This is a genomic window from Motilimonas cestriensis, assembly GCF_021295315.1.
GTDB lineage: Bacteria > Pseudomonadota > Gammaproteobacteria > Enterobacterales > CBDFNC01 > Motilimonas > Motilimonas cestriensis.
Map to the genome: position 1 here is coordinate 1 of NZ_JAIMJA010000021.1, position 57671 is coordinate 57671.

The 57671-nt window shown below is 44.0% G+C and carries 52 protein-coding genes, 7 tRNA genes and 1 rRNA gene (1 of these 60 running past the window's edge); 30 read left to right on the forward strand and 30 right to left on the reverse strand.

Features of this window, described 5'->3' with window-relative positions:
- Window positions 1-4: 4 nt before the first annotated feature.
- Window positions 5-120: ribosomal RNA gene (gene rrf / locus K6Y31_RS17270) — 5S ribosomal RNA — on the forward strand.
- A gap of 364 nt (window positions 121-484) precedes the next feature.
- Window positions 485-1396: an aldo/keto reductase gene (locus tag K6Y31_RS17275; RefSeq protein ID WP_233054182.1), complete on the forward strand. Its 912-nt coding sequence runs from the start codon at window positions 485-487 to the stop codon at window positions 1394-1396.
- Window positions 1397-1434: 38 nt separating this feature from the next.
- On the opposite strand, the gene K6Y31_RS17280 is transcribed toward K6Y31_RS17275, so the two are convergent.
- Window positions 1435-1779, reverse strand: coding sequence for a DUF3802 family protein (locus tag K6Y31_RS17280; protein ID WP_233054183.1), 345 nt, complete (start codon window positions 1777-1779; stop codon window positions 1435-1437).
- Between the two features lie 228 nt (window positions 1780-2007).
- Window positions 2008-3750, reverse strand: a complete 1743-nt coding sequence (locus K6Y31_RS17285; protein WP_233054184.1) for a DEAD/DEAH box helicase — start codon at window positions 3748-3750, stop codon at window positions 2008-2010.
- 496 nt (window positions 3751-4246) lie between these two features.
- Here K6Y31_RS17285 and K6Y31_RS17290 point away from each other — a divergent pair, with 496 nt between their 5' ends.
- Window positions 4247-4831, forward strand: a complete 585-nt coding sequence (locus K6Y31_RS17290) for a hypothetical protein (RefSeq protein WP_233054185.1) — start codon at window positions 4247-4249, stop codon at window positions 4829-4831.
- A 107-nt stretch (window positions 4832-4938) separates the two neighbouring features.
- Window positions 4939-5565, forward strand: a complete 627-nt coding sequence (locus K6Y31_RS17295; protein WP_233054186.1) for a YecA/YgfB family protein — start codon at window positions 4939-4941, stop codon at window positions 5563-5565.
- A gap of 47 nt (window positions 5566-5612) precedes the next feature.
- On the opposite strand, the gene K6Y31_RS17300 is transcribed toward K6Y31_RS17295, so the two are convergent.
- Window positions 5613-6530 (reverse strand): LysR family transcriptional regulator, encoded by a 918-nt coding sequence (locus K6Y31_RS17300; protein WP_233054187.1) that lies wholly within the window; start codon window positions 6528-6530, stop codon window positions 5613-5615.
- 105 nt (window positions 6531-6635) lie between these two features.
- On the opposite strand from K6Y31_RS17300, the gene K6Y31_RS17305 reads away from it, so the two are divergent.
- Window positions 6636-7535, forward strand: coding sequence for a DMT family transporter (locus K6Y31_RS17305; protein WP_233054188.1), 900 nt, complete (start codon window positions 6636-6638; stop codon window positions 7533-7535).
- Window positions 7536-7887: 352 nt separating this feature from the next.
- On the forward strand, window positions 7888-8289 hold the full coding sequence (locus K6Y31_RS17310; protein ID WP_233054189.1) for an acyl-CoA thioesterase: 402 nt from the start codon (window positions 7888-7890) through the stop codon (window positions 8287-8289).
- 33 nt (window positions 8290-8322) lie between these two features.
- Here K6Y31_RS17310 and K6Y31_RS17315 read toward each other — a convergent pair whose 3' ends face one another.
- The gene (locus K6Y31_RS17315) at window positions 8323-9420 is read right to left on the reverse strand and encodes a glycosyltransferase family protein (protein WP_233054190.1); all 1098 of its coding nucleotides are present in this window, start codon (window positions 9418-9420) and stop codon (window positions 8323-8325) included.
- Window positions 9421-9497: 77 nt separating this feature from the next.
- Between K6Y31_RS17315 and K6Y31_RS17320 the strand changes: the two genes are divergently transcribed.
- The gene (locus K6Y31_RS17320) at window positions 9498-10310 is read left to right on the forward strand and encodes an NAD(P)H-binding protein (RefSeq protein WP_233054191.1); all 813 of its coding nucleotides are present in this window, start codon (window positions 9498-9500) and stop codon (window positions 10308-10310) included.
- Window positions 10300-10740 (forward strand): bifunctional diaminohydroxyphosphoribosylaminopyrimidine deaminase/5-amino-6-(5-phosphoribosylamino)uracil reductase RibD, encoded by a 441-nt coding sequence (locus K6Y31_RS17325; protein WP_233054192.1) that lies wholly within the window; start codon window positions 10300-10302, stop codon window positions 10738-10740. Before K6Y31_RS17320 ends, K6Y31_RS17325 begins: the two co-directional genes overlap by 11 nt.
- A gap of 19 nt (window positions 10741-10759) precedes the next feature.
- Here K6Y31_RS17325 and K6Y31_RS17330 read toward each other — a convergent pair whose 3' ends face one another.
- From K6Y31_RS17330 to yegD, 5 genes are all read right to left on the reverse strand, one after another.
- Window positions 10760-11149: a DUF5329 family protein gene (locus K6Y31_RS17330; protein WP_233054193.1), complete on the reverse strand. Its 390-nt coding sequence runs from the start codon at window positions 11147-11149 to the stop codon at window positions 10760-10762.
- 185 nt (window positions 11150-11334) lie between these two features.
- Window positions 11335-11544 carry a cold-shock protein gene (locus K6Y31_RS17335; RefSeq protein ID WP_232803843.1) on the reverse strand — a complete coding sequence of 70 codons (210 nt, stop codon included), beginning with the start codon at window positions 11542-11544 and terminating at the stop codon, window positions 11335-11337.
- 963 nt (window positions 11545-12507) lie between these two features.
- The gene (locus tag K6Y31_RS17340) at window positions 12508-12765 is read right to left on the reverse strand and encodes a hypothetical protein (RefSeq protein WP_233054194.1); all 258 of its coding nucleotides are present in this window, start codon (window positions 12763-12765) and stop codon (window positions 12508-12510) included.
- A gap of 12 nt (window positions 12766-12777) precedes the next feature.
- A complete protein-coding gene (locus tag K6Y31_RS17345; protein ID WP_233054195.1) occupies window positions 12778-14727 on the reverse strand; it encodes a DNA topoisomerase III in 1950 nt (649 codons plus the stop codon).
- Window positions 14728-14859: 132 nt separating this feature from the next.
- Entirely contained in the window at window positions 14860-16224 is a 1365-nt protein-coding gene (gene yegD / locus K6Y31_RS17350; RefSeq protein WP_233054196.1) for a molecular chaperone, read from the reverse strand.
- A gap of 527 nt (window positions 16225-16751) precedes the next feature.
- Here yegD and pykF point away from each other — a divergent pair.
- The 6 genes from pykF (at window position 16752) to K6Y31_RS17380 (ending at window position 21138) form a co-directional block, all read left to right on the forward strand.
- Window positions 16752-18170, forward strand: coding sequence for a pyruvate kinase PykF (gene pykF / locus K6Y31_RS17355; protein WP_233054197.1), 1419 nt, complete (start codon window positions 16752-16754; stop codon window positions 18168-18170).
- A gap of 123 nt (window positions 18171-18293) precedes the next feature.
- Window positions 18294-19031, forward strand: coding sequence for a pyridoxine 5'-phosphate synthase (locus K6Y31_RS17360; RefSeq protein ID WP_233054198.1), 738 nt, complete (start codon window positions 18294-18296; stop codon window positions 19029-19031).
- Window positions 19032-19093: 62 nt separating this feature from the next.
- Window positions 19094-19579 (forward strand): ATP-dependent zinc protease family protein, encoded by a 486-nt coding sequence (locus K6Y31_RS17365; protein WP_233054199.1) that lies wholly within the window; start codon window positions 19094-19096, stop codon window positions 19577-19579.
- A gap of 82 nt (window positions 19580-19661) precedes the next feature.
- Window positions 19662-19901 carry a hypothetical protein gene (locus tag K6Y31_RS17370; protein WP_233054200.1) on the forward strand — a complete coding sequence of 80 codons (240 nt, stop codon included), beginning with the start codon at window positions 19662-19664 and terminating at the stop codon, window positions 19899-19901.
- 135 nt (window positions 19902-20036) lie between these two features.
- A complete protein-coding gene (locus K6Y31_RS17375) occupies window positions 20037-20669 on the forward strand; it encodes a PilZ domain-containing protein (protein WP_233054201.1) in 633 nt (210 codons plus the stop codon).
- A 49-nt stretch (window positions 20670-20718) separates the two neighbouring features.
- Window positions 20719-21138: an HIT domain-containing protein gene (locus K6Y31_RS17380; RefSeq protein ID WP_233054202.1), complete on the forward strand. Its 420-nt coding sequence runs from the start codon at window positions 20719-20721 to the stop codon at window positions 21136-21138.
- Window positions 21139-21151: 13 nt separating this feature from the next.
- Here K6Y31_RS17380 and K6Y31_RS17385 read toward each other — a convergent pair whose 3' ends face one another.
- On the reverse strand, window positions 21152-21601 hold the full coding sequence (locus tag K6Y31_RS17385; protein ID WP_233054203.1) for a hypothetical protein: 450 nt from the start codon (window positions 21599-21601) through the stop codon (window positions 21152-21154).
- 449 nt (window positions 21602-22050) lie between these two features.
- Between K6Y31_RS17385 and K6Y31_RS17390 the strand changes: the two genes are divergently transcribed.
- The 3 genes from K6Y31_RS17390 to K6Y31_RS17400 all read left to right on the forward strand — a co-directional run bounded on the left by K6Y31_RS17390 (window position 22051) and on the right by K6Y31_RS17400 (window position 24633).
- On the forward strand, window positions 22051-23286 hold the full coding sequence (locus K6Y31_RS17390; RefSeq protein WP_282560201.1) for a dicarboxylate/amino acid:cation symporter: 1236 nt from the start codon (window positions 22051-22053) through the stop codon (window positions 23284-23286).
- Between the two features lie 134 nt (window positions 23287-23420).
- Window positions 23421-24026, forward strand: a complete 606-nt coding sequence (locus K6Y31_RS17395) for a hypothetical protein (RefSeq protein ID WP_233054204.1) — start codon at window positions 23421-23423, stop codon at window positions 24024-24026.
- A 424-nt stretch (window positions 24027-24450) separates the two neighbouring features.
- Entirely contained in the window at window positions 24451-24633 is a 183-nt protein-coding gene (locus K6Y31_RS17400) for a hypothetical protein (RefSeq protein ID WP_233054205.1), read from the forward strand.
- Between the two features lie 63 nt (window positions 24634-24696).
- Here the strand turns inward: K6Y31_RS17400 and asd are convergent, their stop codons facing one another.
- The 8 genes from asd to K6Y31_RS17440 form a co-directional block, all read right to left on the reverse strand.
- Complete coding sequence (gene asd, locus K6Y31_RS17405; RefSeq protein ID WP_233054206.1) at window positions 24697-25809, reverse strand: aspartate-semialdehyde dehydrogenase; 1113 nt, start codon at window positions 25807-25809, stop codon at window positions 24697-24699.
- A gap of 209 nt (window positions 25810-26018) precedes the next feature.
- Window positions 26019-26111 (reverse strand) — tRNA-Ser (locus K6Y31_RS17410).
- Between the two features lie 14 nt (window positions 26112-26125).
- Window positions 26126-26209, reverse strand: a tRNA-Tyr gene (locus K6Y31_RS17415).
- A 41-nt stretch (window positions 26210-26250) separates the two neighbouring features.
- Window positions 26251-26325 (reverse strand) — tRNA-Gln (locus tag K6Y31_RS17420).
- A gap of 111 nt (window positions 26326-26436) precedes the next feature.
- Window positions 26437-26527, reverse strand: a tRNA-Ser gene (locus K6Y31_RS17425).
- A 19-nt stretch (window positions 26528-26546) separates the two neighbouring features.
- Window positions 26547-26631 (reverse strand) — tRNA-Leu (locus K6Y31_RS17430).
- Window positions 26632-26672: 41 nt separating this feature from the next.
- A tRNA-Asn gene (locus tag K6Y31_RS17435) sits at window positions 26673-26748 on the reverse strand.
- 4 nt (window positions 26749-26752) lie between these two features.
- Window positions 26753-26829 (reverse strand) — tRNA-Pro (locus K6Y31_RS17440).
- Window positions 26830-27350: 521 nt separating this feature from the next.
- Here K6Y31_RS17440 and K6Y31_RS17445 point away from each other — a divergent pair.
- The 3 genes from K6Y31_RS17445 (at window position 27351) to K6Y31_RS17455 (ending at window position 31041) form a co-directional block, all read left to right on the forward strand.
- Window positions 27351-28553: an HDOD domain-containing protein gene (locus tag K6Y31_RS17445; protein WP_233054207.1), complete on the forward strand. Its 1203-nt coding sequence runs from the start codon at window positions 27351-27353 to the stop codon at window positions 28551-28553.
- Window positions 28554-28648: 95 nt separating this feature from the next.
- Window positions 28649-29671 (forward strand): LacI family DNA-binding transcriptional regulator, encoded by a 1023-nt coding sequence (locus K6Y31_RS17450; RefSeq protein ID WP_233054208.1) that lies wholly within the window; start codon window positions 28649-28651, stop codon window positions 29669-29671.
- Between the two features lie 386 nt (window positions 29672-30057).
- Entirely contained in the window at window positions 30058-31041 is a 984-nt protein-coding gene (locus tag K6Y31_RS17455; RefSeq protein WP_233054209.1) for a hypothetical protein, read from the forward strand.
- Window positions 31042-31171: 130 nt separating this feature from the next.
- Here K6Y31_RS17455 and glnG read toward each other — a convergent pair whose 3' ends face one another.
- The 4 genes from glnG to glnA form a co-directional block, all read right to left on the reverse strand.
- On the reverse strand, window positions 31172-32584 hold the full coding sequence (gene glnG / locus K6Y31_RS17460; RefSeq protein WP_233054210.1) for a nitrogen regulation protein NR(I): 1413 nt from the start codon (window positions 32582-32584) through the stop codon (window positions 31172-31174).
- Window positions 32585-32588: 4 nt separating this feature from the next.
- Window positions 32589-33644, reverse strand: coding sequence for a nitrogen regulation protein NR(II) (gene glnL, locus K6Y31_RS17465; protein WP_233054211.1), 1056 nt, complete (start codon window positions 33642-33644; stop codon window positions 32589-32591).
- A gap of 99 nt (window positions 33645-33743) precedes the next feature.
- On the reverse strand, window positions 33744-34262 hold the full coding sequence (locus K6Y31_RS17470) for a DUF4124 domain-containing protein (RefSeq protein WP_233054212.1): 519 nt from the start codon (window positions 34260-34262) through the stop codon (window positions 33744-33746).
- Between the two features lie 138 nt (window positions 34263-34400).
- Window positions 34401-35810: a glutamate--ammonia ligase gene (gene glnA, locus K6Y31_RS17475; RefSeq protein WP_233054213.1), complete on the reverse strand. Its 1410-nt coding sequence runs from the start codon at window positions 35808-35810 to the stop codon at window positions 34401-34403.
- Between the two features lie 620 nt (window positions 35811-36430).
- On the opposite strand from glnA, the gene typA reads away from it, so the two are divergent.
- A complete protein-coding gene (gene typA / locus K6Y31_RS17480) occupies window positions 36431-38254 on the forward strand; it encodes a translational GTPase TypA (RefSeq protein WP_233054214.1) in 1824 nt (607 codons plus the stop codon).
- 148 nt (window positions 38255-38402) lie between these two features.
- On the opposite strand, the gene pbpG is transcribed toward typA, so the two are convergent.
- From pbpG to K6Y31_RS17495, 3 genes are all read right to left on the reverse strand, one after another.
- Window positions 38403-39290, reverse strand: a complete 888-nt coding sequence (gene pbpG / locus K6Y31_RS17485) for a D-alanyl-D-alanine endopeptidase (RefSeq protein ID WP_233054215.1) — start codon at window positions 39288-39290, stop codon at window positions 38403-38405.
- Window positions 39291-39405: 115 nt separating this feature from the next.
- A complete protein-coding gene (murA, locus tag K6Y31_RS17490; protein ID WP_233054216.1) occupies window positions 39406-40719 on the reverse strand; it encodes a UDP-N-acetylglucosamine 1-carboxyvinyltransferase in 1314 nt (437 codons plus the stop codon).
- A 191-nt stretch (window positions 40720-40910) separates the two neighbouring features.
- Window positions 40911-41777 (reverse strand): hypothetical protein, encoded by an 867-nt coding sequence (locus tag K6Y31_RS17495; RefSeq protein WP_233054217.1) that lies wholly within the window; start codon window positions 41775-41777, stop codon window positions 40911-40913.
- 136 nt (window positions 41778-41913) lie between these two features.
- On the opposite strand from K6Y31_RS17495, the gene K6Y31_RS17500 reads away from it, so the two are divergent.
- Genes K6Y31_RS17500 through dtd form a run of 3 tightly spaced genes read left to right on the forward strand, consistent with a single transcriptional unit; the run spans window position 41914 to window position 44229 of the window.
- Window positions 41914-42840 carry a virulence factor BrkB family protein gene (locus K6Y31_RS17500; RefSeq protein ID WP_233054218.1) on the forward strand — a complete coding sequence of 309 codons (927 nt, stop codon included), beginning with the start codon at window positions 41914-41916 and terminating at the stop codon, window positions 42838-42840.
- Window positions 42840-43817, forward strand: coding sequence for a prolyl aminopeptidase (pip, locus tag K6Y31_RS17505; protein ID WP_233054219.1), 978 nt, complete (start codon window positions 42840-42842; stop codon window positions 43815-43817). The genes K6Y31_RS17500 and pip overlap by 1 nt, the downstream gene beginning before the upstream one ends.
- The gene (dtd, locus tag K6Y31_RS17510) at window positions 43792-44229 is read left to right on the forward strand and encodes a D-aminoacyl-tRNA deacylase (protein ID WP_233054220.1); all 438 of its coding nucleotides are present in this window, start codon (window positions 43792-43794) and stop codon (window positions 44227-44229) included. Before pip ends, dtd begins: the two co-directional genes overlap by 26 nt.
- Before the next feature lie 44 nt (window positions 44230-44273).
- Here the strand turns inward: dtd and K6Y31_RS17515 are convergent, their stop codons facing one another.
- Window positions 44274-45305, reverse strand: coding sequence for an acyltransferase (locus K6Y31_RS17515; protein ID WP_233054221.1), 1032 nt, complete (start codon window positions 45303-45305; stop codon window positions 44274-44276).
- A gap of 63 nt (window positions 45306-45368) precedes the next feature.
- The gene (locus tag K6Y31_RS17520) at window positions 45369-45677 is read right to left on the reverse strand and encodes a hypothetical protein (protein WP_427901913.1); all 309 of its coding nucleotides are present in this window, start codon (window positions 45675-45677) and stop codon (window positions 45369-45371) included.
- A 194-nt stretch (window positions 45678-45871) separates the two neighbouring features.
- Between K6Y31_RS17520 and K6Y31_RS17525 the strand changes: the two genes are divergently transcribed.
- A complete protein-coding gene (locus tag K6Y31_RS17525; RefSeq protein WP_233054223.1) occupies window positions 45872-48730 on the forward strand; it encodes an insulinase family protein in 2859 nt (952 codons plus the stop codon).
- Between the two features lie 64 nt (window positions 48731-48794).
- On the opposite strand, the gene K6Y31_RS17530 is transcribed toward K6Y31_RS17525, so the two are convergent.
- Window positions 48795-49799, reverse strand: a complete 1005-nt coding sequence (locus K6Y31_RS17530; protein ID WP_233054224.1) for a D-alanine--D-alanine ligase — start codon at window positions 49797-49799, stop codon at window positions 48795-48797.
- Window positions 49800-50022: 223 nt separating this feature from the next.
- Between K6Y31_RS17530 and K6Y31_RS17535 the strand changes: the two genes are divergently transcribed.
- From K6Y31_RS17535 to K6Y31_RS17555, 5 genes are all read left to right on the forward strand, one after another.
- Complete coding sequence (locus tag K6Y31_RS17535; RefSeq protein WP_233054225.1) at window positions 50023-50373, forward strand: hypothetical protein; 351 nt, start codon at window positions 50023-50025, stop codon at window positions 50371-50373.
- 271 nt (window positions 50374-50644) lie between these two features.
- Complete coding sequence (locus K6Y31_RS17540) at window positions 50645-50908, forward strand: YihD family protein (protein WP_233054226.1); 264 nt, start codon at window positions 50645-50647, stop codon at window positions 50906-50908.
- A 102-nt stretch (window positions 50909-51010) separates the two neighbouring features.
- Complete coding sequence (gene ccoG / locus K6Y31_RS17545; protein ID WP_233054227.1) at window positions 51011-52435, forward strand: cytochrome c oxidase accessory protein CcoG; 1425 nt, start codon at window positions 51011-51013, stop codon at window positions 52433-52435.
- Between the two features lie 8 nt (window positions 52436-52443).
- A complete protein-coding gene (locus K6Y31_RS17550; protein WP_233054244.1) occupies window positions 52444-53421 on the forward strand; it encodes a serine/threonine protein kinase in 978 nt (325 codons plus the stop codon).
- Between the two features lie 33 nt (window positions 53422-53454).
- Entirely contained in the window at window positions 53455-54066 is a 612-nt protein-coding gene (locus K6Y31_RS17555) for a thiol:disulfide interchange protein DsbA/DsbL (protein WP_233054228.1), read from the forward strand.
- Between the two features lie 887 nt (window positions 54067-54953).
- On the opposite strand, the gene K6Y31_RS17560 is transcribed toward K6Y31_RS17555, so the two are convergent.
- Both K6Y31_RS17560 and K6Y31_RS22370 read right to left on the reverse strand, forming a co-directional pair.
- Window positions 54954-56327, reverse strand: a complete 1374-nt coding sequence (locus tag K6Y31_RS17560; protein WP_233054229.1) for a glycoside hydrolase family 18 protein — start codon at window positions 56325-56327, stop codon at window positions 54954-54956.
- Window positions 56328-57174: 847 nt separating this feature from the next.
- Window positions 57175-57671: the end of a glycosyl hydrolase family 18 protein gene (locus K6Y31_RS22370; RefSeq protein ID WP_282560200.1), read on the reverse strand. The gene runs 1015 nt beyond the window's last position; only the last 497 of its 1512 coding nucleotides appear in the window; its start codon lies beyond the right edge, outside the window — the gene reads right to left on this strand; the stop codon is at window positions 57175-57177.

Sequence of the window (57671 nt, forward strand, 5' to 3'; positions counted from 1 at the left end):
TATGCTTGGCGGCAATAGCGCTGTGGAACCACCTGAATCCATGCCGAACTCAGAAGTGAAACGCAGCAGCGCCGATGGTAGTGTGGGGTTTCCCCATGTGAGAGTAGGACACCGCCAAGCGCCAATTTAGCTCATTATGAGCAGTAGAAAGCCCGATTCGAAAGAGTCGGGCTTTTTTACGTCTGCAGAAAAAATTCACTCCCACTCCTCCCTAGTGCTGAACTCTGCACCTTGAGATTATTTGGCTCTCTATTCTCATACGCGTTGCGTTCTCATCTCTGAAAACGATTTTTGTAGTAAAAACATACTATTTATTTAGCCGATAGACTTAAATGGAGCTGAGGTTAACTACCTTGTCTAATTTATAAGCTGCTTCCAGTTGATCTTTCACACAATTATTTATTATTCCGGGTAAATACTGTCTAAATTTCACACTCAACTGCTAGGCTATTGTTATCTTTTGAGAGCTAAGGCGGTGAGTGTAATGACAGTATCAAGAATAAAATTAGGAAGTCAGGGACCTGAGTTTTCGCGATTTGTGGCAGGCTTTTGGCGCGCATTAGATTGGAATAAATCCGATCAAGACATGCTGACGTTTATCGAACAGAATATAGAGCTTGGTATCACGACCATGGATCATGCTGATATCTATGGTCAATATCAGTGTGAAGCTGCATTTGGGCGTGCGTTAAAGCTAAATCCTGAACTTAGAAGTAAGATTGAGTTAGTTTCCAAGTGTGGCATAAAGCCCGCTTTTGATTGTACTCCCGATCGATATGTCAATCACTATGACACAACAATGCAACATATCCTCTATTCAGTCGAGCAATCTTTGCAGAATCTTGGCACAGAGCAGCTCGATTTGTTACTGATCCATCGACCTGATCCTCTAATGAATGCTGATGAGGTTGCCGAAGCTTTCGCAAAATTACAACAAAGCGGGAAGGTAAAGCACTTTGGTGTGTCAAATTTCAGTGCATCACAGTTTAGCCTGCTGCAATCGCGGTTAGATTTTGAATTAGTCACGAACCAAATCGAAATATCGCCTTTAAACATGCAGTCGTTACATGATGGCTCATTAGACTATTGCCAACAACACAATATTGCACCTATGGCTTGGTCTTGTTTAGCGGGTGGGGACATTTTTACCGCACAGACTGAGCAAGCAATAAGACTGCGTGAGGTATTAGTTCGCATTTCGAAAGAGTTGGGGGCAGATAATATGGATCAAGTGATATACGCTTGGCTACTAGCGCTACCAGTTCAAGTTTTACCTATCATCGGCTCAGGGCGTATTGAGCGCTCCCGTACTACCGTATTATCAGAGCACATTAAGTTAGATCGCCAGCAGTGGTTTAGTATCTGGCAAGCCTCTATGGGACACTCTGTACCATAGTGCAACAATCATTTGATTGAAGCGTTAAATAGTTCGCTTCAATCAAACTTACGTAGTTCAGTGTCGAACAAATTTTTGATCAAGCCAATGAACTCAGTCAGAAACTCTTTTTGCTGCGGGGTTGGGGCTTGATGCCAAACAGTAGACAGTACTTCTTCTAGATCATGTACGATAGCATCCGTCTCTCGAACGACCTCAAAACGATGAGTACTGTCGAGGTGTTCGTGTTGAATGCACACCCGCATGACACTTTCAGCGATCAGGTCTGAAACATATTCAGCAACGGAATCTTCTTGAGTTGCACAACCTTTGCTTTCAAATAAGGCGAGATTGTCAGTCAAAAAATGTATGAGTTGAATATAACCTTCGCTGTCTATAACCATAATCTGCTCTCAACCTTGCCTATGATAAACATGATAGTCAAACGATGCGGCAACAATTTATGCTGCGCTCGCTACTACGTACTGGTGATTTTATAGTTTAGTATAGATACATTCCATGTCTTAATCTGAGTTGATTGATATCAATTGGATGGAAAGCACATTTTGCTTATTTGAGATATAAAAAAACCGTCACATGGACGGTTTTAGAATTAGATTATCGCAGAATAATTAGTCTTTACGCGGGTCGCGTTTCTTTGGGGCACGGCGACGAGGTTTGTTAAACGTACCTGCATCATCAACCTTGTGCATTTTTATTTGTTGCGAACAAATGTACACCTTTTGGAAGTGTTTCAGTAGGTCGGCTGGCATATCTTGTGGTAGTTGCACGGTCGAATGGTCGTCATGTAATACGATATCACCAATAAAGCGGCTATTCATGTTACCTTCGTTAGCAATCGCGCCAACGATATTTTTAACTTGTACACCGTGCTCACGGCCTACTTCGATACGGAAAGTATCAAGGGGGACATCGGGACGACGACGTTCGCCACGCTCTGGACGTTCACCACGCTCTGGGCGATCGCCTCGCGGACTACGCTCACGACGAGGGCGGTCTTCACGACCACTACTAAAGCGTTCACGAGATGGCTCTTCAGGTGGCAGTTGGAATGGCTTATCTTTCTGTGCCATATACAGTAAAGCAGCTGCCATGTTTTCTTTGCTCAACTCAAGCTCGGCAGACATTTGGTCCACTAGCTGGTTGTAGAATTCCATGCTTTCAGCTTCGATAACCTTCTGGATATCAGTCTGGAAAGACTCAATACGTTTTTGCGTCACTTCATCGCGTGTCGGCAATGACATCATCGTAATAGGCTGACGCGTTGCGCGTTCGATAGCGCTAAGTAAACGACGCTCACGTGGTGCCACGAACAAAATAGCTTTACCAGTACGGCCAGCACGACCCGTACGACCAATACGGTGAACGTATGATTCCGTGTCGGTTGGAATGTCGTAGTTAACGACTAAGCTGATACGCTCAACATCAAGGCCACGTGCTGCTACGTCGGTAGCTACTAGAATGTCCAGTGTGCCTTCTTTTAAGCGCGAAACGGTGCGCTCACGTAATACTTGGTTCATATCACCGTTAAGTGCTGAACTGCGGTAACCACGCGCTTCTAATTTTTCTGCTAGTTCTACTGTTGCTGTTTTGGTACGAGCAAAGATGATTACGCCATCAAACTCTTCTGTTTCCAGCATGCGAGTTAGTGCGTCTAGCTTGTTAACACCACTGACCATCCAAGCTTTTTGCTCGATATTTTCAACGGTTGACGTTTTTGCCTTGATCTTAATCTCAGTAGGCGCGCGCATGTAACGTTTGGTAATGCGACGAATTTGGTCTGGCATCGTTGCTGAGAATAAGGCCGTCTGACGCTCTGATGGTGTTTCAGCCATGATGGTTTCAACATCATCGATAAAGCCCATGCGCAGCATTTCGTCGGCTTCATCTAATACCATAGCTTTCAGTTCTGACAGATCTAATGTGCCACGCTTAAGGTGATCCATGATGCGACCCGGTGTGCCGACAACAACCTGCGCACCACGTTTAAGTGATTTAAATTGCAGGCTATAGTTTTGACCGCCGTAAATTGGCAATACATGGAAGTTGGGCAGATGACGTGAGTAGGCTTGGAATGCTTCTGCTACTTGAATCGCTAGTTCGCGAGTAGGCGCTAACACTAAAACTTGTGGCTTATTACTTTTTAGGTCGATATTTGCCAATAAAGGCAATGCAAATGCGGCTGTTTTACCGGTACCGGTTTGCGCCATACCTAACACGTCCGCTCCGTCCAGTAACAATGGAATACACTGAGCCTGAATAGGAGAAGGAGTTTCATAGCCGAGTTCTACCAAGGCTCTCAAGATAGGTTCAGGAAGGTGTAATTCATTAAATGAAGGAGTTTCTATGGACATGTAACCTCTGATGCGAGTGGATAATTGAAAAAGCGCGATATTATATGATATATGGTCACGAAATGCTCGATATTTATGCTGTAGCTCACAAAAAAAGTGAAAATAAGCTGGTTTTTATGGTTACCTTTCTCAGAATTGGCAGGAAAATGGCACCAGATCACCAGTTTCATCTTTTTGTCACATACACCGCGCCGTATAAATGATAGCGCAGAGTGTAAACTATTTTTATATCTTTGGCTGTTTTTTGAGCAATTATTCTTATCTATCTTTTATCATTTCTCTTATTTAGGGTATGTAACCGCGCTTGCTGTTGTTACGTAAATTGTCAGTATCGGCTTTAATCGGTTTCGTGTTACTGGGTTGTAATAATAATGTGACGTTTACTCAAAGGTTAGCAACGTGCTGCCGGCTATAGTTTGTTGTTGGTTCGTATCTTGGTAAAGTGGCTTGCCTAGCAAGGAGTGCTGGGTTTGGTTTTACTGAAAAGGATTTCAGCATGAAAATTGTACTACTGTATGCTCATATACTGAGCTTAGCAGCGGCTATCGGCGCCATGATAATGACCGAACTGCTTATTTCACGTCGCTTTCGTAATTTTAGTTATGATTTATTTGAAGTTATTCAGTTAGCGCATCGTACCATAAACTGGTCTTTGGCTGTGCTTTGGCTATCGGGGATTGGTTTTTTACTGCAGGGTTATAGTGAAGATCCCGCATATATCATGAACCAAAAAGTCTGGGTCAAGGTGTTAGTGGTCGCGTTAGTGACACTTAATGGCTATTTTATTTCTCGTCGCGTTTTGCCAAACATTAGAGGCTTGTGTGAAGGAAACCTTTTGGCTAAGAGTGTTGAACAAGCGCTATTATTCCGCGTATCTATTTCTATCTCATTAGCTGGTTGGCTTATTGCTGTGTTTTTTGGTCTTGCTAAATTCCTTAGTTATCAAGCTAACTTTTTTGAGCTTTTAGGTGGGTACTTAGGGTTAACGGCTATATTCTTTTGCGGTAGTTTTTGTCTGCCGAATAGTCCGCTAACTCATGTGTCGGCTAAATCAGATGAAGGTGAGCTGCTCAAGAACTAAGCATGAGTGAATTGCATCGCGATCAGGCTCTCATATCTAGTGGATTGTGTTGGGCCTCATCCCTGCTTGCTTTATTATCGAATCAGTTGAATGAATAAGGACTTCTCATGTCGTACAGCACATCTTCGTTAATAAAAGCCATCAATCATCCTGCTTTGGCAGACAAAGTAATGGGGCCGACACAAGCGCAAGGTTTTACCTTTGCCATTGTTAGTGCGCCAGCGTTAATTCCCACCAAAGACTGGTGGCCAATGTTATTTGTCGATCAGAAAATCAGTGCTGAAATCGCACCTGAAGCACGTGATGCTTTTTTACAAGAGATCATGGTTTACTTTAAGCATGCCGTTGATGAGTTAAAGGCTCCAGAGGGCTTTACCTTCCCTGATGTGTGTGACTGTAAAGATAATAATGCGAATGTTGAGTTAATGGCATTTTGTGCTGGCTTTTTACAAGGCTATCACTGGCTTTCAGACTTATGGCAAGATCGTTTATCCAATTTGGATGATGAATCGAAATCTTTAGTATCGCAAACTTTACTGGGTTCAATGGTTTTATCCGGCCACCCGCAGTTACCAGCCATGTTGAAAGATACACCTAAAGATCAGCTCCCTGTGGTTGATGATGTCTATGCCGACATGCCAAAAACCTTAACTATCTTTGCCACCTTTGGTCGTCGTATTGCAGCAGCAGAGACAATCGCAGAGCTAAAGAAGGCCGAAGCCCCTAAGGCTTAACTTACTATTAACGCTTAAGCTTTATAAAGGCACGAAAGTGCCTTTTTTCATTTCAAGTTGTTTTGACAAATATCGAGTATTGCTTGTTTAAGCCAGTTGATCGCTGCATCGTGGCTGGTTAGCGGGTGTTGAGCGATTTCATAGGAGACATTAATTTCGTCAGTGCCTAACGTTAGTTGCTTAATCGGGTAGAGTTGACATAACTGGTCGGCAACCATTTTCGGCACCATGACTAAGTAGTTTCCACCCATGAGTAAGCCCGGCACTGCTGCAAACGTGGGCACTTGTGCTGCAATCTTTCGCGTTAATTGGCGTTGTCCAAAGTATTGATCCATCAGCTGTTGGGAATGTCCCCAGCTGGAGGTGTAAATATGCGGTAAGCTGACCAACTCCTCGGCTGATATTTCACCTTGTTTCTCAGTAATAAAGTTGCTTGGTGTTAAGCAAGATAAAGGATTAGAGAGTAAGTGTGTCTTTACTAATTTAGGGCTTAAATGGCCACTTCCCGCAAAACCTATCACTAAATCAATGGCTTTTCGTTCAAGTTCTTTCTCGTAGTCACTACTGGTTAATTCAAATACATCTAATCTAAGGTGCGAACCAAATTCACCCAAATATTGGATCAATGGCGCAATATAGGTGTGCTCAATGGCACCTCCCACCGCCAGTCGAAAATGTTTGGCATTTTGTGCAGGGTCGAAACTGGCTTGGCTATTCACACCTTGTTGGATTAAAAGTAATGCCTGCTGAATCGCGGGGGCCATCAACAAAGCCTTGTCGGTGGGTTGCATCTCTCTTCCTACTTGCACAAACAAAGGATCGTCCAGTTGGTTGCGTAACCTTGCTAGGGCGTGACTAACGGTGGATTGGGATAAATGTAACTTTTGTGCAGCCTGAGTGACGTTTCGATGCTGAATCAACACATCGAATACCCGCAGTAGGTTGAGGTCGAGCTTGCTATACATATTAATATTCCACATACCTTTATGTTAATAATTCATTTTATGAATACATTGGTGGTTATTACAATATGCGGAACTAAATGTTTATCAATCAATAAAGAGTAAGCAATGAGAAGTTACATGTATTTATTAGGTATTGGTCTGCTATGGGGGTCGCAATTTATTTTTATGCACCAAGCGCTCATTGCTTTCCCGCCGTTGGTAGTGGCTGCGAGTCGTGCGCTGTGTGGATTTGCCACCTTGGTACTGGTGTGTCGAATATTAGGCTTAAAAAGTGAGAAATTTAACTGGCCGCTCTATATGTCCATCGCCTTACTCGATGCCACCTTGCCTTTCGTGCTTGTCGCCTGGGGCCAGCAATACGTTGATAGTGCCGTCGCTGCCGTAACCATGGGCACCATTCCGTTTATGACCTTATTATTGGCTCCTTTGGTGTTAAAATCAGAGCGAATTTCATTATGGGGCATGATCAGCGTTGCACTTGGTTTTGTCGGGATTGTAGTGTTGTTTGCACCGCAACTTGCTGCAGCTTCTAGTTTATTATGGCCGATTTTGGCGATCCTCTTGGGCGCCGCTTGTTTTGCTTTAGGTATGCTGATGATTAAACGCTTTGCCACTGAAGCCCCTTTACTGGTCGCTCGTAATATTCTGACTTGTGCGGCTATTCAATTAAGTGTGCTCGCGTTAGCAAGCCAAGACTTTTCAGGGATCGTCCCTGAAACGAGCGCGGTGCTTTCTTTGTTAACCTTAGGTGTATTTTGTACTGGCTTAGTTTACTTCTTATTTATGGCGTTGATTCAGTTGAGTGGGCCAACGTTTGCTTCTTTTAGTAACTATTTGGTGCCTCTATTTGGCATGTTATTAGGCGCCCTTTGGCTGAATGAGCAAATTAGTCATACAACCTTAATTGCCTTAGTGATCATTCTTGGTTCAGTGGCATTAAATCAATGGGCTAACCAGCGCGATAAGAAGCGCATTCGGATGGAAGATGCCTGTCAGGCAAGCTGAAAGTTATTTTAAAACGATGGTGCTTTTATAGCGTTTAGCTTCATTTACTTAGCGAACACTTCGGTGTTCGTTTTTGTTACACGTTAAATTTACCGAACTCATGCATTTACAAGGGGTTTAAGTATAATGGCGCGGTGAGTTCACAGCCTGGTTGATAAAATGAAGTACCACCAACGCAAGCACAAGGTAAGCAAACAAATAAAGCGGCGTCTGAGGGTGCGATATTTACGATTTAATGCCGTGAAAGAGAATGAAAAAGTAAAAGAAAAGAAAGAGTTATCAATTTGGTGTCAAGACTGAACACTAGCCTCAAATTAGCTACCGTTTTATGTAACAAAGGAACATCTGAGTAATGAGCCAGCCTTTTCGTCTTCAGTTTAAAGTGCGCGATTACGAATGTGATATGCAAGGCATTGTAAATAATGGTGTGTATTTCAATTATTTAGAGCATGCCCGACATGAATTCTTGTTTGAACAAGGAGTTAACTTTGCGGCATTAACGGCTGCAGGGATACATTTAGTCGTGGTAAAGGCTGAGCTAGATTACAAGGCCTCGCTGACCAGTGGTGATGAATTTTATATTGAAGTCTTGCCAGAGCGGCCAAGCAAGGTGCGCTTTGCCTTTCGCCAAACCGTGGTCAGGTTAAGTGATAAAAAGGTCGTATTAACGGCATTGGTCACTGGCACCTCGCTTAACCAAGTTGGTCGTCCTTATATTCATCCCGACGTTGATAAGGTGTTTCCACGCTTATAGATGTTCAAAATATAGCTGACAGTTTTTCTACGCTTATAGTTTCAGAATATAATCGGCGGCCTCGCTTGCACCAGCGTGCCAAGTAGGCGCGGCCGGGTTACTGGTTGCCATTACTTTATCGATCAGTGAATTAAAGTCTGCTTTAACCAATTGTTCAAGGGGGATCTCACTGCAACTAATATATTGTGATAAAAACTGATTTAGGTATGGCGTTTCTGGCCAATCTGGTCGTGCCAGAGTGATTGCTTTGGTTCCTGCCAGCGCCAGTTCGGTATAAGTGCCATAGCCTGGTTTGGTGATGACAAGGTCGACACTAAAAACTAAATCCAAAAAGGCCATGTCCGTATCAGTGTAATGTCGCATGTCTGTGCGAGCTGCTGGTGACGCTTGGTCAACTAACCAGATCCAGTCTGATTTTTCCGGCCATTGGCTAAGATCCATTGGCACACTTAATCCACCTAATGCTATTAAACCTATTTTTGTATTAAGGCTGATCCCAAGCGCCTGTCGTAATGCTGTGCGCTGTTTATTGCCCGCTTGGCATATTGGGCCTATCGCTAGCTCATTTAATGATTTCGGGTTTGGGACATGAGGCTGAGGTTTAAGTGCCTTAACCACACTGGCATAAGCTTGATCCATTAGGGGGATTAGCTCGTTAGTTAGCCCTGGGTCGTTACTATAGTTGGCTAAGATTTGAGACCAATTAAATGGACAAATACTTATACTGGGAATCGCTAAATTATGGGCTGCCGCTAAAGTAATTGGCGAAATATTACTTATCACTAAATCAGGGTTTAAGTTTGCCAGTAGCGCTTGTTCAGCCGCCACTTTTGCCGACCATTCTTGCTGTAGTTGAGTGTATTGCCGTTCGCTACTGGCTACGTCAACACTAATTGCGGAGTGCATGACCATGCCAAAATCTGATCCTATGGGGATTAAGTCAAATGGTTGCTGCAATCGCGGCGTAAAATAACTAAGCGGAATGGTTGAAAGAATGGTTAATTTGATGCCTGGCGCGAGGGCTTGTAATTGTGCCATCACCGCGCAACTGATGGCGCCATGGCCAAAACCGTGATGTGTAATCGAAAAACAGATATGCTTAACTGGGGTTGCTGATTTAGTGATTGTCATGATTACAAAGCCGAAAAATTTGTTTAAGTTTGACTATACCGAGTTGGCATCTGTTTGTAACGAATAAGGAAATTAAATTGATAAAAGCAAAGGTGGCTATTTTTGGCTGCGGCTGGTTAGGTGAACCATTAGCTTTAGCACTGCAGCAGTCTGGTTGGCCAGTGAGTGTTTGTCGACGTGATGAGGCGCAGGTTGCAAGGTTGAAGCAGCTGGGTCTAGATGCTTATGCTATTAATGTGGCCAATGATGACGTTACTGGTAATGTAGCCGCATGGAGCGATCAAGCTGAAACCGTGATTATTATGCTGCCGCCACGTAGTAAATCACAGCAGCCAGAGCGATATGAGCAGCAAATAGCTCAACTGATTCAGGCATTACAAAAACAGCAGGTTCGCCAGGTTTTGTTTATTAGCTCAACCGGGGTTTATGCCGAAGGGAATTATTTATTAACCGAGCAAAGTCCGTTAAAACAAAACTCGGCTCTGGTTACTGCTGAGCAAGCTATGCAAGCCGCGTTTTCCAGTATTATTTTGCGCTTTTCTGGCCTAGTGAATAAAGACAGAACACCAGCACGGTTTTTAGCAGGCAAGCACTTGAGTGGCGGATTAACCCCGACTAACTTAATCCATCAAGACGATTGTATTGACGTTATTTGTCAGTTACTAACTAAGCCTTGGCAAGCGGATGTTTATAATCTGAGTACTGAAAATGGGCCGTCGCGAGCGCATTTTTACGTGCGGGCGACCCAGCATTCAGGGCTAACGCCGCCGACGTTTACTGATGATAACAGTTTTGCTTTACGCAGTGTTTCCAGTCAAAAAATTCTACACTTTCTCGATTATCAATTTAAGCATCCTGACATCCTTGCGTGGTTAACCAATGAAACCTGAACAAATTGACTTTTTTATGCAGCAGGCTATCGAGCAAGGCAAACTCGCTTTACCAGCTTGCAGGCCCAATCCTCCAGTAGGCTGCGTTGCGGTTAAAGACGGCGAGATCATTGCCATGGGTCATACCCAACCGCCCGGTAATATGCATGCCGAGGCCATGGTTTTAGCGCAGTTGAATGACTTACAAGGGGTAAGTTTGTTTGTCACCTTAGAGCCATGCTCATTTGTAGGACGAACGCCGTCCTGCGCAAAAACAATGGTGGAGCGCGGGGTAGAGCGGGTGTATGTTGGTTTGATCGATAGTCACGTCAAAAACCAAGGCCGCGGCATTCAAATTTTACGTGATGCCGGAATTCCTGTTGAAGTTGGGGTCTTGCAAGCACAGCTTGAGCAAGAGCTTGGCCCTTATTTGTTATCAGGTGAAGGTTAAATAATCTTAAAAGGCAATATTAAAACATATTGCCTTTACTGGCTTTGGTCATGCGGTAGCGTATTAGCTGTTCGCTAAACCAATCTTGGCTCAAGGAATTGGTATGTTTGTTACAGGTAAGCATAATTTGTTCGCCAGTAAGCATGTGGCGTGATGTTGCTAGACGAATAAAGTCTTCAGTGTTATGGATATCTTGTTGGTAGGTTTGAAACTGCTTCTTAAACAGCTTTTTACTATCAAGACTGGAAAGAAGTTTATCGCCTTGCTGAATGTGGCATTTACTTTTATCGAACATAAGTAGCAACTGGGTCACTTCTTGTTTTAACGGGCTGCTTTGCGCTGCAAGTTGAAAGCTTGCGCCAACCGACAAGGCGGCCAAAATGGCTAATGAGGTGCGAAAAATATTCATTATTAGGTCTGGCTGGGATAATTAATGGCGGCGATTATACTGAAACGGAAACCAGATGCGAGAGATGGGCAATAAAATATTTTTTAACAAAACAATCCATCACGAAGAAAGTATGGTGAACAATTTCGAATAGAGCATAAAACCGAAACTAAGGGGGGATTTTATCTTAGTTTCGGTGAGAATATTTATAGCAGGGTAACGTTTTCTGCTTGTGGACCTTTTTGGCCTTGAACAACTTCCATCATTACTTTTTGGCCTTCAACTAGGGTCTTACGACCGCCAGCATTGATTGCACTAAAGTGAACAAACACATCTTTGCCACCTTCACGCTCAATAAAACCAAAACCTTTTTCGTCATTGAACCACTTAACGGTACCTGCAACTTGATCTGACATATTTCTCTCTTACTTAACTTTTGTTACTTGCATAACATTAAATTTTACCAGCGGGGGCTGGCGAACTATCAAAGCCGTTGTTTTAAGAAACTCAAGCAATTTAGGTATTTAGTTAATGCGTATACCACAACAAATAGCGCAGAGTTAACTTGTATAAGGTCATTTTAGCCCTCGTTAAACAAGGCAAATTAAGCTTATACCATGGAATAGTAAGGCACAATTTTTTAGCCTAGATATTTGGTGATCTAGGTCTGAGAGATGGTAACTGTCATATAAATTACAAGCTTTTATTGGCGTAGCTGAGCACTCATTTGGGTTTTCCTGAGTAAACGCTGGCTGCAAATTTTAATACACAAGTCGGTGTGCGATATTGACTATTAAAGTGATGGAATAACTCCCTTAGTTGCTCTCGATATGACGTTTTATTGGCTGGAGGATTTCTCATTTAAGTTTCTAGGTTATTGTTTTTATTGGTAGTGATTTGTTTTTAATCATTGGTGCAGATTGCGATTAGGCTTTGAGTAGGTATTTTCCCTTATGTATTCGCGTATAGTTGGTCATGTAAAGACGTGCTTTAGGAAGAAGCTAGGGTTAACGAGGATTGTTGGCCGTCAAGGAGGAAAAGGGACCACGGCAGGATGCTGTATAGGACTCGCTCTAGGAAGGAGCTAAGGTTAGCTAGGATGGTTGACCGCCAAGGAAGAAAAAAGGAATCACGGCAGGATGCTGTAAAGGACACCTCCAGGAAGGAGAGTAGGACAAATCAGGATGATTTGTTAGTCAGGATGACAGAGGGACGACTCAAGGATTGAGGGAAGGAAGCCTAGGAGAGGCATAAGTCAGGGAGCGCAGGGAGCACTTGATTCATCAAGGACTGGTGAAGTGACTATGGCCCGATACGAACGCAAGTTTGTATCGGGCCTTCTTTTTTCCGAGCAAAAGTCTTGCCTCAGAGCGTTAACATTAAGTCAGCACTAATAATCCGTTAAACTCACTGGCCGACTCGGGCGTCAGCTCAAACTGGGCTTGCCAGCCACCACAATGGACCGACAAGATACTCACGTCAGTTTGATGCTGTAATGCAATATGCTGCGCTTGTACCTGCAGCACGATGCTATTGGTATGAGTTTTCAGTTGGATCTTATCTTGCTCGAGCAAGTGAGCGGTAAGAAACTCGCCGCTGGTCAAGCGTCCCTCTGCTAGTAGTGCTAAATCTGCCACGGCTTATCCCCTTTATTGGTTGCTGGATTTAAGCTTAGTGCGGCTTGGCTTTTTTGCTGTGCTGGTTTTACGCTTGTACTGACGAAATGGTTTTTTCTTCGGCGTGATGTCTTTTAACTGGCTTAAAGCCGAGCTCGGCATGTGTTTAGCTTGTTCGATTAGCTGATTTAGCTGGCTCAGTAATTGGCTCATAAAGTGCTGATAGCTTGCTTCTTTTTGGCAAATTTTTTCGAGTTGGTATTCCCAATGCGCCGTCATATCAGGGCGAGTTGATGCTTCCGGTAAACTTAATATTAACGCCTTACCGACCAAGGTAGCAGTAATTTGCTTACCGCTGCGTTGCAAAAAACCACGCTTAAACAACAGCTCTATGATGCTGGCTCGGGTCGCTTCTGTGCCCAAGCCATCAGTGTCTTTTAAAATTTTACGCAAGTCCGCATCGATAACGTAGCGGCTAATTCCCGTCATTGCAGCAAGTAAGGTGGCATCGGTAAAATGCTCGGGTGGCTGGGTATTTTTTTCCACTAGCTCACCATGATCGCAAGTGAGTATTTCTCCCACTTTTACCACTGGCAAGTTCACTTCAGCTTGCTGTTTGGGTTTGCTTAATAATTGCTTCCAGCCTAAGGCCAGCGTTGCTTTTGTTTTAGCGCAAAATTGACCCCCTTTAATATCCAGCATGATGGTTTGATTTTGATATTCAAAATCAGGGAAAAATTGCGCCAAATATTGCAGTGCAATTAACTCATAGAGTTTGCGCTCACTGGCGCCGAGTTTATCTGCGGCGTAGGTTTTCAATGTTGGAATAATGGCATGATGGGCGGTGACTTTTTTGTCGTTCCAACAGCGACTCTTTTGCTGCCAATTGGCTTGTTCGATGTGAGCTTGTTGTTGCGGTAAATTTTGCAGTAATACCTGACCAATGGCGCTGGCTTGTTTGAGTTGCTCGGCCGGTAAGTGGCGACAATCAGAGCGCGGATAAGTGATCAGCTTGTATTCTTCATACAGTTTTTGACAACTGGCTAGCACTTGGCTGGCGCTCATTGCAAAGCGCTTGGCAGCTTCAATTTGTAAACTGGATAAGCTAAACGGCAAAGGTGCGGCTTGGCGTTTCTTCTCTTGCTTATTACTGATCACTTTTGCCGGTTGCTGGTGGATCTTTTCCACCACTTTTTCCGCTAACCCTTTTACCAGCACGCGGCCTTGCTCGTCTTGGTAGGGTAAGCAAGCGTCGCTGGGTAACCACTTGGCAGTAAAGGTTTCATTACTATGGGTTTGTAAATGTGCCAACACTTCATAGAAAGGTTTACTAACAAAGTTTTCAATGTCTAAATCGCGTCGCACCACTAATCCGAGCAAGGGGGTTTGCACACGGCCAACGGAAAGTACGCCTTGATAACCCGCTTGCTGCCCTTGAATGGTATAGGCGCGGGTCATATTCATGCCATAGAGCCAGTCGGCGCGGCTGCGTGCCAATGCTGAGGTGGAGAGGGAGACAAAGTCTTGGTTACTGCGTAAGTCGGCTAATGCTTGCTTTACCGCACTTGGATTTAAGTCATTGATCAGACAACGCTGCACTTGCTGGCGTTTAGTTTGGCTAATACCGGCATGATTGATCACTTCGTCGACCAGTAGTTGTCCCTCGCGGTCAGGATCGCCAGCGTGTACGATTTGATCGGCTTTCTTTATTAGTTTCTTAAGAATACTTAATTGTTTGCTGGTGCCTTTTTTAGGTTTTAGTTGCCACACGTCGGGTGCGATAGGCAAGTGTTCTAAACGCCATTTCTTATATTGCTCATCGTAATGGTCAGGCTCAGCTTGCTCCAGAAGATGACCAATACACCAAGAAATGCAATCACCATTGGGCAGCGTGATCATACCCTCAGCCTTTTGTTGTGGCTTGGGCATCACCTCGGCAATGGCACGGGCTAAGCTAGGTTTTTCGGCAATATAGAGTTTCACGGCGTTAACATAACTGATCAAATATACAGTTATGTTAACGTCTTTATTCTCGTTTCGCCACTGGCTTGGTGTTAGCGTGCTTTATGACAGCAAAGTGCGGTAAAGCAATGTTGATAGCAAGTGCCTAAAGCATTAAGCGAAGCACAGCTTAGACCAGCGTGTGAGCCCTGCGGTAACACTGCCAAAGTGATCGCCCGCTACTAGTTTGGTGCTAGGATATTGTTGCTGCAGGAACTGGGTGATCACTGGCGATTTGGCACTGCCGCCGGTAATGAAAATAACATCGGGCTCGGCTTGTGCTTGCAGTAAAGTTTCATCGATCAAAGCTTGAATACGGCTTAGTAACGGGCTACTGGCAACCGCCAGTGCCGCTTGGCTTAAATCACACCCTAAGCCAGACTCGATGTAACCCAGATCCGCATAGTGGTTATTAAGTTCAGAAAGTCGTTTTTTCGACTGCTCAGCTGTATTTACTAGCTGGTAGCTTTGTTTATGCTGTTGCACGTGCATTAAGCGCTGAATTTGCTCAGGTACAAGGCTATCTTTGCGTAATTCTTTTAGGGCTAATTGGTTTTCACGGCTATAAAAACGGGTTTGGCTACCGACATCATTGATCGCTACTGCATCAAACAATGCCTTAGAAGGCATAGGTTTGCCGGTGGTGAGCGCTGAGTCTAAACCAAATAGTGGCATTAACCCGCGCAGGGCAAAGTTTATATCAAAGTCGTTGCCGCCGATCCGTTCACCCGAGTGGCCCAAAATCTGCGCTTGGCGATCAAGTAGCTGGTTATAGCTTGGCCCCATTTCCATTAGTGATATGTCAGTGGTACCGCCGCCAATATCGACCACGAGCACTTTTTGGTCTTGGTTTAGTTCTGCTTCAAAAGCAAAGCCTGCTGCGTTCGGTTCAAATTGAAATTCAATATCTTTAAAGCCGGCTTTTAAGCCCGCTTGAGTCAGTATTTTTAATGCTTGCTGGTTGCTTTGCTCACCGCGTAAACCTTGAAAGTTAACTGGGCGGCCAATCACTGTTTGCGTGATGTCTTGCTGCAGTTGCTGCTCCGCTTGTTGCTTGATGTGGCAGAACATGGCGGTGACGATATCTTCAAATAACGCGAGCTGAATGCTGTTAAGGCCGGTTGCCCCTAAGAAGGATTTAGGAGACTTGATGTAATATCCCTCTTCCGGCTCCTCCAAATAGCGTTGTAGCGCCGCGCTGCCAAAGTGCAGGTTAGTGTCGATGCCATCGAGTTTAAGCTCTTGTTGGATGCGTTTGCCGGTTAAAATAGCGGGCCCTCGTTTTTTTAACCAGTCTGTTTTTAAACTGGAATCAGGTAGGGCTTGCGCTAACCAAGCAACGATTGTTTCGCGCTCAGGAGCATATAAGGTTGAGGGCAATAACGCATCTTGTTCCCCTAAGGTAATGAGTTTAGGTTGCCCTTGTTCAAACGCACCAATGGCACAATTTGACGTACCGTAATCAAAGCCTACAAACATAACATCACCTCGGAACAAAATGGGGGGCGCATGCTACCTTATGACTGTAAGGATGAAAAGAATTGCTGCGACTGGTTTTTAGTTTCAGTTTGGTTGTTAAGTTTCATTTTAGTTTGGTTTTATGCTGAATTTTTAATTTAAAAATAGTGGCTTATTCTGCTCTTGGTGGACGGCCCAGAACAATTTTTCAAACTGAAAAAAATCGTTACATTATTGGGCCTAGCGCAATATTGCAGGCCTTGTTTTGTGTTTACACTTGTGTCTGCTGGATGATAAATGAGCGAAAGTTGTCTAATGTAATGTTGGCGAGGAAGTGCGAGTTTATTAATTACGTCAATTTCGCCATTTTCGCCATTTTTATTGACTTGAAGTTGTAATTTCACAACAGAATTCGAGTACAATTCAGTTTCTAAAATTTATCGCAGCATCGATCTTTGGGTGTCTTCCTTCAGGAAAATCCCTTTGAGCATGCATGGAATGCAAGTTTTGTTTTTACAATGACGCAGAGCGTCTCTCGGAGAGAAAAAGTGAGAAAAACTAAGATTGTTTGTACTATCGGTCCAAAATCTGAATCTAAAGAAATGCTAACTAAGCTAGTTGCTAACGGCATGAACGTGATGAGACTTAACTTCTCACACGGTGATTTCAACGAGCATGGCGGTCGTATTAACACTATCCGTGAAGTATCTGAAATTACAGGTAAGAAAGTTGCAATCTTACTGGATACTAAAGGTCCTGAAATTCGCACTATCAAACTTGAAGGCGGTAACGACGTTGCACTAGTTGCAGGTCAAGAGTTTTCTCTGACGACTGACGCAAGCGTAGTGGGTAACAACAAAGTGGTTGCTGTTACTTACCCTGGCCTAACTAAAGACCTAAGCGTTGGCAACACGGTATTACTAGATGACGGCCTAATCGCGCTTAAAGTCACTGCAATCACTGACACTGAAGTTAAATGTGAAGTGCAAAACAACGGTGAGCTAGGCGAAAACAAAGGCGTTAACCTTCCAGGCGTTAGCGTTAAGCTACCTGCACTATCTGAAAAAGATAAAGCGGACCTAGTATTCGGTTGTCAACAAGGTGTTGATTTCATCGCTGCTTCTTTCATCCGTAAGGTTGAAGACGTACAAGAAATCCGTGAGCTGCTAGCAGCTAACGGTGGCGAGACTATCCAAATCATCTCTAAAATCGAAAACCAAGAAGGTGTTGATAACTTCGATGCTATCTTAGAAGCGTCTGACGGTATCATGGTTGCTCGTGGTGACCTAGGTGTTGAAATCGCAGTTGACGAAGTAATCTTCGCGCAAAAAATGATGATTGAGAAATGTAACCTAGCACGTAAGCCAGTTATCACAGCTACGCAAATGCTTGACTCAATGATCAAAAACCCACGTCCAACGCGCGCAGAAGCGGGTGACGTTGCTAACGCAATCATCGATGGTACTGATGCGGTAATGCTTTCTGGTGAAAGTGCTAAGGGTAAATACCCTGCAGAATCAGTAGATATCATGGCAACTATCTGTAACAGCACAGATGAGCGCATGGAATCTCGCGTTGAAGCATACAAGCAAGATGCAGATGCGAAAAGCATCACTCAAGCGGTATGTCGCGGTGCAGTTAAAACGGCTGAACAATTAGATTCACGTCTAATCGTTGTTGCTACTGAAGGCGGCAAGTCTGCTCGTTCAGTACGTAAATTCTTCCCTAAAGCGCCTATCCTTGCGATTACTACTAACGCTAAAACAGCGCAGCAGTTATGTTTAAGCAAAGGTGTAACGCCAGTAGTCGTTGAGAAGATGGACAACACAGATTGTTTCTACCAATTAGGCATGAAACTAGCGAAAGAGTTAGACCTAGCGAAAGCAGGCGACAACATCGTAATGGTATCAGGTGCACTTGTTGATTCTGGTACAACTAATACTTCTTCTGTTCACGTGATTAAATAATCACTTTTTAGAAGTTTAAAAAACCCGGCTTGCCGGGTTTTTTTATATCTGTAATACCTGCCTTTAACAACTAGCTATGCTATCTTTTAGGTCCTTTAATACTTGGTGGACAAGGCTAGTAGTATGAGTACGTTTTTCAGCATTAACTTCAATAAAATTGCCTTATTGCGTAATTCCCGTGGACGAGATTACCCAAGCGTAGCTGAATTTGCTCGCCAAGGGTTGGCATTAGGTATTAATGGCCTTACTTTGCATCCTAGACCTGATCAGCGTCATGCGCGTTACTCTGACGTTTACGAGTTAAAACAGGTAGCTGCGGAATTTAGTGGTGCTGAGCTCAATATTGAAGGTTACCCATGTGATGAATTTATGCAGGTGGTGTTGGACGCAAAGCCACATCAATGCACTTTAGTGCCCGATGACCCGAATCAAATTACTTCTGATCACGGTTGGAACTTACACCAAGATTTTGATTTGGTGAAAAGCGTGGTGGCGAAATTAAAGGCGGCGGGGATCCGCAGCAGTATCTTTATGGATCCAGTGGCGGCGGATATGGAACTGGCCAAAGCGACAGGCGCGGATCGCATTGAGCTCTATACTGAGTCTTACGCACAAGCTTTTGCAACCGAGCAACAAGATGCCGTGTTAGCCCAATTTTCCGAGGCGACCAAAGCCGCACAAGCACTCGGGCTTGAGGTTAATGCGGGTCATGATCTTAGCTTAGAAAATCTAGATTTATTTTTAACGATTCCTGATATTAAGGAAGTGTCTATTGGCCATGCGCTGGTGGTTGAATCGCTACAGCAAGGTTACGAGCGCACAGTAAAAGCTTATGTTGATATTTGTAAATCGAGCGCCTAGTTGGCGGGGGTAATGATTATCGTCATTGAGCCATTAATTATTTGTAAGAAGTAGGAATTAACGTGAAAAAAATAGTGTTACTTATGTGCTTGTCCGGCTTGTTTGCTAGCTTTTATAGTGTGGCGGAAAAGCGTTCTGTCGGGCCTGTCGAATACATTAAAGTGACTGAGCTTGATAATTTTAAATTCCTTACCCGTATTGATACCGGTGCTAATACTACTTCTATTCATGCCTTTGACATCAAAGTAAATAATGATGCTGGCAAGATGAAGGCAAATATCGGTAAAACGGTGACTTTTACCACCATGAATGAGAAAAAAGAGTTTCGCACTTACCAAGCTCAAATTGTTGATGTAGTAACGATACGAAATTCGATTGCTAAGGAGCAGCGCTACCAAGTTGAGCTGTCACTGAGCTGGCGGGGTGAGTCGAAAAAAGTAGTGGTTAACCTCAGCGATCGCAAAAAAATGTCTTACAAACTACTTATTGGCCGCAACTGGCTTCAAGGTGATTATGTGGTTGATGTTGAGATGCAGCCCGAAGAGTAATGTGATCACCTCCTTCGTATCCGGTGCGATAGTTACTCGCTGACGCACCTTATTAATTATTTCAATTTTGATGGACTTACATTTGAAGCGCTATATCCCTCCCGTGTTACTGTTATTAGGTTTGTTTATTTCCTTTTATTTCTTCTCCCCGAGTGAAGATGGCTCAGGAAGTTTACTCTCTGTTGCTATTTGTGTTGCTGCTGCAGTGATCGCCTTAGTGATGAGCTTAGTGAACAAGCAGAGCTGGTGGTTGCTAATCAGCGCGTTAATGCTGATTTTATTACCTGTTATCTCGGTTTATATCTCTACTAGCCTATTATGAAAGATGTAGAATCAACAAATTATAAATAATATCGAAATCCAGCTTTAGCGTGTTGCTCATTTTTTGTACTAGGTTAAAATAACGCCACAAATACAATAATATAACCCCTATAACGGGGACAAATGGGCAAAAAGCATGGAACAGGACAAATCACACGCTGTCCTGAACTCGGAAGAAATGGATTTTCTTTCTGAGCTAATGCTAGAAAAACCGCTAGAGCAGAACTGTCAAAGTTTAGGTTTTGAAGTCGTATCTGATCAGCAAGGTTTTTTAAAGCAGTTAGGGACAGCAAATACACTGCAAGTGGTGGCTAGATATGGCCAACACCATTTCGTTTTTCCGCTCGAAATCACCGAGAATGAATTAGGGCTGCCGCATTTGAGCTTTGCTACGCCAGATATTTATGAAACGGGCCAGCAACTTCGCTACTGGCGCGCCTCTGCACAAGGCATCGCTTTGATTTCGCCTGCAGGTGAAAGGCTTCCGTTTGCCATAAAAGATTTATCCGTATCGGGCTTATCTTTGGGGCTAACGGAAGCGAATCAACATGTGCCGTTGCAGCTAGAGCAGCACAGTTTACTGTTACCGGATGGCTCAAAAATTGATTTAGCGGGACAGGTTAATCGCTTTGTCGACCAACAAACGGTGGCCTATGAACTGAATCAAGATGACATGGAGTCAGCGGCGTTGCGTGACTACTTGTTTCAAATTCATCGTGATCAGCACCCTGAAATTAGTAATGAGATTATTCGCTACCGTGCAGCTTAGTTAAGCTTAAGGTAAGCTGTGAGCTTTACAGCTATCGGTCAAATTACCTATGCAAGATTTCAAACTCGACTCACGATTAGTTCAAGATTGTGAACTAATTGCTGAGTCGCCACAGAGTGTATTGCTGCTATCAAAAAATGCGGCTTATCCATGGTTCATTTTAGTGCCGAAAACGGCGCACACAGAGCTATATCAATTAGATTTAGGCTTGCAGCAAAGGCTATTAGAACAAATTAACCAGATTAGCCAGTTTATGCAGGCTGAATTTACGCCTGATAAACTCAATGTGGCCGCTATTGGTAATGTCGTCAAACAGTTGCATATTCATGTTGTGGCGCGATTTGAAACCGATCCAAGCTGGCCCGGTGTGGTATGGGGTGCCAGTGCAAACCAACCCTATTCCGTGCAACAAATCGCCTCAATAAAGCAGGCCGCACAACAAGCATTGAGCGCTGTATTTACGTTCTAATAAAATGAGCGGCCTATTTAGGCTTGTGAGATTTGATTTGTAAGATGTAATTGATTGCCTCGCCTAGCTTGAGGTAACGAGCTAGGTCTTCTTTACTGTATCGGGTGGCCATCGAGGCGAGGTTTTTACGTTGTTTGATAAAACGTGATACCTGTAATTTATTAAATCCCCCCACTTGATAAAGCAGCGCCAGTAGATGCTCTGCTTGCTCATCCTCTAGGCATAATTTTTCACAGTACTGCTCTGGCTCAAACGCGACGACCTCTTGCCGATAATGGCTAATTTCATCCTGTTCTTTTAGGTAATCTAACCATTGTTCGATGTATAAGGGTTTTGTGCCTGAGAGTAAGTTAAAGAATCCAGCTGAATCGCTACGGCATTGCGTCAGTAGCGTAACGGCAAAGTTATCATCATTAGCTGAAAATTTAACACTGCCTAATTGGGTGGGATGTAATGATTGCACTGTGATGGTGGCGTGTTCACCCGTTTTACCATGGCATTCAAAGATATGTATATGACCTCCTGAGTCAGTGGTTATAGTGGCTATTCCTGTAAGAGAAGTAAAGTGAATGCCTTGTATTGAGTGGCGATTGCGTAGGTGTTGGCTGCAATTAAGGGTAATTGAGTGTTTATCATTATAAATATTATTTACTAACGCTCTTTAAGCTATCACATTTATCCGCTAACTAAGAAATAGTGCCTTTTAGCTAGGGAGAAGTTTTATATAGTTGTTATTTTTTGGTTAAATTTCCTGTTTTTTGATCTATATGGGTGATTATAAACTTCAAAGTGTGTATTTTACGCTGGCAAATAGTGCAGCGGGAATGCTGCGCAGTTTTATAATAATTAAGCCCTAACGAATAGAGGTGCATAGTGCAAACACAAAAAAAAGGATTGCTATCTAATATAGGTATGCAAGTTGTTATAGCAATGATCATAGGTGCTGCTGTGGGCGCCATGATGGGTGAAAGTGCGGCGATATTTGCGCCCCTTGGTGCCCTATTTATCCATTTAATTAAAATGTTGGTGATCCCTTTGGTGGCGGTCGCCATTATTTCGGGCGCAGCCAGCTTAGGCAATAGCCCTGCAGCAGGCAAAATTGGTATCACTACCTTTGCCTTCTTTATGCTGACGTCTGCTGCTGCCGTAGGCTTAGCCATTCTAATGGGTGAGATGTTTCGTCCCGGTGTTGGCGTTGATTTAACGTCAATGCAGAGTATGTTCTCTAATGAATATGCTGATAAAGGCTCGGTTCCTGGTGTTGTTGAGACTATTTTAGGGATGATCCCAACCAATGTGTTTCAGTCTCTTGGTGAAGCTAACATTTTGCAGATTTTAGTGTTTTGTTTATTTCTCGGTATTGGTCTATCGAAAATTGATAGAGCGCGATTTGAGCCGATTAAAAACATGCTTGACGGCTTAGTTGATGCGTTCGTTTGGATGATCAACATTGTTATGTATTTAGCACCGATTGGTGTATTTGGCTTGATGGCTGAAGCGGTCGGTACATTTGGCTTCGATGTTTTAGGCGTGGTAATGAAGCTATTTGTTGTTTACGTAGCCGCTATTCTCATTTTCGGTTTTGGCTTTTACCCATTGTTGATCAAGACCATGTCAAATGTGCCTGTTAAGCGCTTCCTTTCTGCAATGAAGCGTCCTCAAGCGGTCGCCTTGTCGACAGCATCTTCGATGGCAACGTTACCCGTCACCTTAGATACGGTTGAAAAAGAGCTAAAAGTATCTAACTCAACGGCGGCTTTTGTGTTGCCGTTAGGTGCCACTATCAACATGAGTGGTAATGCGATTTATTATGGCTTAGTGGCGGTGTTTTTTGCTCAGGTGTTCAATGTCGATCTAAGTTTAGGTGCCTACATTGCTATTATTTTAACAGCAACGATCGGCGCGATTGGTCAAGCGGGCGTACCCGGGCCTTCTTTCTTAGTTGTCGCCGTGTTATTGGCTGCAGGCATTCCAATTGAAGGTTTGCCGCTACTGTTTGCATTGGATAGAATTTTTGACATGATCCGCACCGCACTTAATATCACCGGTGATGCGGCATGTGCTGTTATCGTTGAAAAATACAATCCAAATAGCCAGCAAGAGGTTGAATCTGCAGCCGCTGCGACAGCCGAGCAACAGCTAAGCTAGTTTGCGTAACTTCAATTAGCGAATTCTCGCTTTTTGCTTATCTTTAAGGCCAGTATTACTGGCCTTTTTTGTCCCCTCATTTCATGCGCTCTACTAATATTTAGGTTATTAGATAGCCGGAAAGGACGTTGCAGATGAAAACCATTTTGAGCGTGTTACTAGTGGCCGCTATAGTGCAGCCTAGTTTTGCTGGGATGATTGAAATTGAATACGATCCGCAAGCTAAGTTGCTGGATGAATATAAACAGGTGCAAACCCATGATGTGGTCGCAGACTTGACGGCAGAGCTGCAGCCGGACCCCGTTATCATTGGGAATACTGCGCCAGGCGAGGGGAATTTATTTTCGTTTAATCGTTATGCTGAGGATGATCCTAAAATGCCGGCCAGTGCGGTGAGTTATCAGGATCTTGACTTAATAAAGCAGCTGTTTGGTGCTAATGGCCAACTAATAAAATTAGAATATTTAAAATTTAAGCAAGATTTTACTGAATATGTCGGGCTATCGGCACAAGCCAAAATCAGTACTGCTGCAGTATACGATGAAGTACTTATCTCTCAGCCCGTTGGGGCGCTTAATTTACAGCGTGAAAGAATTGATGGCTCCAGCCTAGAGGAATCAGTTTGGTATATAAAGTGGTTAAAGCAAGCCTATAAATGGCTAACGTCACCGTTAAATCTTGTCATTTTACTCATTTCATTATGTGTGGCTGTGTTACTAAAAAGGCGTTTTTTGGCATAGTGAGATAGCTGGTTTAAATACAATTAATATCAACTAGATAGAAGTCGGCTCCTATTTTTTTAGGGAGTGTTATTGAATCTGTGAATAATCTGTTTTCACTCTAACGCACTGTTAATAAATAAGTATTTTCAATATTTGGTTTATTTACTCGATATAATTATTGAATATAAAAAACAAGTGAAAAGTTATATGTGGCAAATAACAAAATAAACAACAAGTTGTCAAAGATAGCTTAATTCTGATTAATAATTAACCCCGCGAATTAACAAGTTTGTATAAAAAGTACACTATTTTATTATTGCTAGGCATTTATTATGGCTGTTATTTGTTGGGTAAATATATTTGATGAATAGTAGTATTCTTACTTCAAAAGCTGTTGACCGTTTTACCTGCTTGTCAGTTATCGGTTAAGTGGGAGCTTGTTATGACTATTGTTGATAAATATGTACGTGAAATTCAAGGTGGAAACTTACATAAGGCCACTGAATTAATGTTGGATATTATCGCATCCGATCCGTCTGGTGAGACTAAGCGGAGTTTAGATCAGAAATTTGCTGTTGCAATGACCCATCGTCGTGAAAGGTTACAAGACAACCAGCTTAAATAATTGGTTTGCTGAGTAATAAAAAAAAAGGGCCGATGATCGGCCCTTGGTGTTTATTTATGACGACTACGCTGCCAGTAGAATGCGTAGCATACGACGTAGTGGCTCTGCCGCGCCCCATAGTAGTTGGTCACCCACAGTGAATGCGCTGATGTATTCAGGGCCCATGGTTAGCTTACGAATACGACCAACAGGTACGCTTAACGTACCTGTTACTTTCGCAGGCGTTAACTCTTGTGAGCTGATAGCACGTTCATTTGGGATCACTTTAACCCAGTCATTATGGCTAGCTAAGATTGCTTCGATTTCAGCAACCGGAATATCTTTGGTTAGTTTCAATGTGATGGCCTGAGAGTGACAACGCATTGCACCAATACGAACACAAATACCGTCAACTGGAATTTGGTTATCGCTGCGACCTAGAATTTTGTTAGCTTCAACTTGGGCTTTCCATTCTTCTTTACTTTGGCCTGAAGGTAGCGGCACGTCAATCCATGGGATCAAGCTGCCTGCTAAAGGAGCGCCAAATTGTTCAGTTGGGAAATCGTCGCTACGGATAGTGTCCGCGACTTTACGGTCAATGTCTAAAATAGCAGAAGCGGGATCGGCTAACTCTGCTGCAACACTGTCCTTAATGACGCCCATCTGGCTGATTAGTTCACGCATATTGCGCGCACCAGCACCTGAAGCGGCTTGGTAAGTATGCGGAGTCGCCCATTCAACTAGGCCTTTTTCAAATAAGCCGCCGAGTGCCATTAACATTAGCGAAACGGTGCAGTTACCACCAACATAGGTTTTCACACCGTCTTTCAGGCCTTGTTGAATCACGTCACTATTGACCGGATCAAGAACGATGATGCTGTCTTCAGCCATTCGCAGTGAAGATGCTGCATCGATCCAGTAACCATCCCAACCACTTTCACGTAGTTTAGGATAAACTTCTTTGGTGTAGTCGCCGCCTTGGCAAGTTAGGATCACGTCCATTTCTGCTAATGCTTCAATCGAGAAAGCATCTTGCAGGGTCGTGCTGGTCTTGCCAATATCTGGAGAAGGTAAACCAACCTGAGAGGTGGTGAAGAAAGTCGATTCAATTAAATCAAAATCTTTCTCTTCAGACATACGTTGCATGAGGACAGAGCCCACCATACCGCGCCAACCAACTAGACCTACTTTTTTCATGGCGTTTCTACTTCCTTAATTTAACGAAACGGAATTAATGAACCAAAACCAATGTATTTTTGGATAGGTTATTAATAGATAGAAACTCAATTTATCATTTTAGACGTCTGTAAGGCTATAATTTTTTCAGATAAGGAGTGGAGTACAGATAAATATATGGATGTTTTTTGTATTTTTAGCAGAATGAACTTTACGAAGGAAGGAGAATATGGCGGTGAAGGAGGGATTTGAACCCTCGATGGGGCTACAAACCCCATACTCCCTTAGCAGGGGAGCGCCTTCGGCCACTCGGCCACCTCACCGGTATTCGGGAATATGGTGGGGGGGGACGGATTCGAACCATCGAAGCTTTCGCGGCAGATTTACAATCTGCTCCCTTTGGCCACTCGGGAACCCCCCCAAGATTTAGCTAACTAATCAGCGATGCTAATCAGTTGAATGTGGCAGGGATATGAGGATTTGAACCTCAGAATGCCGAGATCAAAACCCGGTGCCTTACCGCTTGGCGATATCCCTGTTGTAGTGTTTTATCGAGTTGACTCTCGCGGTTGAGGATAACATGTTAAAGGAGCCGAACCCTATAACGGTTATCTAACCTAGCTATTTTAAGAGTGCTAACTCTGAATATGGCGGAGGAGGAGAGATTTGAACTCTCGGTGAGCTATTAACCCACGCCGGTTTTCAAGACCGGTGCATTCGGCCACTCTGCCACCCCTCCGTAATTCTCTAAATTGTAATGGTGCGGAAGGAGAGACTTGAACTCTCACACCTTACGGCACTAGAACCTAAATCTAGCGTGTCTACCAATTTCACCACTTCCGCATCATATTAGATTGCTGATCTCAATATCAACATTCTAAATTTGGCTCCTCCTGCTGGGATTGAACCAGCGACCTGCGGATTAACAGTCCGTCGCTCTACCAGCTGAGCTAAGGAGGAATAGTGGTCGGTGATGAGAGATTCGAACTCCCGACCCTCTGGTCCCAAACCAGATGCGCTACCAGGCTGCGCTAATCACCGACTATTGCTTACGTGTTTTATCTCTTCAGATTTCTCTGTTCGGAAGTTTTAACTAGAAGGCGTTGTAAGCTCCGCCGTGTCTCCGATGGCGCACATTATTAGGATTTCGCAGGTCTTTGTCAACACTCTGCAATAATTTATTTGTATATTAAAAACAATGGCTTAACTTAATTGGTTGAAAAACAAGCTAACTTTTTTGTTTTTTTTTGTTTGTTTGCTGAAAAAAAGACCAGTTTGGGTATGTAAATTGTCCACTCAGGCTGATTTTTTTTGGCTTAAAGCGATTTTTTTCTTTGCGACTGGCAATATTTCACATCGTGAGAGGAAAATTAGCTAAAAAGTGGCAGATAAAAGAGGTTATCGATCGGGAATTTGCCATGCAGCGACAACTTGGCGCGATTAGCTTTAGTTAATATACTAGGGTCAATTGACCTTGTGCGATGTTTTTCACGGTGGTCACAAACCTTTATCTTTTTTATCCTATTCTTATTTTATCTATCTTAGGGACCCAACTCGACATTATGAGCTCAGTAAAAATGGCAGACACCCAGAGCATCGCTAATCGGATTAGCGCCAAATTTGAGCATTTTCTCGTTGGGAAAAATTATATTTTAGGCGATGATGATTTTAATGATGGCCTTGAATTGGAATTATTAGAACAACAAGAAGAGAAAGAGTCGGCTGAGTCTGGCTGGAGTAAGCGTATACTTCTTGATGTGGAAAAGGCGAGAGTAGAAAAAGAAGCGGCCGCGAAACGGCAACGGGAAAAAGCCTTGTTGGTTGCTTCAAACTATTTTAATAAACGCCTCATTAATGACATGTTGCAACAGCTATCAGAGCCTGACCGGGTAATGACTCACCTACTGCGCGTGCATGCTTCTACCACCGATTTGTTATTGGCGCTCACTTTACCTTTTCCGCGTTTATCGTTGATCGCGAGCATGTTAGAGCAAAACCCAGAACTAAAGCGTCGTCTTTTATACCTAGTTGGTAGTCATAGCTTTATGGAGCTATTAAACCGTAAGCCACGAGTCGTTAAAGATGCGCAGGCGGCTGTAGGCTTGTTAGGGATTGAAATTTTAAAGCAAATCGTTCCCGCTATGGTATTCAAGTACCGGGTGAAAATGAACAATGCGGTGATCCCTGGGCTAGGAAAAAAGCTCTGGCGACACATGCTAACGACTAGCTTAGCCACTACTTATGTACTTGATCAGCAAGGTTATAAGCGACCCGCTGAAGGCATGATGCTAGGCGGCTTGTTGCATTTAGGTCATATGGCCTGTTTGCATCAGTTTTTGCGCTCTTTTGATGAAACCATGGTGGAATGCCTAAATGAGGCGCGGCAAAAGGGAGACAAGAAGTTTCATGACCTGCTATTTGACGTTGAAGCAGATCCCCGTATTTTAGAGAAATTTCTTTCTGAGAAAGCCCTTGAAATCAGCTTGTCGTTGGCAAAACAAAGCTTTCAGGAAGGCGCACCGCAACTGATTAGCGCGCTGCAAGAAGAGGTTGATGATCTCAATTACAATGTTCGTGGCACGCTAGGTAAAGCATTATTTAGCGGTCTGCGTTTTTCGATGTTTGAGCAGCTTCGGGCGGCGAAAAACTTTTCTCAAGACGAACTCGTTCCTTGGCGAGAGTATGCGCAAATCTCTGCGCCGTTGTTCAAAGAGATGCATCAAAAATCCCTTTATCGAATAGATTATTCATCATTTAGTATTTAAAACAGCAGTTGCAAGCTTGTTTAAAAATTGTGCTGATTGCGCTATCAGATAGCTCCCTCCTAGGTTAATATTCATTTAATCGTCTAGGAGGGGCTATGTCTCAAGGAAAAAAACGGAAAAATAGTGGCCGAGTCACACTGGCTGATGTGGCTAAGTTAGCGGGTGTTGGCTCAATGACAGTGTCGCGCGCTTTGCGCACCCCTGACCTTGTTTCAACAGGCTTGCGTGAAAAAATAGATGCCGCTGTTGCACAACTCGGTTACTTGCCCAATAAAGCTGCTGGCGCTTTGGCTTCATCTCAGTCAGATATTGTTGCGGTGATCTTGCCTTCTCTAACCGAATTTGCCACCAATGAAATCGTTTTAGCCTTAAAATCGGTGCTTGAGCCGGCGGGTTATCAGCTTATATTTACGGCTTCGAATTACGACTCGCAAGAAGAAGAGAAACAAGTGCGAGCCTTATTGCAGCACTCTCCTGCCGCGTTAATTTTGCCTGGAACGGCGCATACCTCACAAACACTTAAATATATTGAAAACATAAGCCTACCTGTTGTCGAACTGTCGGCATTAACCCTTACGCCGGTGCATATAAATGTCGGTGTTGATCATCATGCTTCTGCTTATCAGCTGACAAAGTTTTTGTATATGAAAGGTTACCGGCATATTGGCTTTATTGGCGCATACACCAATTTTGGTCGTTTCGCGATGCGGCTAGCGGGCTGGCAAAAGGCAATGATAGATCATGATATGGCGAGTCATCGTTTGGTACTGGGTTTGTCTGAAGTGAGTTTTTCGGTGGGGGCTGAGTTACTAATGGACACCTTGGCGCGCTGGCCTGACTTAGATGCGGTGATTTGTAGCCATAGTGAGTTAGCGGCCGGATTAATATTAGAAGCGAACAAACAAGGTGTTAAAGTTCCTGAGCAGCTTGCTATCGCCACCTTTGAAGACCCTAATCTGTGCAACACCTTGCAGCCAAGTTTAACCACCGTGGATATCCCTTATGCTGACGTCGGTACGCAGGCTGCTGAAGCACTGTTGCAGGCCCTTATTGCAGGCAACCGTGATAAAGTTGTGAAGAGTTTAGGTTTTAGAGTTAAGACTCGAGCAAGTACTTAACGTGATCATAACGATAAAAAAAGCAGGCCCGCAGGCCTGCTTAACCAACTGGGATGTGTTGGACAGAATCATACTTTTTAAATAATCACTTAAGCTTGTTACGGCTTATGTTGCGTGATTGTAAAAAGAAAACATAAATAGAATATCACTTGGTTAATTTAACCAACAGGTTATATAGTTTTTTTAGATATTAGCTTTTGGTTGATTCCACTGAATTTGCGACCGATCTCTGTTTTGATAAGCCATCTGCTTCACTGTGGTGAGCAAAAAGAAGTAATGAGTAACAGTTTGGTTGTTTTTTATTACAGCAAGGGCGCAACTTGCTAAGCTGATACCAAAGAGAACTATTGCTTGCATCAATGGAGTGATAAGAATGAGGAAGTTATATGAGTCAGTCATCTACATTATCTTTTCTTGCTTGGCCTATCGCTGCGGTTAGTACGATTCTAGCCGGTGTTGGGTTTTATTTATATTCCGACGCGATCACCCTCGCTGAAACGGCTACCAGCCAAGCTCAAGCTTCACGGCAAGTAGAAAAAGCCAGTTTAACTAAACAAAGTGATTTACAGCGTCAGTTGAACACAGCTATTTACGATTTTGAACAGCGCCAGCAAGCGTTTAGCGAGTTACAACAGCAATTGACGCAGTTACAGCAAAAAACGGAACAGCAGCAACAAGAGTGGCAAGCTAAACAAGAACAGTGGCTGGCAAAGCTGACGGAAACAGCAGCTAAAGATGCAGATTTATCACAAGCACAATTGCAAATAGAGTCTTTAACCAGTGAGCTTAGTGTGCTCAACGAACAGCTTCTCGCTGCTCAAGCCAGCCTAGAGCAGGCCGGGCCGAGTGCGGATGTTATACAACTGCAGCAACAGTTCGAACAATTAATGTCAGAAAACCAAGAGCTTAAAACAAATTTAGACATGCAAATTGCTGACAAAACACAGCTCAGTATGACGTTAGCTGATGCGCGCAATGAAATTATTCGATTAGACCAGCAAATTCAACAAGCCGATGCCAGAATCAATGAGCTGAGTATGACGTTGGAGCTTGAGCCAAATGCCAATGCGCCAGCAAAAATGGAAGTGAAGGTTGATTCGCCAGCTGTTGTGGTACCGAGTAACGATGATACGGTACCTTCAGGTGAGGTGGAGACGCCAGTGGTAACAGAAGCCTCTGTTAGTGTTGAAGCTTCTGCAGCGGTAGCAGAAGTCTTTGTTAGCATTGAGCCTTCACCAGTGGTGAGCGATGCCGCTAAGGCGCTTAAGGCTCCCGTTGTAGATGACGCAGTGGTTGCACCTGAAGGCACACTACCAGAACTAATCATGCCAACGGTAGAGCCCGAAGCGATCGAGGCTGAGTCAAACTAAATAGAACCAGTGATATAGATCTTCACTCAAGCCGATAACATTAAGTATTGTTTTAACCAAGCTACCTAAGTAGCTAATAAAATACGAATCAGCCTAAGCTCGAAGCCAGTCAGTCAAAGTTAAGATCAGCTTAGCTATTAAGTTCTAATTCTTTGAGTTTTCGGGTCAGGGTGTTGCGGCCCCAACCCAATAACCGGGCTGCTTCTTGTTTATGGCCGTGAGTATGCGCGAGTGCTGCGGTAAGCATGATTCGTTCTACTTCGGGCACCGTGTTGGCCAAGATGTCCACCTGACCCGCTAATAATTGTTGCTCAGTCCATTGTTGCAGTTGCTGTTGCCAGCTTTGTGTTGCCGCTTGCGTATGTTCAACCCCTTGGCCTGATTGCAATAACTCAGGCGGTAAATCACTTAATAGCACCTCTTGACCACTGGCCATCACCGTTAACCAGCGACACACGTTCTCTAATTGGCGCACATTACCGGGCCAGTTTAAGCTTGCTAAATAGTCTTTAACCTTGGGATGTAATGACTTTACTTCGACCGCGAGTTCTTTCGCCGCTAAATGTAAAAAATGACTAGCTAGTTTAACGATATCTTCGCGGCGCTCGTTTAATGACGGAATATGAATACGGATCACATTGAGGCGATGGAATAAATCTTCACGAAAATCGCCTGCTGCGACTTTTTTTTCTAAGTCTTGATGAGTGGCCGCGATGATCCGCACATCCACCTTCACCGATGCGTGACCGCCAACACGGTAGAATTGACCGTCTGCTAACACACGTAATAAACGGGTTTGAATGTCTAATGGCATATCACCAATTTCATCCAGAAATAATGTGCCACCATTGGCTTGTTCAAAGCGCCCTTGGCGCACCGCATTAGCCCCGGTGAACGCGCCTTTCTCATGACCGAACAGTTCTGATTCAATCAAATCTTTAGGGATTGCCGCCATGTTGAGCGCGATAAATGGGTTTTCTTTGCGCGGGCTATGTTTATGTAGCGCATGAGCAACGAGCTCTTTACCGGTGCCGGATTGGCCGTTAATAAGCACACTAATACTTGAGCGTGATAAACGGCCAATGGCGCGAAACACTTCCTGCATGGCGGGCGCTTCGCCGATGATCTCGGGGGCGGGTGACATGGGTGCTTGCGGCGCCTTTTTCGCACTATTTTCTTTCGCGTGGGTTAAGGCTCGCTCTACCAAAGCAACGGATTCATCAATATCAAAGGGTTTTGGTAAATATTCAAACGCCCCTGATTGATAGGCATTAACGGCACTGTCTAGATCCGAGTGGGCGGTCATGATCACTACGGGAATATCAGGAAATTCTTGCTGTACTTTCTGCAGCAAGGTAATGCCGTCTATGCCAGGCATGCGAATGTCAGAGATGATCACATCGGGTTGTGTCAGCGAAAGTTGTTGCCACATCAGCTCACCATCGGCAAAGCTCTGGGTTTTGATACCTGAAGGCGCGAGGGCTTTTTCTAATACCCAACGAATAGAGCTGTCGTCATCGACGATCCAGACTTTATTGGTCATCTTATTATTTCCTTAAAGGCAATTGAATGATGAACTCGGTGTGTGTTGGCCAGCTGTTACACTCAATGCGTCCTTTGTGCTGATTAATTAAGTTTTGCGCAATAGACAAGCCTAGACCGGTGCCGCCTTCGCGACCTGTGACCATAGGGTAAAATAAGGTGTCTTTCAGTTCGTTAGGAATACCGGGTCCGTTATCAATAATGCGAATCTCCGCGGCTAAACGAAAGCGTTGACCATGAATCGTGACTTGAAATACGGTGCGGGTAATGATCTTTATTTCGCCATTTTCGGTTTCAGCAAGGGCTTGCACCGCATTTTGTAAAATATTCAAAAAAGCTTGCTGCATTTGCTCTTGCTGCATTTCAAAGTCAGGGATACTGGGATCGTAATCAACTTTGATCTTAACGTTGTCGCCTTTGGTTAACTCGACTAAACGGCGCACTTTTTCTAATACGCTGTGAATGTTGTGAATTTCTTGCTGACCGGGACACTGTGGCCCGAGTAAGCGGTCAACTAAATTGCGTAATCGATCAGCTTGCTCAATAATTATTTCGGTAAATTCTTTTAGCTCTGCTGAGGGTAATTGCTTTTCTAGTAGCTGCGCCGCACCGCGCAGCCCGCCCAGAGGATTTTTAATTTCATGAGCGAGGCCACGGACTAATTCTTTCGCGGCTTGTTGCTGGGCGTGTTGATAGATTTCTTGGCTTATTTTCTTTTGCTGATCGATTTGGCGCATTTCAACCAGCGCATAAACCAATCCACGTTGATAAAAAGGCGTGGCGGTGAGCTCGACTAATACAGCTTGGCCATCGATCACTAAGGTGACTTCATTATCGGTAAAGCCATGCCCAGAATGCAGAGTCTTTTGGATCAGTTCAAAATTTAACGAAGTATGCTCAAGTAGCCGATCAAAGCGTAAACCTGTTAAACGTTTAATGCTTTGCGCCAGCAGTTGTTCCGCGGCGGGATTAGCATAGGTGATTTGCAGCGTTTCATCGAGTAAAAATACGGCTGAAACTAAGTGCTCTAAAAGCGCTTCGGCTTGTTGGTTTGGTTGCAATGGTTCACCTTTAATCTTTGCATTATTTTGGTGCGTTAGCTTAGACCAAGCTCAGCTACACACCAGAATACATAGATGAAAAAGGTGATGTAGATCGAGCTAGAGTGATGCGCGGCGCAAATGTACGGTAATTATTTCTGATGATGCAATTATCTTGCCGTTTTTATCAATAAGTTGAACTTGTAAGCTATGGCTGCCACGATCGATATTCGTCGCAAGTAATGTGGTAGTTTGGTGCTTTTCACCCACAGGTGTGCCATCAATCAACAACTGTAAGCTTTGACCATCTTCAAAGGCTGGGGTGATATTGGTTACCACACTGATATTACCAGTATTATCAATAATCGTGCTGTCGTGCTCGGGAGAAGTAATGCTAGCTTGATACTTAGTGTTGGATTTTTCGGCGATGGGTGCAGGTTTTGCGCTAGTGATGCTGGTTGAAGGCGCGGGAATCTTATGGCTTGGAGAGATATTAATGCGTACTTTTTCGGCGCCATTAATATTTTTATCTGAATAATGAACCACACCTTTTTTATCAACCCATCGATAAACATCATCCGTTTCATTAGCTTGAAGAGATAGGGTTAAAAAACTGAGTAGTAAAAATAGGTATTTCATGTGTTGGTTGCATCCTTTCTGCGTATGGCTCAGTTTCTCTTATGCACAAAAATAAGGCAAGCTAGCAGTTGATACAAATGTGACTAAGACAAAAAAACCCGCTAAAAAGCGGGTTTATATTCAACTTAATACTGTCTCTTATACAGAGTAGTAAAGTTGGTATTCTAGTGGGTGTACTTCCATGTTTACTTTCTCGTGCTCTGCGCCTTTAAGGCCGATGTAAGCATCGATGAAGTCATCAGAGAATACGCCGCCAGCAGTTAAGAACTCACGGTCTTTATCAAGCGCAGCTAGCGCCTCTTTTAGTGAGTAAGCAACTTGTGGGATTGCTAGCGCTTCTTCAGCTGGTAGATCGTAAAGATCTTTATCCATAGCATCGCCAGGGTGGATCTTGTTTTTGATACCGTCAAGGCCAGCCATTAGTAGCGCAGAGAACGCTAGGTACGGGTTAGCTGTTGGATCAGGGAAACGTACTTCAATACGACGCGCGCGTGGTGAAGGTACTACTGGGATACGGATAGAAGCAGAGCGGTTACGTGCAGAGTATGCAAGCATCACTGGTGCTTCAAAACCTGGTACTAGGCGCTTGTACGAGTTAGTAGAAGCGTTAGTGAAGGCATTGATCGCGCGAGCGTGCTTGATGATACCACCGATGTAGTAAAGTGCCATTTCAGATAGGCCGCCGTATAGGTCGCCTGCGAAAAGGTTTTTACCGTCTTTTTGTAGAGACTGGTGCACGTGCATGCCGCTACCGTTGTCACCAACAAGTGGCTTAGGCATGAAAGTAGCTGTTTTACCGTAAGCGTGCGCTACGTTATGAACAACATACTTGTAGATTTGGATTTCATCAGCTTTAGATACTAAAGTGTTGAAACGACATGCGATTTCGTTTTGACCTGCAGTTGCAACTTCATGGTGATGCGCTTCAACAACTAAGCCCATTTCTTCCATGATTAAACACATAGCAGAGCGGATGTCGTGTGAAGAGTCAACAGGTGCTACTGGGAAGTAACCGCCTTTAACGCCTGGACGGTGACCGGTGTTACCGTCTTCGTATTCTTTACCGGTGTTCCATGCTGCTTCTTTGTCGTCTACTTTGTAGAAAACGTTGCCCATGTCAGTACCGAAACGTACGTCATCAAATAGGAAGAACTCAGGCTCTGGACCCACTAATACTTCTTCAGCGATACCTTCGCTACGCATGAAATCTTCAGCGCGACGAGCGATAGAGCGAGGGTCACGATCGTAACCTTGCATTGTGTCTGGTTCTAGGATGTCACAACGGATGTTTAGTGTTGTTTCGTCTGTAAATGGGTCAAGCACAGCGGTAGATGCGTCAGGCATCATTACCATGTCAGACTTCTCGATGCCTTTCCAACCTGCGATTGAAGAGCCGTCGAACATTTTACCTTCAGTAAAGAAGTCTTCGTTTACCTGATGGTGAGGGATAGAGATATGTTGCTCTTTTCCTCGTGTATCAGTGAAACGTAAATCTACGAATTTAACATCATGCTCTTTGATTAGAGCTAATACGCTTTCTGCGGACATGCTTTATAACCTCCGGTGTCATCAATAATGATGGCTTGTAGTAAATAGACAAACTAACTGGTTTTGCTTAATGCTAAAAGCGTGCCAAATTTGTCGTCCCTTGCAAATCGGGCTTTAAGGTGACTTTTAAAGTCAATCTTAAACGATATTTGCTCCAAAATGGTGCGTTGTTGGATCTTTATGGTGCAAGATGTTCTCACCGCGCAATTTGGGCTGGTTATTAATAACAGATGGTGCTCGGTTGAGCAATTCAGACCCATTTAGTTAAGCAGTAAATTATTAAATTAATGTGTAATAGCTATTTATTGAGCTAATTTGGGATAAATCGCTGGTTGGGCTGTTTAGAACGGCAATAGCGAGCTTGAATGGTGATTGATTTTGTTGATTCTGCTGTATTTCTGCTGTTAATAAGTTACATACTAGCGATATAAACTTTAGAAACGGACTAAAAAAGTCGCTTTCTGCTACCAAATAAATAAATTTAATCCCTAAAGGGGCTGTGAATCCATCAATTTTTTGCTTTGTTATGAAATGTGATCGCATTAAAACTATTTTATTTGACAATTGATCTATACAATAACGCCGAAAATTTATCCAAACCAATTTTGAGGCACTAAGCTGTGTTAGAAAAATTAAGAAATATCGCAATCATTGCGCACGTTGACCATGGTAAGACAACTCTGGTTGATAAATTGCTTCAACAATCTGGCACTGTAGTGACCCGTGGCGACGCAGAAGAGCGAGTAATGGACTCGAACGATCTTGAAAAAGAACGTGGTATTACCATTCTTGCAAAGAACACTGCTATCGAATGGCATGATTACCACATCAACATCGTAGATACTCCTGGACACGCCGATTTCGGTGGTGAAGTAGAGCGTATTCTATCTATGGTTGATTCTGTATTGCTTTTGGTAGACGCTGCTGATGGCCCGATGCCTCAAACTCGTTTTGTAACACAAAAAGCATTTGCCCAAGGTCTTAAGCCTATTGTTGTTATCAACAAAGTCGATAAGCCAAGTGCTCGCCCTGATTGGGTAGTTGACCAAGTATTCGATTTGTTTGATAACTTAGGTGCAACCGACGATCAATTAGATTTTAAAATTGTTTATGCATCGGCATTAAACGGTTTTGCGACGTTAGACCTTGATGAGCCATCAGAAAACATGGAACCTTTGTTCCAAGCTATCGTTGATAACGTATCAGCACCCGATGCGGATCCAGATGGCGCATTCCAAATGCAAATTTCACAGCTAGATTACAACTCATACGTGGGCGTAATCGGTGTTGGTCGTGTTTCTCGCGGTAAAGTGAAAGTAAACCAACAAGTGACTGTAGTTGGTGCAGACGGTAAGAAGCGTAATGGTAAAGTAGGACAAGTATTAGGTTACTTAGGCTTAGAGCGTCATGACGTTGAAGAAGCGCGTGCTGGTGATATCATCGCAGTATCTGGTTTAGGTGAGCTGAAAATTTCTGACACTATCTGTGACCAGAACAACGTTGAAGCCCTACCAGCCCTTACTGTTGATGAACCAACAGTAACGGTAACATTCCAAGTAAACAACTCTCCGTTTGCTGGTAAAGAAGGTAAGTACGTTACTTCACGTAACATCCTTGAGCGCCTAAACAAAGAGTTAGTGCACAACGTAGCACTGCGTGTTGAAGAAACTGAAGATCCAGATAAATTCCGTGTTTCGGGCCGTGGTGAACTTCACTTAGGTATCTTGATTGAGAACATGCGTCGTGAAGGTTACGAGCTAGCGGTTTCTCGTCCAGAAGTTATTACCCGTATGGAAGATGGTCAACTACAAGAACCTTATGAAACCGTAACGATCGACGTAGAAGAAGAACATCAAGGTTCTATCATGGAGCAAATTGGCTTACGTAAAGGTGAGCTAACCAACATGTCTCCAGATGGTAAAGGCCGTATTCGTATGGACTTCCTGATCCCGAGCCGTGGCTTAATCGGTTTCCAAACTGAATTTATGACGCTAACCTCTGGTTCTGGTTTGATCTACCACACCTTCGACCATTACGGTCCACACAAAGGTGGCATCATAGGTCAACGTAAGAACGGTGTATTGATTGCTAACGCAACGGGTAAAGCGCTAACTAACGCAATATTCAACTTGCAAGAGCGTGGCCGCATGATGGTTGAGCACGGTACTGAAGTTTACGAAGGCATGGTTATTGGTATTCACAGCCGTGAAAACGACCTAACCGTTAACGCCCTGAAAGGTAAGCAGCTAACTAACGTTCGTGCTTCTGGTACCGATGAAGCGCAAGTGTTAACGCCGCCAATCAAAATGACGTTAGAGCAAGCGATGGAATTCATCGATAACGATGAGCTAGTAGAAGTGACGCCTGAGTCAATTCGTATTCGTAAGCGTTACCTGACTGAAAACGAGCGTAAGCGTATGTCTCGTGCACCGAAAGATGCATAATTAGCGCTAAGCGATAGTGTTTATTAAAAACCGACTAATTAAGTCGGTTTTTTTATGTCTGCTATTCGCCAAGTATGAAAAAGAGGCTAATTCAGTTTAAATAAAAACGGCCTCAGTTAGGCCGTTTAAAGATGAGAAAAAGGACGAATTAGTCAGCCAATAATTGCGCTAATTGTTGTCGTTGATACTGTTTTGCTGAATTGCTAATGTTGCCGCTGTTACCTGTTTCTAACCATTTTTTAATGCGGGCCGCGTCGCCAACTGGGGTACGCTTACCGTAAGAATTTAGCATCACCACCACCATTTGTTTACCTTTTAGCTTAGTGACCATGACAAGGCAGCGACCCGCTTCATTAAGATAGCCAGTTTTACTTAGGCTAACCTGCCATTTATTACCGCGCACCAGAACATTAGTGTTGGTATAACCAAGTACATATCTGGGTTTGCTAAAGTTAGCTGTGTGAGTGGCTGTGGTGCTGTATTTTCGGATCAGGGGGTAATTATAAGCGGCAGTAACCAGTCGACTTAAATCTCGAGCGGTTGACTGATTAAGGGGTGACAAACCGGTCGCTTCCACAAACTGGCTACGCTCCATGCCTAGCAGCTTTGCTTTGGTATTCATTGCCTTAACAAAGGCGGTATAGCCGCCGGGGTAGGTCGCGCCTAATGCCGCAGCGGCTAAGTTTTCTGACGACATTAGCGCCAAGCGGATCGCTTCGCCGCGGCTGATTTGTGAGCCGGTTCTGATCCTTGAGTGGCCATATTCAATCAGTGCCCGATGATCTTTAGTGAAGGTGATTTTTTCTTTTAACGATTGGCCCGAATCCAATATCACCATGGCGGTCATTAATTTAGTTATTGAGGCAATCGGCATTAGCGTATCAGCATTTTTAGCGGCAATGGTTTTACCCGTTTTGTAGTCGGATACATAGGCACTGACCGAGGCTAATTGTAATTTGTTCGGGTTGGGCGCTGCGTGTGCCGAAAATGAGAACAGTGAAAATATGCTTAAGCCGATAAACAGATAACGAAACAAGGTGTGCGCCCCTAGGTTAATAAAACGCTGAGCTTTTCATACTTCAATAAGGCTGACAAGATCTAGTCAGCCTTTGCACAGATTATTTCGTCCCTCGGTGAGCGGGTTTACATTTTTAACCACACAATGATAGTAACGGAGCTGCGATAGCTTGGTTGGTCGCAACGGGGTGATGACTACGTTTAATGGTCGCGCCCAAAGTGGCGAACTTTCCGATCAGGTTTTGGTAACCGCGGTCTAAGTGATGGATATCTGAAATTTCTGTGTAATCGGATGCGATTAACCCTGCGAGTATCAGCGCGGCGCCGGCGCGTAAGTCACTGGCTTTAACCGGAGCACCCGACAAATTAGGTGTTCCGATAATGCAGGCAGTATTACCTTTAACGCGGATATTTGCGCCAAGGCGGCATAATTCAGCGACATGCTGGAATCGATCTGGGTAAATGGTATCGGTCACTTGTGAGACGCCCGTTAAGCTCACACACAGCGCCATCCATTGAGGTTGCAAGTCGGTAGCGAATAGCGGATAGGGTCCGGTTTTAATTGAAATAGGTTGGAGCGCGCGTTGCTGGGCATCAATGGTAATACTGTCATCTTCACAGCAAATCAAGGTCCCCGTTGCGGTTAAGCTATCGATAAGGGCAGTTAGGTGTGCTGGTTGCACCTGTTTAACGGTCACCTTACCTTGAGTGATTGCACCAGCGATTAAGTAGGTTCCTGCTTCAATGCGATCAGGAATGGCATCGATTGTTGCAGCCTTTAGTTCTGTCACTCCCTCAATCACTAAGGTACTGGTGCCTTTGCCAAAAATTTGCGCGCCCATGGCATTGAGTTGATCCACTAAATTGTCTATTTCTGGCTCAATAGCGGCATTAAACAAACGCGTTGTGCCATCGGCTAATACTGACGCTAGTAATAAATTGACTGTCGCGCCGACCGACGAGATTGAAAAAGTAAAATCGGCCCCTTGAAGCCTGCCTGCATGGGCGTGAATATTACCGTGAGAAAGTTCGACCTTAGCGGACAGTGCCTGCATACCAGCAATATGCAAATCCACTGGCCTTGGCCCCCAAGCACAACCGCCGGGCAGTGCAACACTGGCTTGCCCAAGACGAGCCAGTAACGGGCCAAGTACATAAATGGATGCGCGCATTTTGGTTACCAAATGGTACGGCGCCTGATAACCATCGCACTCCCGGGTGTCAATAGTTAGGCTTGAGTTTTGATGCTCAACCTTTGCACCAAGATAGCGCAACACCTCTGCCATGGTATTGACGTCATCAAGTTGTGGCACGTTATTGATAATCGAAATGCCGCGACACAGTAGGGTGGCAGCCATAAGAGGAAGCACGGCATTCTTGGCGCCGGAAATAATGACATCACCTTGCAGTGATTGGCTAGTGGGTACTTGATAAATTTCTTTCATCATATTAGCTCTGATTAATTAAACGGTATTAATAACTTAACCCGTTAATCTGGCAATATCTGGGAGCAAAAATGACGAATTGTGGCAAGTTTTTAAAGCGGGGAAAAATTAGCCCTGAGCAGGATGCTACAGGGCTAATTAAATCGAGTGTGTGGTTCAAAGGTTAAGCGTGTCGCCTCTGTCCACTATCGTGCTTAAATTGCTTTCCACACTAAGGCTTCATCACCTAGTTGTGTTGCTAATGAGCGTTGCTCAAAGGTACCATTGTTATCTTCGTCAAGCGATAACACATAGCTAGCGCCTTGCATTTCAATTTTAAGGGTACTGTTTTCGCCTTGAATTAATAAGGCTTGCTCTTGCATGGCAAGTGATACTTCACCGTGTACGCTATGCTTGATGGAGCCACTGGCTGCCGTTGGCAGTGAGGCACCATTGGCGTAGGCTAATTTAACGTTGTTACTTTCAGTGGTGAAACCACTTTGGTTTTCTTCACGCTTTAAGTTTTGTTCTGTGGTAAAAGTAGCAGTCGCTGTGTCAATAAATTGCATTGAGAAAGTGCCGTTCAGAGTATCATCTAATGCTTGGTAATTGTTATTGGTGTTGGCTGCCATTTTTACGTTAAGTGCTTTGTAGCTGATTTTGACGAGCGGAGCGCTTGTCTGTCCCGTCATAGAGAAGTCAAAGCCACCGTTTAGGGATAAATCATCATTAACTTCACAGCCATGAAAGGTAACCGACATATTGCTGTCGCTGGTCGAGCTGTAACTCATGCTGCCAGTTTGCGGGCAACTTTCTGAACCACTCGCACTGCGTGCTTGTGAGCTTGTTGCTAGCCCCTGTATTTGTTTAAACAAATTAAACGAACTTGAGCTTAGATTGCCATTGGTTAATACCGCTTTGCTAAGTGCTTTAGCGTTAGTGGTCGAAATAGTTGCTTTGGTTACAACAGGTGTGGGTTTTGATGTTGCTACATCATTGCCACCACCGCCACCACCGCCACATGCAGTTAAAGTGGCTAAAGGAAGTGCGACACAGATAAGCGATTTGTTAATAGATAACATATTGGAAAGTTCTCAGTTGAAAGAAAAAAATCCATTATACTTAATGGGATAGCTTTTTAAGTGACATTGTTTTGATTTTATGTTTGATGTCAAAATTTGGCTCATGTTGATGCGTTTGATTATTAGGGAGGGGTGAATGCAAAGAACACGCAAGCATTACCAACAACTGCTTGTTTTATACGGGCGACACGTCTTAGCGTTTTTTACTCACCTATTTTATCGTTCTCGAGAGGATAGGGTTAAAGTCACCGCGGGCTATCTTGCTTACGTCACTTTATTGTCACTGGTTCCGATGTTGGCGGTGGTGTTCTCGGTGATGTCGGCATTTCCTGTGTTTCAGGAAATGCAGGGATTAATTGAAGATTTTGTTTACAGTAATTTTGTGCCTGCGGCGGGTGATGCAGTGCGGGAAAACCTGAGCGGATTTATTGCTAACACCAGCAAAATGACGGCAATGGGGATCGCCGCTTTAATGGTCGTCGCATTGCTGTTGATTTCGGCCATTGATCAAAACCTTAATCATATTTGGCGGGTGAAAAAAAAGCGTAATATTGCCAGCGCCTTTGCGATGTATTGGATGGTATTAACTTTGGGGCCTGTGATCGTCGGCTCGAGTATTGCGATGAGTTCGTATGTGGTATCGATGAATTTTATCACCGATCCGGACTTAATTACTCATGGGCAAAAGATGTTAGCGCTGTTGCCGCTATTGATTTCGACGCTAATGTTTTTAGGTGTTTATACTTTAGTGCCTAATATTAGAGTAAAGGTTCGTCACGCTATTGTTGGCGCACTGGTGGCGGCAATATTGTTTGAGCTGTCGAAAAAGGGGTTTGCTTTTTATATCACACAATTTCCTTCTTACGAGGCGATTTATGGCGCGCTGGCCGCCATTCCTATTTTATTCGTTTGGGTTTATTTGAGCTGGACCATCGTGTTATTTGGTGCTGAATTTACGGCTGCATTAGGTGATTATCCCGGCTTAACGGTACTTGATAAAAAGCAGCCAGCGGCGTCAAATGATTATGTTGAGAAGCCGCCGATTGAATATAAGGACGAATAATGAAAACACTTTACCCTAACATTCAGTGCTATGCGCAATACCAAGTGCCTGTGAGTGAAGCTCATACTTTATACGTTGAAGAATCTGGCAACAGTAACGGCATTCCTGTGCTGTTTATCCATGGCGGCCCTGGCTCAGGCAGCAGTGCTGATAGTCGTCGATTTTTTGATCCTGAGTTATATCGAATAGTGGTATTTGATCAGCGCGGTTGTGGCCGCTCAACGCCCCATGCGGAGTTAGAAGATAACCATAGCCAAGCGCTGGTGGCCGATATTGAGGTGATTCGCCAGTATCTTGGAATTAATGCTTGGCTACTATTTGGTGGCTCTTGGGGCAGCACGTTAGCGCTTTTATACGCACAAGCCTATCCTGAGCGGGTAACGGGGTTGATATTGCGCGGTATTTTCTTATCTCGCCAGCAAGATTTTAATTGGTTATACCAACCTGACGGCGGTGCCGCGCAAGTATTCCCCGATTACTATCAAGAGTTTGCTGCGCCGTTAGGGCATGAATTAGCAACCCAGAATAGGCTAGGACAATACTACTCATTATTAACCTCTGATAATGAGTTAGAGCGCTTAGCCGCAGCGAAAGCGTGGTGTATTTGGGAAGGGCGCATTAGTACTTTACATGCTAAAGAGGATGTCGCAGACATTTATGGTGAGCCGCACCTAGCGCTCTCCATGGCGCGCATATCAGCTCATTACTTTATTAATAACAGCTTTATTGAACAGCCGATATTAACGCAAATGGCAAAAATAGCGCACTTGCCAGCCATGGTGATCCATGGCCGATACGATATGGTGTGCAAGTTAGAAAATGCCACCAGTTTGGTTGAAAATTGGCCTAATGCGCAGCTGCAAATTGTGCCGAATGCTGGTCATAGCGCAATGGAAACAGGTATGATTGACGCCCTGTGTAAAGCAACTTCAGCCATGGCTAAAATTATATATGATCGCTCTCATTCAACGAGTTAGCAGTGCTAGCGTCACTGTAGAACAAAATATCACCGGAGAGATTGGCCAAGGCTTATTAATCTTACTTGGCGTTGAAAAAGGCGATGATGCCGCCAAAGCCAAACGTTTGTGTGAAAAGGTACTTGGCTATCGCGTGTTTAGTGATGAGCAAGGCAAGATGAACTTGAATGTGCAGCAAGTGGGCGGCAGCGTGCTAGTGGTTTCTCAGTTTACCTTAGCCGCGGACACCAAAAAAGGCACACGGGCAGGCTTTTCTCGTGGCGCCGATCCCGCCGACGCAGAGCAGTTATATGATTTGTTCTCTGACTATTGCCGTCAAACAGGCATTAACACCCAAAACGGCGTGTTTGCCGCAGATATGCAAGTGCAGCTTAACAATGATGGGCCGGTTACTTTTTGGCTTCAAGTTTGAGTGCTGAGTTCTGCGCTATAGTGGCTCAACAATATTGAAGCACGTTATGGCACCAGTCCTTTTAAAATGGGTAGCTTGGCCAAAACTATGGTCGCTAACAGAGATATAGTAAGCACGCAAATGGTCAACGCAGGAATGGCCAACCAGTTGCTAGCAAAAAAATCATAGTAGCCATTGCTTATTTCTCGTACCGGAATGAGAAACAATGGGTGAATTAAGTAAATACCTAAGCTGTACTTGGATACTAAACTTACCCATTGACGCCACCTTCCAGTAATACGCTCCCCATAGGTTTGTGCTAGCACAAACAACATACCTGCAATGATCACCGTATTTAGGCTTTTATAGCCCATGAAAAAGATATGATATTTTCCATGTTCGTGGCTTAAGTGCCAAGTGCCAAAGAAGTTAAAGGCTAGCATCCCTAAGCCTGCTGCGAGCCAAAGTGGCAATTCGGCGCGATTATCACGATTGAACAAGTACCAGCCCAGTAATAGATAGCCAGTATAAAGCAGTAAGTTTTGTTGTAAAAAGCTCTCGACTTTTAACCAATTCATTAGTGTCAGCAGTAGCCAGGCAGCTAGTATTAGTTTGAAGCGCTCTGGACTCATTACTCGTAATAGCGGAATTAATAAAGGGATAACAAAGTACAAGGGAATAAAATCGTAGAAAAACCAAAGGTGGTACCAAACAGGAGTATTCGTAGCGGCCTCAATTAAGCCTGTGGTTTTATGTGCTTGCCAACCGTTATCAGTAAAGCCGCCGACTAAGGCATAGATAAGGCTCCAAATTAAAAAAGGAATGGCCACTTTAGCGAGGCGACGATGTAAATAGTAGCTACAATCAAACTCGCGCTTATCTGAGAGGAGCAAAGCCCCACTAATCAGCATAAACACAGGCACAGCCCAGCGCGTTAGACTGTTAATACCTGCTGCTGCGAGCCATTCCAATTCGGGGATCTGACCATATAGGTAGCGCCATGGCCCTAAAACATGGATTGCGACCACCGCAAAAGCGGCGCCGCAGCGCAATAAATCAAGATAAAAAATACTTGGACGCATGGCTGTAGCGGTCATAACTTAACTCAATTTAATGGCTGGAAACGAAAACTAGAGCCTCAATTTTAACCCATGACCGAATTATCTTGTTAATATTTCTACTATTTCACGCGTGTTTTTGATTATCTTAACTACATCGTTTTCGATCTCCACCCATTCATAAATATCGTCTTTTTTGCCCGGACGTTTAATGCCATAGTGATATAGATCAAGGTCAAGAATCTCGCCTCGGCGTAGTTTTTTTTGCCAGCCGGGAGGCAGCTCGTCACCTCGAGCGACTTTCTTTTCAAGTCCCGGCGGTAGGCTTTTTTCATGCTTGTCATTTTTTGCCTGAGTGAACCCGACAAAAGACAGCGCGACGATAAGCGTAACAAAGCGCATTTTTATCATATTCATAATATAGCTCAACCCTATTGAAAGAAAGGCCAGTACTCAGTGCCTCTACCTTGAGAAAAGCATGGCATAGCCGCACGCTTTGCACGAATTAAACTTGTTTAATTTTATATCCACTTGAGCTGCAACCATTTTGCGATAACATAGTCTTAATCCATCGTATCGATGTTTTTCATAACGAGGTTTGCTCTATGAGATCTACTCTGGCATTTTGTCGCCGTCTTATTATTTTATGTATTGTTGTTATCGCGCCCCTTCATGCGCAAGTGATCACCAGTCCCAATGACGATCGCGCTTATCAAGTGATTACCTTAGATAACCAGCTTGAAGTGCTATTGGTGTCGGATCCTGAAGCGAAAAACAGTGCCGCCACTATCGCAGTGCCAGTGGGTAGCATGCACAACCCTGACAGTCAGTTAGGCTTAGCGCATTACCTTGAACACATGTTGTTCTTAGGCTCCGAGCGGTACCCGGAAATTAATGACTACAGTAAATTTATGCGCCTCAACGGTGGTTATACCAATGCTTATACCGCACAAGATAAAACGGTTTATGGTTTTGAAGCCAATGATAAAGTGTTTGCGCAAGCGCTAGACCGTTTAGGTGATGTGATGCGCGCGCCGCTGTTAGATGAGCATTATGCCGATAAAGAGCGCAGCACAGTCAATGCCGAACAACAAACCTATAAGGGCCAAGATGCGCGTAAGCTTTATGCGTTAGAGCGCTTTACCCTAAACCCTAATCACCCTATGTCACGTTTTAGCACGGGTGATTTAAATACCTTAAAAGACAAGCCGGGCAGTAAGTTACAAGATGAGTTGGAAGCCTTTTTTAACGCCTACTATAGTGCCAATCTAATGAAAGCGGTGTTGTACGGGCCGCGTGAGCTAGCAGACTTAGAAAAACTGGCCAAGCAATACTTAACGCAAATTCCAAACCGTCAGGCTGAGCAGCCAAAAATTTTGCCGCCTTTGGTGACGGCAAATGAGTTAGGTATCCAAGCGAGCCTGAAGCCGAGTTCAGAAATAAAAGTGCTCAAAATGAGCTTTGTGATGCCGAGTGTCGCAGAGTTTTATCCTTATAAGCCGGGACATTATGTGTCGCGCATCTTAGGATCCGATCGCGTGGGTAGTTTGTCTGACTACTTGCAAAAGGCCGGGTTAATCGAAGCCTTAATGGCCGGTTTTGACGATAACTACGGGCCTGATGACAGTGGCTTAACGGTGCAATTTCAGCTGACGGATGCCGGCCTTAAGCAACAAGATAAAATTATCGCTGCGACTTTTGCTTACATCGATTTAATTAAGCAACAAGGTGTTAATGAAGCGCAATATCATGCCTTAGAGCAAAGCCTAAAGAACAGCTTTGCTTACTTACCAAAAAGCGCAGGCTTTAATTACAGCATGTCGCTGGTGGCGAATATGCTGATGCTGCCAACGGATGAGATCATCTATGCTGGTTTTCGTTTAGATAGCTTTAATCCAGAGTTAGTGCGGCAAGTACTGAGTTACTTAGCGCCTGAGCGGGTGCGCTTATTGGTGGCTCACTCGGGTGTGGTGGGTGACCAAGTGATGGTGTCTTATGGTGATAGCTACAAGGTAGAAAAAATTCAGTCGGACCGAATGGATAAATGGCGCAAGCAAGCGACTGATTTAATGAAACAAATGCATTTGCCTGAAGGAAATCGCTGGTTACCGGAAGATGAAACCATTGTTAAGGCCGAGCATCAAGATCAAGCGGTTGAATTGGTTAAGGCGCCGGGTCTGTCTTTGTGGTTTAAGCAAAGCGAATATTATCAAGAGCCCAAAGGCAGTATTGCGTTAGAGTTAAATAACAACCTGCTGGACCAATCTGCGCAACAACGCATGGCGGGGGCGATCCTAAATGTGGTGCTTGCGAAGCAGTTGGTGGGTCTAAGTTATGAAGCTGGTGAAGCCAATCTTTCGATCAATGCTAGCACCAGCGATGGTTTGATGTTGACCACGGGCGGCTTTACCGATAAACAAGGTGAACTCATGCTTACTTTGATGGATACGGTGAAGCAAGCCACCTTTACCCAGCAAGCGTTAGATTTAGCAAAAATAGAAATTCGCCGTCAGATTGAAAACAAGCTGAAAGGCCCGACGATGTCGTTGGCGTTTGCTGAATTTCGTAACTTGGTGCGCCTGCCAGCTTGGTCTGATCAAGACTTGTTAGCAGCTTTAGATAAGGTGACCTTGGCTGAGTTGACCAAATTGCGCAATGATATGTTTAGCCAAAGTGGCATAAGAATGCTGGTGTTGGGCAATTTCACCTCTAAACAAGCTATCGCTTTACAACAAGAAGTGGTTAAGCGGGCGCCGGTTAACGCAAAGTCGTTTTATAAACTCACACGGGTGAAGCCAGAAGCTAAGCGCCGCGTTACTTGGTCTGCTGCCAGTGAAATGGGCGATGCTGCATTAGCGTACATTTTTGTGTCGACCAAAGCTGGCGAGGCAGGGCAGGTGCAGGCTGAGTTACTTAATAAAATTGCTTATTCAGACTTTTACGACTTGATCCGCACGCAAGAGCAATTGTCTTACTCTCCTTTTACCGCGAGCTTTCCGATTGATGATTACGCTGCGTTTGGTTTGTTTACGCAAAGTCCAGAGCAAGGACCGAAACATTTACAGCAGCGCTATGAATATTTTGTGCAGCAATTTGCGAAAAAGCTTGCCGGTTATGATCAAGCTGAGTTTGATAAGATCAAGCAAGCCTATATTGCTAACTTCCAGCAAAAGCCAAGTAATCTAGATGAAGAGTTTGGTTATATGCAGGGGCTGTGGAGTGAACATAAAGCCGACCTAAATAGCAAGGCGCAGCGCTTAGCATTAATCGAGCAAACCACCTTGAAACAGGTTCAAGACTTGTTTAAAGACATGGTGCTGGGATCGAATAATGAGCAATACTTGATCCAAGTGCGTGGTAGCCAATTTTTAGACTCGCCACTAGGTGAACTGAAAGGTTCAATGGATATTCCGGATTTGCGTACTTGGCAAGCAAAAGTGAAGGGGCAAAGTGGCACTCAATAGTCAGCCATGAAATACTAAATTTTAGCGCTCAAGGGATACTTGAGCGCTAACGCTTATTTAATGCCTAAGAATATGGCACTGCGCGTTTTATAATATCCCACAAGTAGTCACTAAATTGATGGCCGTGATTTGCCAACATTTGCGGGAACATTGACGTTTTGGTCATACCCGGGAAAGTGTTGATCTCATTCAATAAGATCTCTCCTTCCGTAGTGAGGAAGAAGTCAATTCGTGATAAATGACGTAACTTCATGCCTTTAAATACAGTGATCGCATAAGCCTGCATTTGCGCTATTTGTTCAGCCGTTAGATTTTGCGCGGCTACTTGAGTCAGCGAATGGCTGTCAGCGGCGTATTTTTCCTCATATGTATAGAAGGTGTTATCAGGGCAAATAATCTCGCTTGGTACGGTAGCAATCACTTCACCTTGGTACTCGTAAGCGGCAATTTCTAGTTCGCGCGCCTTAATGGTTTTTTCGACCAGTACATAGTCTGAAAAAGTGAAAGCTTGACTGAGCTTATCTGATAATTCTGATTTATCGTTAACCGCGTAACATCCCACTGATGAGCCTTGTGAAGCAGCTTTAATAAATACGCTGCCCCAATTATCAAACGCTTGCTCCACTTGATTTAACGTATCCGCGTTGAGCTCGGTCAGAAATAATGACGGCGTATTGGCCACACCCAGCGCATCAAACCACATTTTGGAACTTATTTTGTTAAAACACAGATTGTTTGCTTCAGGGCCACAGCCTAGGTAGGGCAGTTTAATCAGTTCAAAATAGGATTGGATGGTGCCTGTTTCACCCGGGTAGCCATGGATACAAGGAATAACAAAATCAATAGCAATCGCTTCACCTGAGCTCAGTAGCAGTTGCTTGTCCATATTTAGCTGACAAGGAGCTTGTTGGCTATCCAAAAATTGTCCGGTTTTGCTAATGACGACTTGTTGCAGGCTAATTTCTGGTCGTTGTGATAATTGCTGTGCAATAAAACTAGCTGAACGCAGTGAGACTTCGTGCTCTGAGCTTTCACCGCCTGATAGCAGTAATACGTTTATTTTGTTCATGTTCACCTTTTCTCAATCACAACATTGAATAGCATCTTTGGCCGTCACGCTCGATATCGACAACAGCTTTGAAGCAGGATTTTACCTGTCGCGCTGAATACTGGCTAGCCTTTGCGTGAGTAAAGTGAGATGTGTTGACCGAGATAGCAGAGTGGCGCAATTTTTTTAGTATATCGCGCAAGATTACGTTAAATTAGGGTGATTGTTTAAAGGATTTTATACCATGACGGCAGCTTGGCTTCAGCGTTCCGCCTATTTGTTATCAGTAACCATGTTATTGATGACTCTCGCTGCCTCATCGTCTGCTCAGGTTAATGCTAATGGCGTCTTAGTTTGTAGTCAGGCGGGGTTTTACAGTGTCAGTGTAGCGGATGATGGCTCGACTCAAGCGGGCTCATATTGCCCACTGTGTGTGACTGGCGCCTTTGTTTTCCTGCCGTTACAACACCCTACTTTTGGTAAGAGGTTGGCTGCTTCTTACCTTGCTTGGCAACGTTTGGCTGCGTTGCCTGCTGTCGCTCCAACATTTTCAATGTGGCCTTTTACTCGCGCCCCACCATGGGTTACGAGTTAGTTTTGGTCAAATTGAGGACCGGCAGGGGTGGCCCCCTTGTCGGTTAAGTTTATTATTGATTCTGCTGTTTATTTCTCCTTATCTAATCAAAACCGCCATAATTCATGTTGATGCAAATGCAGTTGAGTATGTTTCTGTTAATATATGTAACATCTCTTACCGCCTACCTTGGGATTTGGTATCACCAAGTAAAGATAGCGGGCAAAGTCAAAGTTATCGCTAAGTTGAAAGCTTAAAATATCCACTGTTAGAATAATTTTTTGGAGTGATTATGCAGTGCCACCGTGTTAATGAAGTGATTGAATTACTACAACCTTACTGGTTAAAAAATGCCGAGTTAAGTTTGGTAGAAGTACTGACCCAAATAATGAAAGAGGCTGGATATGAAGGGGAGCTAGAAGCTGTTCCTGACGACTTAATTATCTATCACTTAAAAATGCTGAATAGCCCTGATGGTGAAATGATCCCAGGAATTAAAAAAGACTGTGAAGATGATTTTAAAACGGCGCTGTTAAAGGCACGTGGTTTAGCTTAATGGTTTAATTTTTTGTAACACCAATAATGGTCGCTAAAAAAATCAATAAAGCCATTATTGCAACATGAGCAGTGTTTATAGATGCTATATAAGGTGTGAGTAATGGATCGCAAAATAGACGTCAAAGATATCTCTGACAAAGTAAAGCCAGGACGTAAAACCCACAAAGCCAGTGTTGATAGGTTTGACCCCAGTAGCACTATTTATGTGCGCAGTGTAAAAGGGGTTTATCAGCGTTTAAGAAAATTTATGGGCTGGTTTTTATTACTCTTATTCATTGTATTGCCATTAATTCCTTGGGATGGGCATCAGGCAATTTTGTTTGATATAGAGAATAACCGCTACCATATTTTTAACCTGACTATCTTTCCACAAGATCTCACGTTACTGGCTTGGATTTTTATTATTGCTGCCTTTGGCTTATTCTTCTTTACCACTTATTTGGGGCGAGTTTGGTGTGGCTATACTTGCCCACAAACGGTCTGGACCTTTATTTTTATTTGGTTTGAAGAGCTGTTTGAAGGTAAAGCGAATAAACGCAGAAAGCTAGATGAATCGCCCTGGAACGGCAATAAAATATGGCGTAAAGCGGCCAAACATGCCTGTTGGTGGTTAGTGGCGTTGATGACAGGTCTCGCTTTTGCCAGTTACTTTGTGCCAGTTTATGAACTTTATACTTCGTTTTTCACCTTAAGCGCGAGTTTTGCGCTGACCTTTTGGGTGCTGTTTTTTTCTACTTGTACCTACATAAATGCCGGCTGGATGCGCGCGATAGTGTGTACTCACATGTGCCCGTATGCCCGTTTCCAATCAGCGATGTTTGATAAAGATACCTTTATTGTTGGTTATGATGCGAAACGAGGCGAGTCGCGTGGTCCGCGCTCACGTAAGGCTGATCCCAAGGAGCTAGGCTTGGGTGATTGTATTGATTGTGATTTGTGTGTGCAGGTATGCCCAACCGGTATCGATATTCGTGATGGTTTACAGTACGAGTGTATTAACTGCGGTGCATGTATTGATGCCTGCGACCAAACCATGGAGCGCATGGGTTATGAAAAAGGCCTGATTGCATACACCACTGAGCATAAATTGACGGGAGCAAAAACCGATATATTGCGACCGAAAATTATCGGATATGGTGTGGTGTTGTCTCTGATGTGTGGCTTGTTCGTTTGGAACTTGCTGACCATCAAAGCCATTGGTTTTGAAGTATTACGGGATCGTAACGCGCTTTATCGTGAAACTAATGAAGGCCTAGTAGAAAATGCCTACACCTTTAAAATAATTAATAAAACCATGGAAGAGCAAGAATATAACTTGTCGGTCACTGGTTTACCTGAGCCGGTTTGGTCTGGCCCTACGGCGATCAGAGTGGCTCCAGGGGAAGTGTTTACACAGCCTGTTAGTATTGCGGTAGATCCTTATGAGTTAGATAAGTCTATTTTAACAATCCAATTTACGGTGCAAGATACCGACAGTGACGAGCAAATTCAGCAAGAAAGTCGTTTCTTTAGCGGTGGTCGCTAATGACGCTAATGGTCGATTTTGCTTATTCGGCATTAACGCCTGATTTGATTTTAGATGCCATCGAATCGGTTGGCATCTATCCTGAGTCGGGCTTACTGGCGCTCAACTCCTATGAGAATCGCGTCTATCAGTTTCGTGGCGAGGGACTGACTCGTTACGTCGTCAAATTTTATCGCCCAGAACGCTGGAGTCGTGAACAAATACAAGAAGAGCATGACTTTAGCTTTGAGCTTGCCGAAAGCGAAATCCCTGTGGTGGCACCAATGCGTTTCAACGGCGCAAGTTTATTAGAGTATAAGGGCTTTCTCTTTAGTATTTTCCCCAGTGCGGGAGGTCGCGAGTTTGAGGTTGATAATCTAGAGCAGCTAGAGTGGGTCGGCCGCTTTATGGGGCGTACCCATCAGTTGGCAAAAGCGACCCATTTTCAGCATCGGCCGACTATCACGACACAGTCTTATTTACACGAGCCACGCCAAGTATTGTTTGATTCTGGGTTTATCCCAGACTATTTACATGCTTCATTTTTTACTGTGTTAGATCAGTTGATTGCAGAATGTACTCGCCAGTATCAACCTAAATCTTTAACTCGTCTACACGGTGATTGTCATCCCGGTAACATTCTTTGGCGTGATGGCCCGATATTTGTTGATTTAGACGACAGTCGGATGGGGCCAGCAGTGCAAGACTTGTGGATGATGCTGTCTGGCGATCGCCAAGAACAGTTATTGCAGCTGGATGTACTACTTGAAGGTTATAGCGAGTTCTGTGAATTTGATAATGATGAATTATCGTTAATAGAGCCGCTGCGCGCTATGCGTATGGTGCATTATATGGCATGGTTGACAAAACGTTGGCAAGACCCTGCTTTCCCACATAATTTCCCTTGGTTTAATACCTCGCGTTACTGGGAAGATCAGGTGTTGGCGCTAAAAGAACAACTGGCACAATTGAACGAGCCTGCGCTCTCATTACTGCCGCATTACTAATTTGAAACATGGATGATTCAGAAGGAAAATAAAATGAAAAAATACCTATTGATGTTGGCTGCATTAGTGATGTTGCCATTAAGTTCGCAAGCAGCAAAATATGAAGAAGGCACGCATTACGAAATCGTTAAAGAAGTTGGCACTAAGCAGCCTGAAGTGCTCGAGTTTTTCTCTTACTTTTGCCCCCATTGCTATAAGTTTGTTCCTTTTATGAACGAGATTAAAAAGCGTGCACCTGAAGGGGTTAAGTTTAAGCAAAATCATGTGGAGTTCTTAGGCAGTGATATGGGCCCTGAAATGGCGCGCGCATTTGCGGCGGCCGAGCTGCTTAAAGTAGAGCCAGAGTTTTCAGCTGCGATGTTTGCTGCTATCCACGACCAACGTCGCCCTATGACTAGTCGTGATGATATTAAAGCGGTATTTGAAGAGATTGGCGTGGAAGGAGCAAAATTTGATTCCGCAGCTAATAGCTTCCCAGTAAACGGCATGCTTAAGCAGATGCAACGTAACACCGAAGCATTTAAAATTCGTGGTACACCTGCTGTAGTGGTTAACGGTAAGTATCTAATTAAGTCTGGCTCAGTACGCAGCATTGAAGAATATTCTGCTTTATTGAATTACTTGCTTGCCCAAGTTGAAAAGTAAGCGTCACCGCGTTCTAACGAACCGCCTTCGGGCGGTTTTTTTATGTCTGTTACTACGATATGGGCGACCGGCTAGTAAGGTGAATGTTAGAAAGCTCAGAACAAGGTACCTTCAACACTGTTAAGCGTGACCCATAGCAAGAACCAAGCATTACATTATTCAATTTAATGAAGAGCTTGGCTATCGGGAATCCGGTTTCAAAGTCATCGATGAGGGTGAGCATCGTATTAGTTTTCTATGGAAACTAATTAGCCCTAGTTTGGATAATCAGAATAGTATATTTTTACTACAAAAACGCGGTGGATATATCCCTATACGCTTTGCGTTTTCATCCCTGAAAACGAAATTTTGCAGTAAAAACATACTGTATCCTTTCGCAATAAGCTTAAGCAAAACTGAGCTTAATTAACCCGAATTCTGGATAAGCCAGCAGCATTTTTTCACAAAAACAGCCAATAGACACAAACAAGAGCTCGTAAATAAAAATTATATCTATAGCTGGGTCAATGAGAGCTTTAGGCGATGTCTATTGTTGGGAGAGTTGCTGAAGATAAGGGCGTCAGAACGGGTATAAAAAATCCTTTTCCGGTGAATGGGCCTACAGCGAGGGTAATGGGTGCGACTGGGAGGGATTAGTGGTTGTTAAAAAATCCTTTTCCGATGAATGGGCCTACAGCGGGGGAAATGGGTGCGACTGGGAGGAATTAGTGGTTATTAAAAAATCCTTTTCCGGTGAATGGTCCTACAGCGGGGGTAATGGGTGCGACTGGGGGGGATTAGTGGTTGTTAAAAAATCCTTTTCCGGTGAATGGGCCTACACCGGAAAAGGGCTCCTGGGATCAAATAGGGAGCAAAGTATAGCAATGAGGCAAAAGCCTCACGTAAAGCTATTTGGTTTTATGACCTAGGCCTTTGTTCATGGCGCGAAGTAGTGAACCGTCATCTTGGGTTATTTCCCAAGAGAAGATACCGCCGTAGCCTTGGTCAAGGACGAATTTACCTTTAGCTTCGATTGAGCGAGGGTCATCAAAGCTGATAAATGCGCCAGTGTTCTTGTTGTAAACGTAAGGAGCTTCAGCTTCTTCGTCATAGCCGTATTGGTAACCATTTTGGTCAACAAACTTTTTCATAATATCTTTATAAGAGAAGTAACCAGGCTCTCCTGAGCCATCGGTATGGGCTTTGCCTTCTGTCCCGCTTTCTGGGAATTGTTCAGGCTTATCCCATTTCGCGCCTTCCCAGCCGCGACCGTAGAAGGCCGCGCCTACCACTAGCTTCTCTTTAGGGACACCCGCGTTTTCTAGGGTTTTAAGCATGTTGTCTACGCCCATGCCCCACAATGTATCTTTCGTCGCGTGTAGGTTGGTTAAATGGCCAACCTGAGGGCCCCAACCGCCAAAGAAATCGTAAGTCATGGCATATACATGTGTCATGTATTGTTGCGCTTCAGCAAAGTTGATAGCCGCCACCTTACTTACCGAGCCGTTTACCGCCGCAGACAGCTCATATTCACGACCGGTTTTTTTGCTTAATTTATCTAACTCGGCACGAAGCTCTTTCATTAATAGAGTAAATACTTCACGTTCATGGGCTTTTTCTGCTTCAGTTAGTGAATTACCACGCCAACTAACGTGTGAGTTATCTTCACCACCAGGGTATTCCCAGTCAATATCAATGCCACCAAAGAAATCATACTTAGCGATTAACTCAACCGCTGTTTTAACGAAGGTTTTACGCCCTTCTTCTGATTTGGCCATGGCGCGGAAAGGCTCCGACATAGTCCAACCGCCAAAAGAAGGTAAAATAACTAGATCAGGATTTTGCTGGTGGATTTTTTTAAGCTCACCAAAGTGACCATAATATTCTTGTGGTTCAGGCTTTTTATCAAAGCGGACATCGAGAGCCGCTTCACTATCGACGATTGTGGCTGTAAATGGTTCTTTACCTTTACAGTTTTCTTCAATCATTTTTTTAAGTCCGTCATTCACATAGGTATGAGGAGCACACATTGAAAGAAAGGCGTAGATGACATGCGTTAGGTTTTTAGCCGGCAGATTGCGAACAGTGTAGATGTCACCTTGTAGTTTCCAATCAGGGAAATAACTGGCAACGACTTTACCTGATGTATTTGGCATGACTTTATAAGGTTTGGCTTTTGGCGCTTGTACGTAGCGATGATTTTCAGTGGTATCGGCTGCAGCACTGGTAGCGGTTGCCGCTAGAAATAAGCTGCTGAGTAGCGATAGTTTAAAAGTATTCATCTATTCGGGCTTCCTTATCAATATCATCCAATTAATGAAGACTCCATGTTGTCAGATAGCTGTTGTGAATAATAGCTGTGGCATATAGTCACTTCATAAATAGAAGAGTATTTTTTTTTAAAACAATCTCTTACGCTGTTTTCCATGAGGGGGATTTCTCACCGACGGATCGCGGTTTAATGCTTTTGTGATCGAGCTTACTCTTTTTCAGCGCCTAGCGTAATTCGCCGCAGTTTCGAGCGCTTTAAGAACGCTTGATGGTCATGATTTAGCTGCGTAATTAGTCATGGAAACAGTCCTTTTTATCTATGAGTTGAAATTGCTTATCTTTAAAAAACAGTGTTTTAACTTATTTTTGTGAGGGAGGGGGTCATGTTGTATTGATCGTTTTAAATTTTGAAATTGTCGCCCGTATAAGGAGTGATTGCTTTGTTTTTTCTTTGTAAAAGGCCATTTGGTAAGACTCGCTAGCCAGTATGATGATGCTCATACCAATTTGGTGAGCTATGCTGTTTGGTGACTCCCCGTTCAGACTTACAAGGTTCCAACTCTTAGTTGGACAAACAAGTCGTTGCTTTGGTAAGCACCGTTATGCTTTTGATTAGAGGTGTTTTGTGATGACTAAGCCTCAGTTCGATTTAAGGCATACGTAACATTGGCCGTATTTCAGAAAGAATGAGACAAAGTGTATTGGCGTTTATCTGTTGCGATCGCTTCGTTAAACGCACCCCAAGTTCAGGTATAGCTGTATGATTTTGATAGCTGATTATTAGGTAGGCTTAGTTAAATGTAAGCAATAAAAAACGGAAGCAGAAGCTTCCGTTTTGATATGTCTAAACTGGTGTGATTATAGTTTCTTCCAAGGTCCCCATTGAGCAACACCTGGTTCTTCACCTTGGGTCCACCATTTAGCTTCATACTGGTTGCCTTTATAGCTTACCTTGTCGCCTGACAGGTAAATACTAGTGGCGAGCCAAGCATCTTGCGGTGGTTGGCTAGGTTCAATAGTTGGCTCTGCAGTTGGCGCAACAGTTGGTGCAATGGTCGGAGTAACAGTCGGAGTAACAGTCGGAGTAACAGTCGGCGCAATTGTTGGCTCAGCTGTAGGTGCAACAGTTGGCTCTGCAGTTGGCGCAATAGTTGGGGTGATTGTAGGCTCAACGCCTGATATTAATTCCCATGGGCCCCATTGAGTGGTGCCAGGTTCAGTGCCTTGGTTCCACCATTTTGCTTTGTAGGTGTTGCCATTGTGAATTACCGTATCACCAGACAAGTAAACAGATGATGCAATCCAGCCATCATTAGGCTCAACACTTGGTGTGACCGTTGGCTCTACTGTTGGAG

What these genes read in the sequence shown, in the direction of transcription:
- K6Y31_RS17275 (WP_233054182.1), top strand. Translation starts at nt 485, where the DNA reads ATGACAGTATCAAGAATAAAATTAGGAAGTCAGGGACCTGAGTTTTCG.
- K6Y31_RS17280 (WP_233054183.1), bottom strand. Translation starts at nt 1,779, where the DNA reads ATGGTTATAGACAGCGAAGGTTATATTCAACTCATACATTTTTTGACT.
- K6Y31_RS17285 (WP_233054184.1), bottom strand. Translation starts at nt 3,750, where the DNA reads ATGTCCATAGAAACTCCTTCATTTAATGAATTACACCTTCCTGAACCT.
- K6Y31_RS17290 (WP_233054185.1), top strand. Translation starts at nt 4,247, where the DNA reads ATGAAAATTGTACTACTGTATGCTCATATACTGAGCTTAGCAGCGGCT.
- K6Y31_RS17295 (WP_233054186.1), top strand. Translation starts at nt 4,939, where the DNA reads ATGTCGTACAGCACATCTTCGTTAATAAAAGCCATCAATCATCCTGCT.
- K6Y31_RS17300 (WP_233054187.1), bottom strand. Translation starts at nt 6,530, where the DNA reads ATGTATAGCAAGCTCGACCTCAACCTACTGCGGGTATTCGATGTGTTG.
- K6Y31_RS17305 (WP_233054188.1), top strand. Translation starts at nt 6,636, where the DNA reads ATGAGAAGTTACATGTATTTATTAGGTATTGGTCTGCTATGGGGGTCG.
- K6Y31_RS17310 (WP_233054189.1), top strand. Translation starts at nt 7,888, where the DNA reads ATGAGCCAGCCTTTTCGTCTTCAGTTTAAAGTGCGCGATTACGAATGT.
- K6Y31_RS17315 (WP_233054190.1), bottom strand. Translation starts at nt 9,420, where the DNA reads ATGACAATCACTAAATCAGCAACCCCAGTTAAGCATATCTGTTTTTCG.
- K6Y31_RS17325 (WP_233054192.1), top strand. Translation starts at nt 10,300, where the DNA reads ATGAAACCTGAACAAATTGACTTTTTTATGCAGCAGGCTATCGAGCAA.
- K6Y31_RS17330 (WP_233054193.1), bottom strand. Translation starts at nt 11,149, where the DNA reads ATGAATATTTTTCGCACCTCATTAGCCATTTTGGCCGCCTTGTCGGTT.
- K6Y31_RS17335 (WP_232803843.1), bottom strand. Translation starts at nt 11,544, where the DNA reads ATGTCAGATCAAGTTGCAGGTACCGTTAAGTGGTTCAATGACGAAAAA.
- yegD (WP_233054196.1), bottom strand. Translation starts at nt 16,224, where the DNA reads ATGTTTGTAGGCTTTGATTACGGTACGTCAAATTGTGCCATTGGTGCG.
- K6Y31_RS17360 (WP_233054198.1), top strand. Translation starts at nt 18,294, where the DNA reads ATGAGTACGTTTTTCAGCATTAACTTCAATAAAATTGCCTTATTGCGT.
- K6Y31_RS17375 (WP_233054201.1), top strand. Translation starts at nt 20,037, where the DNA reads ATGGAACAGGACAAATCACACGCTGTCCTGAACTCGGAAGAAATGGAT.
- K6Y31_RS17380 (WP_233054202.1), top strand. Translation starts at nt 20,719, where the DNA reads ATGCAAGATTTCAAACTCGACTCACGATTAGTTCAAGATTGTGAACTA.
- K6Y31_RS17390 (WP_282560201.1), top strand. Translation starts at nt 22,051, where the DNA reads ATGCAAGTTGTTATAGCAATGATCATAGGTGCTGCTGTGGGCGCCATG.
- K6Y31_RS17395 (WP_233054204.1), top strand. Translation starts at nt 23,421, where the DNA reads ATGAAAACCATTTTGAGCGTGTTACTAGTGGCCGCTATAGTGCAGCCT.
- K6Y31_RS17400 (WP_233054205.1), top strand. Translation starts at nt 24,451, where the DNA reads ATGACTATTGTTGATAAATATGTACGTGAAATTCAAGGTGGAAACTTA.
- asd (WP_233054206.1), bottom strand. Translation starts at nt 25,809, where the DNA reads ATGAAAAAAGTAGGTCTAGTTGGTTGGCGCGGTATGGTGGGCTCTGTC.
- K6Y31_RS17445 (WP_233054207.1), top strand. Translation starts at nt 27,351, where the DNA reads ATGAGCTCAGTAAAAATGGCAGACACCCAGAGCATCGCTAATCGGATT.
- K6Y31_RS17450 (WP_233054208.1), top strand. Translation starts at nt 28,649, where the DNA reads ATGTCTCAAGGAAAAAAACGGAAAAATAGTGGCCGAGTCACACTGGCT.
- K6Y31_RS17455 (WP_233054209.1), top strand. Translation starts at nt 30,058, where the DNA reads ATGAGTCAGTCATCTACATTATCTTTTCTTGCTTGGCCTATCGCTGCG.
- glnG (WP_233054210.1), bottom strand. Translation starts at nt 32,584, where the DNA reads ATGACCAATAAAGTCTGGATCGTCGATGACGACAGCTCTATTCGTTGG.
- K6Y31_RS17470 (WP_233054212.1), bottom strand. Translation starts at nt 34,262, where the DNA reads ATGAAATACCTATTTTTACTACTCAGTTTTTTAACCCTATCTCTTCAA.
- glnA (WP_233054213.1), bottom strand. Translation starts at nt 35,810, where the DNA reads ATGTCCGCAGAAAGCGTATTAGCTCTAATCAAAGAGCATGATGTTAAA.
- murA (WP_233054216.1), bottom strand. Translation starts at nt 40,719, where the DNA reads ATGATGAAAGAAATTTATCAAGTACCCACTAGCCAATCACTGCAAGGT.
- K6Y31_RS17495 (WP_233054217.1), bottom strand. Translation starts at nt 41,777, where the DNA reads ATGTTATCTATTAACAAATCGCTTATCTGTGTCGCACTTCCTTTAGCC.
- K6Y31_RS17500 (WP_233054218.1), top strand. Translation starts at nt 41,914, where the DNA reads ATGCAAAGAACACGCAAGCATTACCAACAACTGCTTGTTTTATACGGG.
- pip (WP_233054219.1), top strand. Translation starts at nt 42,840, where the DNA reads ATGAAAACACTTTACCCTAACATTCAGTGCTATGCGCAATACCAAGTG.
- dtd (WP_233054220.1), top strand. Translation starts at nt 43,792, where the DNA reads ATGATCGCTCTCATTCAACGAGTTAGCAGTGCTAGCGTCACTGTAGAA.
- K6Y31_RS17515 (WP_233054221.1), bottom strand. Translation starts at nt 45,305, where the DNA reads ATGACCGCTACAGCCATGCGTCCAAGTATTTTTTATCTTGATTTATTG.
- K6Y31_RS17520 (WP_427901913.1), bottom strand. Translation starts at nt 45,677, where the DNA reads ATGATAAAAATGCGCTTTGTTACGCTTATCGTCGCGCTGTCTTTTGTC.
- K6Y31_RS17525 (WP_233054223.1), top strand. Translation starts at nt 45,872, where the DNA reads ATGAGATCTACTCTGGCATTTTGTCGCCGTCTTATTATTTTATGTATT.
- K6Y31_RS17530 (WP_233054224.1), bottom strand. Translation starts at nt 49,799, where the DNA reads ATGAACAAAATAAACGTATTACTGCTATCAGGCGGTGAAAGCTCAGAG.
- K6Y31_RS17535 (WP_233054225.1), top strand. Translation starts at nt 50,023, where the DNA reads ATGACGGCAGCTTGGCTTCAGCGTTCCGCCTATTTGTTATCAGTAACC.
- K6Y31_RS17540 (WP_233054226.1), top strand. Translation starts at nt 50,645, where the DNA reads ATGCAGTGCCACCGTGTTAATGAAGTGATTGAATTACTACAACCTTAC.
- ccoG (WP_233054227.1), top strand. Translation starts at nt 51,011, where the DNA reads ATGGATCGCAAAATAGACGTCAAAGATATCTCTGACAAAGTAAAGCCA.
- K6Y31_RS17550 (WP_233054244.1), top strand. Translation starts at nt 52,444, where the DNA reads ATGGTCGATTTTGCTTATTCGGCATTAACGCCTGATTTGATTTTAGAT.
- K6Y31_RS17555 (WP_233054228.1), top strand. Translation starts at nt 53,455, where the DNA reads ATGAAAAAATACCTATTGATGTTGGCTGCATTAGTGATGTTGCCATTA.
- K6Y31_RS17560 (WP_233054229.1), bottom strand. Translation starts at nt 56,327, where the DNA reads ATGAATACTTTTAAACTATCGCTACTCAGCAGCTTATTTCTAGCGGCA.